Here is a 57,671-nt window from a genome sequence, read left to right as displayed (position 1 = left end):
AGTATATCGGCGATTCGATTATGGCTCTCTTTAGTGGCGGTGCAGATGATGCCATTCGAGCGGCGATCGCCATGCTCCACAAATTAGTCGAATACAACCAACACCGACAGAGTATTAACTACGATCCCATTCAAATCGGGATTGGTATCAATACTGGCTCGCTTATGCTCGGTACCGTCGGTGGCAGAAATCGCATGGATGGAACGGTGATTAGCGATGCTGTTAATTTAGCCTCTCGCATCGAAAGTTTGACGAAAGAGTATGGTGTTTCTCTTCTCATTTCCCATCAAACATTTGCCAGCCTGGAAAATCCCAATGAATATAAAATTCGTCTCATCGAACGCTTGAAAGTGAAGGGAAAATCAGAAGCGGTTGCCGTTTTTGAAGTTTTCGACGGCGATCCGCCACCACTGCGAGATGCTAAGCTTGCCACCACAGGAATTTTCGAGCGAGGCGTACTCTTTTATTACGGTAGCTCTTTCCGGAAAGCGGCGGATTGTTTTGAAGAGTGTTTGGAAAAAAATCCTCAGGATCGGGTTGCTCAAATTTATCTCGAACGCTGCAAAAAATATCATATTACCTAAAGACTGCCGTGAAGGTGGGCAAGGGAAGAGGGATACTCGGGTGAGATGGAAATGTCCTCGCGGTCGTGGCGACTGCGAGCGATCGATGGATCGCTCGTCATTTCACAAAATGCGACAACCGATCTCGGTTTTGTTTACAAAAATTAACTTAAGTGTTAAATTAAGTTAAAGAAATAAAAAAGTCGTGGAAAACTGCCAACGATTGAAACCCTAGGCTTACTGGGTGTTGCAACCGGATATCGCGAATCAACAGCTTCGATAGAAAGCGATTCAGGCGATCGATCTCGGGAAAGTTGCGATCGTCAATCCCCTTGCAATCTTAAAAATATTTAAATATCGTCATTGAATTTCTCCCAGACTCTAGGTTCGCCTCGACCTGGGGATTTTTTTTGCCAAGTCACACTTCTCCTAGAGTTAAATCTCTTTATCTTTATTCATAAACACCTGACTGCCTGACACAAGTACCTCAAAGGCTTGCTCTGTCTATGTTCTACTATTTACAACTCAAAACTCGTTTTGAGCGAATGCGATCGCCTACAAGCCATGACCTGCCGTCAAGCCAGTCATTGAGTTTTCACGAGAAATCAAGGGTTTGACATAAATGTGTCCGGCAGTCAGCATAAACACTCATCTTTCACCCATTTTGTTTATGGGTTTGAGGCAGCATGACTTAAGAGTTTGGCTGTACAGAGTGTCTTTCTAGATCCTCATAACTCTCCAACAAGATTAAAGCTGCATTCAAAACAATTTGCACCGACCCGACAAAAAAATCTCGATCGAGGGTTTCGGGTAAATCCGTGGGTTGATGATAGTGGGGATTTCGGAAATTCGCCGTATCCGTCACCATCACCGCACTGACTCCCTGAAACCAAAATGGGGCGTGGTCGCTACGGAGAACGTCGGGGGTGAGGAGACCGCGCAGGGGAATCGGCAGGGTAACGACGGGGGGTAGTTCGGTGTTGCGGGCGGTTTTGAAAGCGTTGAGTAATTGGGGGTCTTCTGCATTGCCAACGACTGCCAAAAAGTCTCCAGTATCGGGTAAGGCAACGGCGGGTAATCCCTGGGGGTACTGCTGGCAGCCGGGAGTGCGACAGGCAAATCCGAGCATATCTAAAACGATCGCCCCGTGGAGGCTTTCGGCATCAGCGGTACTCGCAAAGTGTAAACTCCCGAGCAATCCCACTTCTTCTGAGTCAAAAAATACCAGTTGTAGGTTGCGGGGGGTTTCTCGATTCGCCAGTAACCGGGCAACTTCGAGGACGGCGGCAACTCCAGTGGCGTTATCGTCGGCACCGGAGGAGTTGGGAACGGTATCGTAGTGGGCCCCGAGGAGGATAGTTCCGGCTGCAGCATCGGTTCCAAGACGTTCGGCGACAATATTAATGCCGCCGTCAAAGGATTGGAGTTGGGGGGAGTATCCAGCTTCTTCGAGGGATTGGATAATATATTCTCGGGCCCGATCGCGATCGACATTCCGATACCGTTCGTAAGCCAGGGCTTCGACGTGTCCCATCAACTGGTTGCCGCTGACTTGGGGAAATCGGCGATCGATATGGGTGGGTTCGACGGGTTTTTGTTTGATGGATTTGGCGGCTTCGGCAATGGTAGGCGGCTGGCTGCCACAACCGAGACCACTGAAAATTCCCAGCAAGGCGAGTAACCCAAGAGATTTTGCGATCGAATCTTTCTCACCCCAATTCACCCTCGTGCGAATTCTCCCATTCCGATCTTTCAAGTTCGAACTCCGTGCAAAAAGAATGCCGACATCTCAATAAACCACAAAGAGATAAAGGACGCGACTGCCCAGATCGGCATTTCGCCAGGTTGGAACGCTTCAGCTACGATCGAAGATCTCATACGCGCAAAACAACATGACCAGTAACGACTTACGTAAATACCGGGCCTTTCGCGATCGCCTCTTAGAAGTGGGGGAAGCCGAACCCCGTACCATTGACGAACTCTTCGATAATGCGATCGCCCTCAAGCGGCTCCTAGGGAAAGAGATGACCCCGAGGCGACAGCAGACGGTTGGTTTCTTGACGAATAATTTAACGTCCACTTGCGATCGGCTGGGATGGTTGCAAGTGGAGTGCGAAGGAAATCGGATCGTATTTTCCAGGGATGGATATGAGTTCGATTTTTAGAGAATGTCGTCACGATCGTCAGGACAGTCTAATCTCACAAAGCGCATTCCTCTTGCCGAGCCTCCCCTACCCAAATTCAATACGAACCTTGAGATTTCCCCGGCAGAAAAAGCCGATCGAGAAGGGTGGCTGTCCCAGTTGGATTGGACTCGCGAGGAGTTTGTCGAACGGTATCGCCGAGGCGTAGCCAAAGGGGTGGTTCTCGCCGCAACCAATTCCCATCAGCTTGCCCGAGAAACGGAGAGTGAACTCGCCATAGCGCCTCTACTCCAGAGCGCTGGCTTCTGATTTCGCGGGGGATTCCCTCCACTACGTTCCGCCCCAACACGGACTTGCGTCCGCGAAGTTGTCTTACACCCCTACGGCAGCAGAAGTCCTGGTTCCCAAGACCTTTAGCTGTCTAATCCCCTCTGCTCTGATATTGATTGCCGCATTTTCATCACGGTCATGATGCGTACCGCAACTCGGACAATCCCAATAGCGAACATCTAGCGGCAATTCGCTAATCCGATCGTGACAGTTTGAGCAGGTTTTCGAGCTGGGGAACCATCGGTTGATCTCGACCAACACCTTTGCGTCACGTTCGAGTTTGTACGCAAGGAAGTTTACGAAGGTTCCCCAACCTACATCGGAAATAGCCTTGGCTAATTTATGGTTCTTGACCATACCTTTTACGTTCAGGTTTTCCACCACGATGACTTGGTTGTCGTCAACGAGCTTCCGAGAGAGCTTGTGTAAAAAGTCTTGACGAGCGTTGGCTAAACGCTCATGTACCCGTTTTCTTCGACTTGAACCGAGGATAACGCGCACGACCCGCGAAGAAGTTCTTATACGCCGTCGTCAAATTCAATGTCGCGGCTTGGAGAACTTGAGAATAGCACTCTTTGAGCCACTCGGTTTCTGGGTCTTTTTTGAGTTTCGGTAAGTACGAATTGAGCGCTGATTGCTTCAGAGCCTTCCCCGTCTCCTGATAGGTGGTAATACTCAAGTTGAGAGCGTAATTCCACCACCACCGAGCGCAACCAAAATGTTGAGCGAGAATCTGTTGCTGCTCGTTGGTCGGATAAATTCTGACTTTGGTTGCGCGGTGTTGCACTGTTTATCACCGTTTGTTACTACTATATACAATTCACAGTAAAATCATTCCGGATAATAAGAACTATATGCATAGCTTTCAGCGATTGAGAACTGGGTACTTATTTCTGCCGCGCTGCACTAGAATTGAGAGCGATATTTTTGGCATATTATATGCCAAGCTTTAAACGCGAATAGATTTTTATCCTCTGGAGTGCATCAATATGACCTTTTGTATTTTTGAACATTGCGATAAATTTTCGTGGGGGATGTTCAAAATATTTGTAATTTAGAATCTCTAAAGCTGAGATTTTGGGTTGTGTTAATTGCATGTTGTACCCATACCGCTCTAGCATTTCTCCTGCTACAGCTTCAAAAATACGTAGCTCCCGTGGTGTCATTTCAGTGCGCCATTTTCCAGAATTATTTTTAATAATAGGCTGGGAAAGATTTTGCTGGTTTTGTCGATCCGTCATATAAGGCGCACTGTTCGTGTGAAAATTCAGCATCTCCGGAGCAAAATATTCTCCTAAAAATCGACAAATATTGTGCAGAACCCGTTCTGTATCTGAGAGTAAGTCTTCATAACGAACTTCAAACAAAGAATGTTCGTCAAGATTCGCTTTTAATTCTTCAACAATATCAAGATAGTTCACCCACCTTTTAGCAAGATGATATATATGTTTAGGACCAAAGCGAGCTTGCTTCAAAGATAATGCCACATCACGTCCATCACGAACCAGATGAATCACTTGTGCATTTGGGAAACCACTGATAATTTCACGCCAGTAGAAAATATGGTCAGGTGTTTTTTCCCCCCAGCGTTGCTTCCTTTCACCTTGAGTCCAGGCAAGCATTATGCCATTAACGACACCGTGAAAATCAAACCGGTCAATTGCTTCAAGAGCAAGTTTACGGTCAGGGCGAGGATACCAGTCGTTCATGACATCCGTACTGAGAATATCGTCCACCAAACGTTCGCGATTTTTTGCGAAGTTTAGATCGCCATAATATTTGAGCCACGGATAGAAGGTATTGTAGAGATGAGATTCATATGGGATCGCAATTTCTGGATGAGCTCCGATAATCCGACTCAAAAGTGAAGTTCCAGATCTCGTTGAGCCAAAGATAAATATGGGGCGAGATAATTTTGTCAACTCAATTTTATTTTCGGTCGTCATGATTGTCATCCCAAATTAATGAAAAGCAGCACCAAATAGGGCGTTCCAATGGACGACTCATCAATCTGTTATCCTTTTTACACCCTTGACTTGATTCTATTCAATCTCATTTTCATTTGTCATCAGAAGTTTTTAAAGTTAGCGTAACGATCGAAAATGGGGAAAGAATGATAAGATTCTTTCCCCAAGCAATGAAAAAATGAAGTCTGAGGATCGCCTCATTTTCTAGGGAGTGGGTTGCGACATTTGTTCAACCCCATCACACTTTTCATGAATCCATACAGATGGGTGGTGCTTTCTCTAGAGACCCCACCTAGCCCTTGGGCTTTGAGGCTCGATCGCTCTAAGATTTCAATTCAATCTCGACTCCCGTAGGTTACGAAAAGGGTGGGAACAGCCATATCTAATAATGTGCCACTGTCACCTGAGAGATTCCGGTAGACAGTTGCAAGGCGGTGAGGCGATCGGGGACGCAATGGCGCGGGGGAAGGCGATCGAGGAGTTTTAAGCGGCGCAGTCGGGATTTCACGGCACCGCTAGCCCCGGCAATAAAGACTTGGCGGCGCTGGGTGCAGGCATCTTTCACCATATTTTCGATCGCCAGAGAGGCCGTCACCCCCAGAATCGGCACGTCGCTCAAATCCAGAATCAAAATATCGTAGTGTCCCACCATGGAGATACGTTGGGAAATGGTTTTCGCCGCCCCGAAACTCAAGGGACCGCTGAGGCGAAATAGCAACACCCGATCTCGAGCTTGCTTCAAAAGCCGACGCTCTTCCGGACTCCAGCTTTCATCATCGGAACTCACGACCGCTCGGACGTTTCCGCTTTGCCAATCTGTCAGACGCTTGACTGTGAGCAAGTTGGCGACGAAAACCCCTACGGCAACGGCAGTAATCAAATCGACGAACACCGTTAGGAACAAGACCATATACATCAATCCGGCGGCCTTGAGAGAGATTTGGTGAGCGCGTTTGAGGAAACTCCAATCGATGATATCGATCCCCACTTTCAGAAGAATACCCGCGAGAACGGTGTGGGGAATCTGCTCGGTGAGGGGGGCGGCAAATAATACTACCACCACTAAGACGACCGCGTGAATCACGCCGGAGAGGGGAGTGCGACCGCCAGCTTGGACGTTAATCACCGTCCGCATGGTGGCACCCGCACCGGGCAGACCGCCGAACAGCCCGGAAATCATATTACCGATGCCCTGACCGATGAGTTCGCGATCGGAATCGTGTTGGGTTCCGGTAATGTTATCGGCTACCAGGGAGGTGAGCAGAGAATCGATCGCTCCTAAAGTCGCCAGCATCAAGCCGTAGCCGATAATATCTTTGAGTCGATCGAGTGGTAAAATCGGCAAGCTCAAGCTGGGCAAACCGGTGGGAATGTCCCCAATTCGAGGGATATCAACCCCATTTAAAACCGTCACGGAGACGAGAGTGCCGACAATCAGAGCCAGCAGGGGTGCGGGAAAAACCCGATTCAGCTTGGGGGGCATCAAAAAGACGATTGCTAGGGTCAACACCCCCAACCCCGCGGCCCCCGGATTGGGATCGAACAGGACGGAAGGCAGTGCCTGAATCGATGCCACCACCCCGGCAGACCCTTCATGGCCTAATAGGGGAGCGATTTGGATGGCAATAATAATCGCGCCGATCCCGGACATAAAGCCGGAAATGACGGTATAGGGCATCAGGGTGATATATTTCCCCAGCCGCAGAATGCCGAAGAGGATTTGAAATACTCCCCCCAGAACCACGACAGTAAATGCCATCGCCAGTCCCGTAGCGGGATCGTCGGCACTAGCGGTAAGGGTGGCAAACACCGTCGCTATCACCACGGTCATCGGTCCAGTGGGACCGGAGATTTGAGAGGGCGTGCCACCGCACAGGGCGGCAAAGAAGCCGATAAAAACGGCACCGTAAAGACCAGCAACGGCTCCCGCACCGGAAGATACGCCAAAGGCCAGTGCCAGTGGCAGGGCGACGATTGCAGCGGTCAGACCGCCAAATAAGTCGCCGCGCAGATTTTTGAAATGTAAGCGATTGACAATTTGCATCGGGTGAAGCTCGGTAGATAGCGAATAGCGATCGGTTTGAGTAAGGGATGCAGTTGGCGGATTCGGGCGATCGTCGAAGAGGAGGTCACGGTGACAATCGCCCTCCTGAAGCAGAGGAAGCCAACATCAGAGTGGAGATGGAGAGAGAAGATTTTGCTTCGGTTGCGTCTTGTGTAGATACCGTTGACAAAACAATGGAGATTCGATCTTAGACTCCTCTTTTCGAGGATCGATCTCTCTAGATTGTGTAGATTGTGTTTTTACACCCTGATTCGTGGCGGCGATCGCCCATGATTTGTTTCCAGGATATCGGTGGCGATCGCTCACCTCGTTGGACTCTCTATTTTAAGTCCAAAATCGATCGATAATACCGAGCAATATTGGAATCCCCACAATCATCTTAAAGGGAAATGTCAATTGTAAAAACATGAAAATATACAAACTCGGGTTAGCTTTAGGAACGGCAATGTAAGAAGTGTTGGCTGACAATACAAAAAATCGTACTACATCATCATCATGCATCTGGTTGATTCATCGCTAGGGTAATTTCCGAGCGGGAGTTCAACATGGGTATTAAGATACACAACTCACAGAAAAACGAACCTCCTTTTTTCTGACTCTGAATCCGTTGGGTGGCAACCTAACCCGTATTAATGGGTAAAAATCCGAGTATTCCATCAAAGCGGTATCAGGTTCGATCTCTTTCTCTCTTTTTTAACGGATGACCCGTCTCACGTTAACAAGCCTTCTTCTTTTTAGCTCGAAATCCTCAAATTGCAATGGGTTAGAAAGTATATTTCAAGAGAGTCGTTCTCGCTCCATCAAGGGGAACCTTTACTTTTTCTGATGGGACTGCTCACATCAGAAAATAGCAGAGATTTTCTCGATCTTAATCTCAGAAAACAAAACTTAAGATAAGTTTAGAATTAATAAAGTTTGACAAAAATTCATCGCCTTTATAAACCTCTCTGATTGTTCGATACGAATCGTTGTAAAACTATAACTCAATCGAGACATCCATATTTTCAATATAAATCGAATTCGCATTCAATTGATGCAAATCGATCGTATTAAATCAGAGATATTTTAATTTACAAAAGAATACAAAAAGATTGTTTTAGTAATAATTCACGAAATCGACGTTCTCTTTCCCAGCTCATTTGGCAGTGGCGATATCACACTACGAAACGTCAGTTTGGCTGAAGTGACCTCGCCCAAATACCGATTCTCGGTGACGTTCGGGCGGTTGACGATCGCGCCTTGACCAGCCAGCGGACAACACTGGGGTACATCTCGAATATGCAAACGAAAGTACTCCATTCCCCATTCCCTTTTGCGTCTGAATACGACCATACATCCCGCTCTTCAAGCCACCATCCTTACAGAACATTTGACGCCCCCGAATTTTGCCCCGAATTTTGACGCACAATGGTAAACAGCGATTTTATGCGCGTTTGAGAATCTTCCAGAAAAGATGTATCGAAATGTCAGGGTGACTCGGGGGTTCGCGTCTAAACCTTCAATCGTAACGGTTCGCGTCCGGAGTCCCTCTGGTGCGATCGCCGACTCGATCTCGAATCCTATGACTCAGACACCTTCAATTCCATCGGCTTGGCAACAACTCCGGCATCGTTCCATTACCTGCAAGCAAGCCCTCGAACTTCTCGTCGACCCAAAAGGCATCGTCAACCTGACCTTACTCGATTCAGAAGTCAGCTATCGCTTTTTCCGGGAATTTTCCGATAAGGATTCCCTGCCGGCGATCGTGCCGTTACTGTTGTGGCAAAACTGCTTCTACCTGGGAATTCCCGTCCAACTCTCGAGGGAAGAACGGCAGAAACTGAGCGATCGCACCTTTACCGATATCAAAGTCATTTCCATCGCTCAAAAAAGCTATAGCGCCTGGTATCACGCCAAAAACTACAACCCCCACGCTATCAGTTCCGCCCCCCTCGTCAACCCCATCGAAGGGGAAACCGGCAAAGAGGATATTAGCGAAACGACCCAACTCTTCCTCAGCCAAGCCGTCGACCAAATCGGGCGCATCAAAACCCTGATTTCCGGTGCGTTACGGAACCGGGCGAGCGATATTCACCTCGAACCCACTCCAGAAGATGGTCTGCGAGTGCGCTATCGCATTGACGGGATTTTGCGAGACATCACCACCCTCCCCGCAGAAATTAGCCGTCGAGTGGTCGTCGCCCTGAAAGTGATGGCCGAGATCGATATTGCCGAAAGTCGCCGTCCCCAAGACGGACGCATTGGGGAAAAGTACACCTCAGAACGGGAAACCGGGCGGGGACTCGATATGCGGGTGAGCATTCTCCCCTGCATTACCGGGGTAGACGGCAATCGGGAAAAAGCGGTGATTCGCCTTTTGCCCCAAGACAATCCCTTCGGCACCCTAGAAGATTTAGGCTTCTCCCCCCCGGTTCTCAAAACCTACAAAAATTGGTTGCACCAACCCCAAGGCATGATTATCCTCACCGGTCCCACGGGGTCGGGGAAAACCAGCACCCTCTACACCAGCCTGCAAGCAGTGGCGACCGAACACGTCAACGTCGTCACCGTGGAAAATCCGGTGGAATACGTACTGCCGGGACTGACGCAAACCCAGGTGAACGAAAAAGCAGGGATGACCTTTGCGGCGGGGCTACGAGCGATTTTGCGCCAAGATCCCGACATTATTATGTTGGGGGAAATTCGCGATCGAGAAACCGCTGAAACTGCTGTCCGTGCTGCCCTCACCGGACATCTCGTCTTCACCACCCTCCACACCAACGATGCCGTAGGGGCGATTCCCCGCCTCAAAGATATCGGACCCGATCCCGGTTTAATTAGCGATGCGCTGTTGGGAATCGTCGGACAGCGCTTGGTGCGACGGGTTTGCCCCCATTGCGCTGCCCCCTATTCTCCCGAACCCGAAGAGTTGGACGTGTTGGGACTCGATCGCGCAGAAGCCCAGACGGAGAATTGGCGCCAGGGAAGCGGCTGTGCCAACTGTTTCAACTCCGGCTATTCCGGCAGAGAGGCGATCGTCGAACTACTCGATGTGGATGAAACCGTGCAGGAAATTATTTACGAAGGGACGGTGACGCAGCTCAATCACTACCTCGATCGCACCGGCTTTCAGTCTTTTCGCTTAGCGGCGATCGAAAAGGTCACGACCGGTTTGACCACCGTTGAAGAAGTGAAGCGCGTTCTCCATCGAAATGCCTTGCGTCGCCGAGTGCGAAAGGCTGTACCCTCACCCCCGATCCCCCTCTCCCGATAACTTGTCTTTGAGGGCTCTCAATTGCTCGTCCACGTTCCCCCCACTTTCGAGGGAGGCAAATCGGCGTTCGATATCATCGGCATCAAGTTCGGCGATGGCTTGCGATTTCGCTTCGAGTTCGGTAACTCGGTCTTCCATGCGCTCGAAAGCCGCCACCGTCCCGTCAGACCGATTTTGTTGCAACATTTCCACCAGTTTCTGAGACGCTTGGGCCGAGCGCGCGCGGGCCACGTACAGGTCTTTTTTCGCTTTCACCTGAACGATTTTACTTTCGAGCGATCGCAGATTGTCCCGCAGTTGTTTGACGATGTCCCGCTGGGGTTCGAGCTGCAATTCTAGGGCTTGCAGGGTTTCCTGGTAGGTTTGCCGTCGGATGAGGGCTTCTCGGGCTAAGGATTCGTCTCCTTTTTGCAAGGCCAGTTGAGCGCGGTTGTACCATTCTTGGGCGCGGTTGCGCGTTTGGTTGCAATCTCGCTCGGTGCGCTTCTGAGTGGCGATCGCCTGAGCGACCCCCTGACGGAGGCGAAACAGCTCGTCCTGCATTTGGCTCAACGCCCGTTCTAGGAGTTTTTCAGGATCTTCTCTTTTACTGACGAAATGGTTGATTTGCGCGCGAGCAGCTCGCCAGATTCGATCGAACAACACGAGATTCAGGGGATAGGGGACGGGAGAGGACTGACAAGGGGATGTTTTTGAGATTCGGGTGGATGCGATCGGATCCCTAGGGATCCGGATATGCAAGGGAACGCCGACGGAAGGGGGAACCTCACTCTTGAAATCTCGTTGACCCTGGACGAGCGATCGCATCCTCATACGACTCATACTAAGAGTATTCCTGGGTTAGGAGGAGGAAACCGGAGAATTGGGGAATGATTTCCGCCGATCGATCGCCCGTTCCTCCCAAAGCTTTTGCGGGTTGACCGTCGACTCGCTGTTTTCAGGATAGCGAGTTTAGACCTAACTGAGTAGAGATCTGCGATCTTCACTCGATGTTTACTCGGGTTGATAAGCTTGGGCGTTAAGACCTTGCGCTGTGAGCCTCTCCACGAGTTGTTGCGCCTCTTCATCGGTGTCGAAGGCTCCCACCTGAATGCGTTCGCCCACGGGGAACTGCCGTAAGTAAGCATCGGGCACCGTCTCTCTGACTTTTTCCCAGGCTTGGGGATCGTACTCTACCACCACAAAATGGAAGTCGTAGTAGCGATCGTCTGCATCGACGGGGGGTTTGGGAACATCTGGATTCGGAGTGGGGGTCGCGTTCGGCGATGGCGTGTTTGTGGGATTGGCTGCCGATGAATTGGCATCCGGTTCGAGGACGCGATCGAGATTGTTCAACGTACTGGTACTGCCGGTTGCAGAAGCCGCTGGGGGAGTTGTGGGTGTGGGAGTGGCGCGGGGTACTGGCGTCGGACTGGGGTTGACGCTGCCCAAGTTATCCAGTTCGAGGTCTTTGAACTCTTCCTTCGATAAATCGGGAGAGGGCGGGAGCGTGTTGGCTTCCTGGGAAGCGTCCTCTGAGTTGGGCGCGTTTGCGGTCTCCGTTTGAGGAGATCGACCTAAGAAACGGGCAACGCTGGCGGGTTTGAAAATGGCGTACCCCAAAGTGGCTGTTGCCAGCAACAACAGCAGCACCGAGCCAATGGTCAGGATGCCGCTCATCCCTTTTCCGGCGTTACTGCCATCGGTGTTGGGAAGCGGATCGCCGGTGGTTTTGAGTAACTCTTCAGAGGATTCGAGATAATCTTTCGGCTCGGTGGTTCCCGTGTCGGGAGTTGGAGTGGGCGGTGCCGTTGGTGCTGAATCGGCACTGACTGAAGCTAAGGTGGGAGTGCTTTCATCCTGGGGTGGCAGGCTTGCCGTACCGTTCGTCGAAGTCGGGGTGACTGGAGTGACTGGTGCGGCGGCAGCCGGAGGCGGAACCATTGGCGGTAACTCCGGTTGCGGGGGCGCTGCGGGGGGTTCGGGTTTCGCGTCTTCAATGGTGAGGGGTTGCGGCCCGGCCGGGATCGTGGCTTCGGGTTGGGTGGACGGCTCCTCTGGTTTCAGAGCGGGGGGTTCGGGTACGCTTTCTTCTACAACGGCCACCCCCTCTTTGGGCACCGTGCTCGTCACTGGCACTCTCAAGGGTTTTGCCGCTTTCGAGAGTCGCCGATATCGGGCCAATTCGGCATCGAGCTGAACATCCAGGCTGCCCAATGCCACTCGTAATGCGGGCTTCAAAGATTGATTTGAGGATTCTCCCGAAGAAGATGGACTCATGAGAACAACTCCTGCCGTTTTGTGCGGGGATGGGGAATGCCATCAATGAGGTTCCTACACTCCCCAGGCTTTTTAATGTTTAATATTAACGTCACGTGCCACTTTTTTCGAGGTTGCCCGTAGATTCGCGGTTCCGAGCTAGCGAGTCGGGTTATCGGCGATTCTGTGGCTCCTCTAGTTCTTGTAAATCGATCGTACAGATCGATCGATACCATCGATTCGAGGGTGCGAGTCGATGTTTGGTTTCACTAAAATTCCACACTCAGATTCAATCTCAATCCCATGGCATTCCAATCCGTCGATCGGATTATACATTCTTTAAAACGTCAGCCCGAATGGCAAGAATGGCGAGAGTTCGAACAATTATTAAATTCTTGGAAGACCGTGGTGGGCTTCGTTGTGAGCAAGCACGCACGACCTCTGTACGTGCGAGATCGGGTATTGCAGGTGGCAACATCCACTTCGGTTTGGGCGCAGCAACTCACCTTCGAGCGATCGCGCATCTTGCAGAAATTAAACCCCAGACTCGATCGCCCCTTGAAGGATATTCGATTTTCCAGCAGCCGGTGGCACTCCATTCCCAAGCCGACATCGAGGATCGCGCCCTCCACCACACCCAAGAGTTTGAAGAAGCCATCGCCTCCCCAGAACGTCGAAAGTACAGCCGACTCCGAGAGCGAAAGTACGGACTCTCAAGACACAGTGCAGACTCCTCAAGAAGTATTCGAGCGGTGGGCGCAAAAAATTCGGGCCCGATCGCGCGGACTACCCCTGTGTCCTGAATGTAATTGTCCCACACCGCCCGTGGAGCTTCAGCGCTGGTCGATGTGCGCCCCCTGTCGGGCGAAAAAAGCCCAACAGCCATGGGGAACCTCCCAAACCGAAGGCGATAGATGAATCCGGATGGAAAATTCTCACACAGAAGGTCGATCGAGCGGATTGCAATATAAATTCACTTGAAGGCAACCAATGGAACGATGGGGTATCGCCACCTCAGATTCCAGGTCTCCAAAACCCAGGAATCAACCTTGCTAAAGTACGATACGGTATGGGTTTGAAGATTTTTTCGACCGACAGCGACAACTGTAGAACCGGCGATCTCGATGAAGGGCAAAGCTGCCAGAAAATGACCGTCGAGCCTCGATACTTGTCGAATTTATTCTTAAATCCCTGCAAAGCCGAGCCAGGTAAGATAATATCGATTGAAAACTGTTTGCTTCTAAAGTTCTTCAAGTTCTTCGTGTCGTGTTAAACCACTTAACTAATTTGGAGACATCCGGATGAAAAAACACTATATTAAATACCTAAGATTCCCTCGTCGTACGTTTGCCTCATCGGTGGCAAGTTGGGAACTAACGCGCTCTGAAGGTGCGATCGGACCCATAAAATCCTTGCCAGCGTTTCGGTTGCTCCTTCCCTTGCATCTGTGTAAAATCGCGTATAATTGAAATCCATCAGATTTGAGCCAATACGTACAAACACTGAAATCAGTCAAAGTGATTAGGGGTAAATCTGTCGAAACTCGCCCAAGAAGGAAAAGATGGATTTCAACAGTTGAAGCAAACACCTTGGGCATGATGCTCGTTTCGAGGAGATCGCGAGCGCAGAACGATCGGTCATCTTCTCCGAGCCATTTGAGTAAACTGCATCTACGTCCCCTTCTCAATCGAAAGAATGAAACTCTTGAATGACCGAACTGTCGCAGCACCCTGGCGCTGTGAAGTATCCGAGTCGTTTCCAACAGACCCTTTGACTCGCAAGTGAAATTCGTAACGGTGTTCTCAGTGCGACTTTCTTGTGTGCGAAATCTCCTAACTTTCACCATATTGGTTCGTTACGCAAACCATTTAATTCATGTCTAATTCGTCCAGTGCTTCCGATGGCTGTCTCCTCTTGTCGAAGGGTCGTCAGAGTTCGCCCACTACCGCCCAAACCTGGCTGTTCGTAGATGGTGCCGTCGATGGATACGCAACCCTAGCTGCCGGTGTCATCCCGGGGGTTGAAGTGGAGATCGTCAGTCCTCACGAAGATGGAATCGATCGCATCACCCAGGTGTTGACTCGCTGTCGGGACATTGCAGCGGTGCATATCGTTTCCCACGGTTCTCCAGGATGCCTGTATCTAGGCAATAGCATCCTCAACCTTGCCACTCTCGATCGCTATAGCCCCCAACTCACTCAATGGTCGGAATCTCTTAGCCGGGATGGAGAGATTCTCATTTACGGTTGCAACGTTGCCGCGGAGGGGTCCGAGGAAGCCTCATCCTTCCTCCATCGCCTCCACCACTTAACCGGTGCCAATCTTGCCGCATCCAGCACGCCGGTGGGACATGCAGCACTCGGCGGAAACTGGCAACTCGATCGCTGTATCGGCAACATCCGCGCATCTCAAATTTTTCCCTCCGAACTCCAGCAAGCCTATCCCAGTATCTTGGTTCAATTCTCAAATCGAAACTTTCCCGTCGGTCAAAACCCCGTTGCGATCGCCATTGGTAATTTCAATCAAGACGGCAACCAAGATTTGGCCGTCGTCAACCGCGATTCCAATAATATTTCCGTACTGTTTGGTACCAATACTGGGGGATTTAGCTTTGAAACCTTTACCGTTGCGGGCTTACCCAGCGATGTAGCTGTTGGCGACTTCAACAACGACGGTAACCAAGATTTAGCCGTCACCAGTCGAGAAAATGCCCAAGTGTCGATTCTTCTGGGGAACGGCAGTCGGAGCTTTAACCTGGTGCAATCTTTTGAAGCGGGAACCTTTCCTCGTTCGCTGACCGTTGGAGACTTTAATCTCGATGGTAACGAAGATCTCGCCATTGCCAACCGAGACTCCAACGACGTTTCGATCTTGCTTGGAGAAGGCACGGGAACCTTTACACCTCAAACGACTTTTGAAACGGGGGTTGCTCCCTTTGAAATTGCCTCAGCCGATTTCAATAACGACGAAAACCCCGATATCGCGGTTATCAACCGCGATTCCGATAGTGTTTCCGTTTTGCTCGGAGACGGCACGGGGGAATTTGGATCTCAAACGACCTTTGAGGTTGGAGGGGGTCCGCGCGGCATCACCATTGGAGATTTCAACAACGACGGTAACCCCGATATCGCGACAGCCAACCGAGATAACAACGATGTTTCCGTTCTCCTCGGAGATGGCAATGGAGAATTTAGTCCGCAAACTCGCCATAGTGCCGGGAATCGACCCCACTCCGTCACCGTTGGAGACTTTGACGGGGATAGCAACCAAGACCTCGTGGTTGCCAATCTCGGTTTCAACAACGTTTCGGTATTACTTGGAGATGGGAATGGTGATTTTGGGTCGCAGATGGCGTTTGGCACGGGCATCGAACCTCGGGCCGTCGTCGCTGGAGACTTTAACGGTCAAGGGAACGACGATCTCGCCGTCGCTAACCGCAACGCCAATAGCCTCTCCCTACTCTCGAATAACCTGTTGGGGGTAACCATCTCGGGTTCAGAAGTGCCTGAGGCGGACGTGATGGCCGGAACTGAAAACCACATCCTCTATCATATCGACCTCCAGGTGAGAAGCATCGATACGAGTTTGACCGGATTGACGGTCACCACCGATGGCACTTACGAACCGAGCGATTTGGTCCCGGGAAGCTTCGAGTTGTTTCTCTCGGCCGATGACGAGTTGTCCCGGGACGATATCAGTCTGCAAACGGCGGAAATTGTCCCCTCGGGGGAAGCACTTGCCTTTACCGGACTCAATCGCTCTCTTCAAGGGGGAGACCGAGTGTCTCTGTTCGTCGTCGCCGATATTGCCCTCACCGCAGTCCCCACGCGAACGATTAATATCGCCGAGACGGATTTTGACAATGTGGTCTTGAGCACCGGCGACAAACTCGGTGTCAGTCCCACCGGAGCGGGTGGCGTGCAAACCATCGTCCCCTCCCCCACAGCACCCCCACCGGAACCGCTTCCCGAGCCAGACCCTTCAACTCAACCCCAAACGCCGTCTCGCCCAATAATCGAGTTGCCTGACAGCAGCATTCCCCCGGATCCCAACTACGATGCCTGTCAACTGGTCAATAATCTGTTAATTTTCCCCAGTCTCAATTTGAGCAGTGAGACCCTCGGAGGCGGTTTGCTTTTCGGGGATGAGAATCCCAATACCCTCGATGCTCGTGCTGCAGAGTTTAGCGCCCTGGTGGGTTTGGAGGATAGCGATAAGCTCTTGGGCAGTTCCGGTGACGATTTGATTTTTGGTAACCAGGGTCGAGATGTGATCGTAACGGGAGATGGAGTCGATCGCATTTTTGCCGGACGAGAAAACGACGGGGTCAACGGCAATGAGAATGACGATACGATCGCCGGAGAATTGGGCAACGACCATTTAATGGGTGAAAATGGCAACGATGTCATTTTTGGAAATGCCGGCATCGATCTGATCGATGGCGGTGCTGGAGACGATCTCATTTTTGCCGGACAACATAACGATGGGGCTGTTGGCGGTGAAGGCAACGATGTCATTTTGGGGAACCTCGGCAACGATTGCCTACACGGAGAAGAGGGCAATGACGTGCTATTCGGAAATCAAGGCGTCGATTTTCTCGTGGGTGGAGACGGCAGCAACACCCTTCACGGCGGTCGGGATCATGATGTCCTCGTGGGCGGTCGCGATAACGACGTGCTGATTGGCGATCTCGGGTCAGACAGTCTGTGGGGCGGAAATGGAGGCGATCGCTTCGACTTCCGACCGGGAGATGGCAACGATACGATCGCCGATTTTACCAACAATGAAGATCTCATCGGTCTCCAAAATGGGTTGAGTTTCGACGATTTGACGATCGCTCAAGTTGGCAGCAACACCCAAATTACCGCTGAAGGACTCTCGATTACCCTCGAAGACGCGAACGCGGCTGGCATCGGGGTCGAAGATTTCGTTAGCATCACTTAACGACTTCACATCCCGAATCGCGGTGAAGTTTGGGGACCGCTTGGAAGGTCGGTGTTGCTGGGGGAGCCAAACCCTTAAATTCTCGTTGTCGTCACCACCGGCAATTGCCAGATTGTAAACAACCTACATCTGTCAGGAGAGAATCTCGGGGGAAATTAAGGAGAGTCATATAGCGGTATTCACTGTGGTTAGGACACTTCCAACAATCGTATCGTTGGAAACCCGAGCAAGATGCTCGCACTATTGGCCTAACCCGACTGAATACGGCTATAACAGTCGTAACGGCGGCGATCGCTTCTTCCTTGTTTTCCCCGTTCCCCGTTTCCCATTCCCTACACCCAAAATAGTCTGACGCGATCGAGGCAAAAAAAAGCTCCCCTGGAAAAAGCGGAAAGAACCAGGAGAGACTGCTCAGTGATACACTTGCTATCTCTAGTGTCCGAACCGACCGATGGGGTTAGGCAAAGAAAGCGTAAAGAAATGCAACCCGAACGTTGAAGATTAGTCCGGGACTCCTGGGGGAAGCGTCGGAAACTTCACGAGCTTTCGGGGGCAGTATTGGATGACACGGTGAAACGAGGACGCGGTGACGCGGGGAAGACGAGTATGAGTATGTCTGTTTAGTTCGGAAGAAACACCAATCTCCAACATTCTTTAACCATATTGCAGCAAGTGTTTTTTGAAAGGGGAGAGTGTAATGGACAATGGACAATGGGTCAGTTGCGATGCTCTTTCCCTTCTCCCTTCCCCCTGCGCGCATTTTTAATTCTCTCCCCCATTCCCATCTCCCACTTACCGAACGATCGCTTTCTTCAACTCCAAAGCCCAAAACGCCAGAGTACTCACTGCAAAGGCAATGGCAAAATCTCCCGTGGAGAGAGCACTCGTACCGAAGAAGCCTTGGAGAAACGGCACGTAAATTGCTGCAAGTTGCAATCCAAAGGTGAGTAGCGTTGCCCCAACTAGGGGTTTATTGGAAAATAGACCAATTCTAAACACCGAATCCCGTTCCGATCGCATGGTTTGCCCCAGCCAAATGCGAGAAAATGCCAGGGTGGCAAAGACCATCGTTTGCCAGTTGACTGCATCTGCGCTCCAATATCGATCGGCGATCGCCAATAAAATTCCTCCCAAAAACAACCCTACCCAGGCAATATCCCAGCCCACTCCGCGACTGAAGATACTTTCATCGGGTTTGTAGGGGGGACGCTGCATGATGTTGCGTTCGGCCGGTTCCACGCTCAACGCCAACGCCATGATGCCGTCGCCAATCAGATTAATCCACAGAATTTGCAAGGGTTGCAGGGGGAGCGGCATTCCCAAAAACGGCGCGAACAGAATCAGCCACAGTTGACCGCCATTACCGGAGAGGGTGTATTTAATAAACTTGCGGATATTGTCGTATATTACCCGTCCTTCCTTTACCGCAGCGACGATGGTGGCAAAGTTATCATCCTGGAGGACGATATCCGCTGCTTCTTTGGCGACATCCGTGCCGGTAATGCCCATTGCCACCCCGATATCTGCTTTTTTGAGGGCGGGAGCATCATTGACCCCATCGCCCGTCATAGCGGCAATATGACCCCGCTCCTGCAATCCTCGCACGATGTTGAGTTTGTCTTCGGGAGAAACTCGCGCGTAGACATCCACGGACTCCACCTGCGCCGCTAACTCCGATGGGGACAAACGCGCCAATTCTTGCCCGGTGAGGAGGTTACCTTCAATGGTGATGCCCAACTCGCGAGCGATGTGGCGGGCAGTGAGGGGATGGTCGCCGGTAATCATCACCACCCGAATTCCCGCATTTTGGCAGGTTCGCACCGCATCTCGGACTTCCGATCGCGCCGGATCGAGCATTCCCATCAATCCGATAACGATCGAATCTCCTTCGAGGGCGATCGCATCTTTGGGAACCTCGTCGAGGGGGCGAAAAGCCGTGGCTAACACGCGCATCCCATCATCTGCAAGGCGATCGTGTGCGGTTTCGAGGCGATCGCGCCAGGTAGGGTTCAGGGGTTCGATGCGATCGCCCACCCAAACGCGGGTGGAAATATCCAGCAAACTGGCAAGGGAACCTTTGGTAAATACCCAATATTCGGGGATGCTACCCGTGGGATGGAGATTTCCCAGGCAAGCCAGACTTTTCGGCAGTTTTTCGGCAGTGGCGACGCAGCGATGCAAGGTGGTCATCAATTTGCGATCGGAATCGAAGGGAACTTCATCGATGCGAGGGAAGAGGCGATCGAGTTCGGATTCGGGCAATCCTGCCTTGGCTGCTGCTACCACGATCGCGGTTTCCGTGGGGTCGCCGATGGCGCACGCTTCTCCGGCTTCCAACACCGCATCGTTACATAGTGCCCCACCGGCGAGTAACAGGGCGATCGCCCCGCCTTCTGTGCTGTCTTGGATTTTGGGGGCGATCGCGTCTAAAGAAATTCCAGGGCGATCGGTTTTAGAAATGGGATCGATGGATTCGTCGGCTACATCCAGCACCGCGACAGTCATCCGATTTTCCGTCAGCGTCCCGGTTTTATCGGAACAGATGGTGGTCACCGAACCCAAGGTTTCCACCGCTGGCAGGTTACGCACCAAGGCGTTGCGATCGAGCATTCGCTGGGCCCCCAACGCCAGGGCGATCGTTACCACGGCTGGCAATCCTTCGGGAATCACCGCCACCGCCAAACTGACCGCCGTTAGTAGCATCAGGGTCAAGGGTTCCCCCCGCAGGAGTCCCAAAATCAGGATAACGACAGAAAGGGCAAAGGCGATCGCACCGATGACTTTGCCTAACTGTTCCAATCGTTTTTGTAAGGGGGTTTGTTCGGAAGCGACCTGACCGATGAGGCTGGCAATGCGTCCCAACTCCGTCTGCATGCCCGTCTCAGTGACCACGACCGTTCCCCGACCGTAGGTGACGATCGTCCCTCGGTAGATGGTGTTGCGTCGATCGCCTAGGGGTAACTCAGTGGAACACACCAACGTCGCGTCCTTTTCCACCGGTTCCGATTCTCCCGTCAGGGTCGCCTCCTGAATTTTCAGGTTTGCACTTTCCACTAAGCGTCCGTCTGCCGGAACCAGGTTTCCCGCCTCCAACAGCAGAATATCCCCCGGAACCAGGGTATCGGCGGCCATCTCCCTCACTTGTCCTTCTCGCCGCACCCGAACTGTGGGCATTGCCAATCGTTTCAAAGCCGCCATCGCCCGTTCTGCTTGGTACTCTTGACGAAACCCCAGGACTGCATTGAGGATAACAATTGCCCCAATGGCGATCGCGTTTTTGGCATCCCCTAATGCTGCCGAGATGGCCGCTGCGACAATCAGCATCACTACCAACGGTGCGGAAAGTTGTTCCCAGAGGATACTCCAGGGGGATTTGCGTCCGGTTTCGATGAGTTGGTTGGGGCCGTATTGCTGCAATCGCACCTCGGATTCGGCTTCACTCAAGCCGCGATCGAGATCTGTCTCTAGTTGCCGGACGACCTCTTCAATATTTTCCCGATACCAATGGCTCATCGCACCCTCCCGAAACCTCTTGCCCCGATGATATCAAGTTGGGCGAGATACTGATGATGTGCGGTGAGGTAGGTGGGAGGAGGGGATGGCTTTTAGAGATCGGAAATTCCTTTAAGATTGAGATCTCGCTTGCTCTTTGGGGTTGAAAAGGATATGCCAGCTAGAGATGTCGATCGTGATGCGGTTAAGTCCGCATTAGTCAAAGATGGTTGGCGAATTACTGCCGATCCCTACAAAATTAAAGATGAAGATGCCAATCTAGGGATCTGCGAGAAAATAATATACCAATCGTAGGGGGAATGCAGCCGTTGACCCCTACAGCAAGTCGTTGGCAAGCTGGTCTCTTATTTTTTGGCAAGTCCCCTATTTGCCGATCTGGCAGCCGAACGAATTATTGCTGCCGAGCAGTGGGGGCAAAAAATTGTCGTTGAGGTCAAAAGTTTTCTGGGACCTTCCCCAATGCGGGATTTTGAGAATGCATTAGGGCAATACATTCTATATCGCAATCTTTTATCTGTAACCGAGCCCGAATATCAGCTCGATCTGGCGGTGAAAGAAAGCACCTACAAAAATTTTTTCAACCGAGCGTCGATTCGACTGGTTGTCGAGCAAAATAAAGTTTCGATCGTTACTGTTGATATGAATAAGAAGGAGGTTCTAACGTGGATACATTAAAAACCTATCGCCAGTCAATTCAGAAAGTTTTAAAAGAGTATCGCGATTGGGTGTCAGATTCCGATCGAGAATCCGATGAAAGTTTACTCTCTTACAGTATTAACGCGGTGTGCGCTCTTTTTGCGCTCACCATCCTTTCAAGCGAGTCGAAAAATCCCCCTTTTCCCATTCCCCCTTCCCCCCGTGCGAGAGGATTTTGGAGAATTAAGTTGCACATGGCGTTATTAGGAATTTGAAGCAAATTCCGCAGGCACTATCGTAAATTTTCATTCAACCCGATCCAAGACTCCGATCCCGCAATAAACTCACCTCGATTCGCTGCCCGTCGGGATTGGGAGAAATGGCCACAATGGGATCTAGATGACCGGTGAGGGTCTGCTCTACTGCCTTTCTTGGCAAATCCCAAACCTTCACCGTCGGTTCGATGCTGCTACTGGCGAGCACTCCGCCTTCCCCAAATATTAATCCCCGCACGCAACCCCCATGAGCGGAGAGAGTCTGTTGCAGTTCTCCCGTGACAAAATTCCAAATTTTAATAGTGCCATCGGCAAATCCACCGGCGATCGCCCCGCCATCGGCTCGAATTGCTAAAGCAGCCACCGGTTCCCCCTGAGTCGAAAACTCCCGCAAGCATTGCCCATCCTCCACTCGCCAGCATTTGATGGTGCCATCGGTACCACCCGTTACAAAAATCCGCCCGTCGGCACGAATGGCAATGGGGGCAACTGTGCCCAAATGTGCCGCTAAACTGTGCTGGAGGTCGCCGGAGGGAAGCTGCCAAACATTAATAATACCGTCGAAGCCACCCCCGATTAAGGTTCGGCCGTCTGGAGTCAGGGAGATGGCACTCACACCACTGGCATGACCGGTAACGGTACACGAACGTTGTCCCGAACTGGCTTGCGAGACCTCCAAGGCGCGATCGCCACTGCCGGTGGTTTGCATCCCAGAACCCATCGCACCGGCACGCCCAGACCCACTGTACCCCGCGATCGTTTCGATCGATTGCGGGTTATCGAGTTGCCAAATCTGAATGTTGCCATCGTAACCGCAACTGGCGAGGGTCCTACCGTCTGCAGCGATCGCGAGTGGATATCCGTAGTTGGAAGCCGCCATTAAAGGACGCAGCCAGTCGGAGGTTTGGGAGTCTTCCCCCGATTCGGGTTCCGGTGCGAGACCCTCAAGATAGCCGCGAAAGCCACCACTATACAGTAAGTCTTCCATTCCCAAACGAATTTCATCTCCGGGAAGTGATAGGAGATTCGATGGCAAAAACCCAGCTAGAACGAGATGGTATTCTTCCGCGATCTCGTTAACGGGTTCTCGAATCAGAACGCAGGCGATCGCCTCGCAGGTTTCAATTTCTGCGGTCGACCAGCACCAGCAGGTGTTTTCCCCATCCTCTTCCCTCTTCTGTTCGATCGCCTTCACCCGAATTCCCATGCGGGTTTGGGTCCGATCGGATTGAGTCTTGAGGGTAAAGTCGGCGAGGGTTGGATTTCCCACTTGCTCGATCGAATCCGTTGGCTGCAACACATTGGCACAGAAACTGGAAATGGCTTCGCGGGCTAATTGCGCCCTGAGATAAATTTGCAGGAGTTCGCGTACCGGGCAAGACGGATCGGATTCGAGAATCAGCTGTCGGCACAGGGCTCGCAGTTCTCGAACGCGATCGCCCGATACCACCATCTCTTCCCGATGGCATCCTGGGATCGCACTATGAATTAAAGAAGAAGATTCGTCGATCGAAATCGAATTCAGACGGGCGAGAAAATCGCGCTGTTGGGATTTGAGGGGAATGGTCCAGTCCACGATCGTCTTGAGAAGTTGTAGCCCAAATTCTACCGCAATCTTTTGGTTTTAGGGCGAGGAGACTTACCCTTCAAGGGAAAGAGGTCAAAAAAAACAGGATGAAAAAGAAAGTCAAACTTGAAGCTAAACTTCAGATTGTTCTTTTTCATCCTTGAGGTAATGAAACTTCTCTATCGCATATTAAATACTACCAAATTGTGTTATTGATGTCTATTAATTTCTCGGAATTTTAACTGCCTCAAGCATCAAGACTCGATCGCTTTGTTTGTCCCCATGGAATTTATCCGATTTTACTTCAACGGTAACTTACTTTTTACCGCTACAGTCATTAAGCCCGATCCCAATTGTATCGATGGATACCATCGATTTATTTCTACCGGAGGATAGGTGGCGCTCCTTGAATTTTGGTCGGTTTGCTACTGCGCAAGGAAGCTAATCTCTCCATGCACTGCCATCAATCCAGCTTGCATTTCGCGTTTTTTGTATCCCAAACTACAGTGAAAAATGCTATAATTGGCTAACTATTCAGTAGTGTATCCGACTGCTTCTACAAAATTCAGCAAACTCTCATCAAAAGCTGTGATGGCAGTACTTTCTCCAAGGTTTGAGCCTCCTGAAAGTCTCCCATGGAAATACCTCGCAAACCCCTGTTGAAAATACTATAGTTGACCGAGCATTTTGTGAGTTTGCGGTACCACCCGTACGTTATCGAGCCAACGCTTCATTAAGGTTTGCCACGCCAGTACTTTCTCCGGAGAGGGAGCCTCCTGGGATGCTTGAATCGCAACCTTCGGTTCGATCGTTCTCAAATCTTGGTTTTTCTGACGTAATTCGGGTGAGAGTGGGGTGACCGGTTGTAAAAAAACTGGAATTTTCTTGCTTGCCTTTGCCACCAGCTGCGCCGTTTTCTCCAACTCTGCAGGCACGGTGCGATCGCAGACGATCGGTTTGACGAAGACCTCGACCGGTGAATCGCAACAGAGTTCGATAAATCGCTCGTGTTCTTCCCACCAGGTTTCCCCACTAACGCTGGGTAGTTTGATATCCATGCCCACCATATCCAAGTAGGGCAAAATTTCCACCAGTTGCTGGGGACGATGACCGGCTGTTTCCAAGTAAATCGGCAAACCCGTACGCTGGCGGACTTGGGGCAAAAACTCGCCTAAAAAGCGGGCGTGGAGTAGCGGTTCGCCCCCGGTAATACTGATACTATCGTGCAGTCTGGGACGATTTTGCCCATCCACCCAAGCCAGCAAATCCTCCATCGCCACGGGGTTAGCGCGCACTTCAAAATCTCGTTCTCCGGGAGTCCGTTCGATGCGACACGTCTCGGGGGTCATCCAAGTCTGGGCGCTATCGCAAAAAGAGCAACGCAAATCGCACCCGGCAAACCGGATAAAAATTTGTCGCGTCCCCACGTTCGCTCCTTCTCCCTGAATAGCCGAGAAGACTTCAATCAATTTCGCTGTGGCACTCATGGAACCCATTCCCCTCAATGAAGATCGATCTTCAATATAGCGGTCGAGAGTGGAATTGCTGCTGCGATACAAAACTCACCGATCGATCCCTGTTACGATCGCTACTGTTGCTTAAAAAAACTTGATGCGATCGAGCGTTCCTATTCCATCAAATTTAATTGTTTTGGGGTTTCGCGCCCTGTCCGATCCCCTACGATTGCAAATTTTAGAACTGCTGCGCCAAGAAGAGCATTGCGTGTGCGATTTGTGCGATCGCCTCGAAACTGCCCAATCGAAGCTGTCGTTTCACCTCAAAGTCCTTAAAGATGCGGAATTGGTTCGCGCTCGCCAAGAGGGACGCTGGATTTACTACAGCCTCAATTTACCCCAGCTCGTTGCCTTAGAACAATACCTCGCCGACTACCGGCGTTTCAGTCCCATACGACCGGCTCGATCGTGCGACTCACCCTCTTGAAGGATCGATTTTAAGGAGTGTATTGGCAAATTGAGCTTTATAAACTAGACTACTTTTAACTCAATACATCAATTTTTATTGATATGGCAGAGCAGATCGAGCGCTTGCCAAAGTCAGGTTCACCTAGGCGTTCGTTCCCGAGCTCGATCGCCCGATTGGAGACATCGATTCAAAACTGAGAATTCAGCAGTGGAGGTAGTATCTCTACATCGGTATGAAATCGAATAATTCGATCGATAATCTCGAGCTTCCCGACTCGATCGAAATCTTATGAATCTCTTCAATTCATGCATCTAAAATGACTGCAAACTCTTCTCGAATTAATCCCAAAGCCGTCCAAGCCGGCGGTCGACTGAATATCTTTGAAAAATATTTAACGGTTTGGGTGTTTTTCTGTATTGTGATTGGCATTGGCTTGGGAAAAATGCTTCCGGGAGTCGCCCAGACGCTCGATCGCATGAGCATCTATAACGTTTCGATTCCCATTGCCATTTGTCTCTTTTTCATGATGTATCCCATCATGGTTAAAATTGATTTTTCCCAAGCCGCTAAAGCCGCCCGTGCTCCCCGACCCGTCCTTCTCACATTAATTATAAATTGGCTCGTTAAACCCTTCACTATGGTGTTTTTCGCGCAGTTTTTTCTCGGTTACTTATTCAGTCCGTTCCTGAAAGCGACAGAAATCATTCGTGGGGTTGAAATCTCTCTAGCAGACTCCTATATTGCCGGCGCGATTTTACTCGGAATTGCCCCCTGTACGGCAATGGTGCTGATGTGGGGATATTTATCCTACAGCAATCAAGGTCATACCTTAGTGATGGTGGCGGTGAATTCCCTGGCGATGCTCTTTTTATACGCACCCCTCGGAAAGTGGTTGCTATCGGCAAATAATCTCACCGTTCCCTGGCAAACGATTGTTTTCTCAGTGTTAATTTACGTGGGTTTTCCCCTATTAGCCGGAACCTACAGCCGTTACTGGATCTTAAAAAATAAAGGCAGAAAATGGTTTGAGGAGAAGTTCCTGCACTATCTAAGTCCCATCTCGATCGCTGCTTTATTAACCACTTTAGTCTTGCTCTTTGCCTTCAAAGGGGAACTCATCGTCAGTAATCCTTTACACATTTTTCTCATCGCCGTTCCCTTATTTTTGCAAACCAACTTTATTTTTCTGATAACCTATGTCGCCGCTTTAAAACTAAACTTGAGTTACGAAGATGCTGCCCCGGCAGCCTTAATTGGGGCAAGCAATCATTTTGAAGTGGCGATCGCGACGGCTGTGATGTTATTCGGCTTAAATTCTGGTGCGGCACTTGCTACCGTCGTCGGCGTACTCATCGAAGTTCCCGTGATGCTCGCACTGGTCAAATTTTGCCAGAAAACAGCCTTTTGGTTTCCCCGAGAACCCCAAAAAGCGACATTACTCGATCCCCGTTGTCTGAGTGGATGTAAGTAACATCAGTCCGGGATATGTTATGGATAGGACAACCCCTCCGCTTGGCTCCCCCCACAGTTTCTTTACACCATTGAAGAAATGGGTACAGCGGTATGCACTTTGGTTAGGACATTCTTAGCGATAGGATTGTTGGGAACGCAAGCAAGATGTTTGTGCGAACGCACAGGCACTCGCATTCGCACTATTTATTGTCCTAACGCGACTAAATACGGCTATCTTTTGCATTCCCCATTCTCCATTACTGAAAAAGTGTAATGTAAAGAGCGCGAATGGTTATAGCAAATTTCAAGTACGAGGATTTATGAAAAAAGTCATCTTCGTTTGTAGAAAAAACTCCTGCCGATCGCAAATGGCAGAAGGCTTTGCCCGAAAACTCGGAACCGGTAAAATCGAAGTCACCAGTGCTGGATTAGAAGCCTCCCGCGTTCACCCCACGGCGATTGAAGTAATGGCAGAAATTGGCATCGATATTACCAGTCAAACTTCTAATCCCTTAAGCCAGTTTCAAGCCACCAACTACGACGCAGTGATTTCCATGTGTGGTTGTGGGGTCAATTTACCTCCAGAATGGATATCGCGCGCAATCTTTGAAGATTGGTTCCTCGACGATCCCGACGGACAACCACTATCCACCTTTCACCGAGTTCGCGATGAAATTAAAGAAAGGGTGACGCAATTGCTCGATAAATTGTCCCAATGACACTGCCTGAATAACGCCAGTACCTCAATCTCGCTCGTCGGGTCGTTTGTCGGGCGAAGATTAACCTTCTTTACTCTTTACCGAACTGCCCGCTCGATTCTAACGAAGGGACTTACATTTTACGAATCCCCAGAAGAACTACCGTTCAATCCAGCCGCTTGACGATAGGCCAAGATCGCCTCATCGAGTTTACCTTGAGCTTGCAGTAGATCTCCAAGTTTGTTGTGAATTTGCCAAGCCGTCGGTTCGATTTCCAAGACCGATCGATACCAGCGTTCGGCATCTTCCCACTGCTCCCGCACGGCGGCAATATCCCCCAGGCGCTCTCGCGGTTGCCATAACTGAGGATCGAGTTCGCTCGCCTGACGGTAAGTTTCGATCGCCTCGTCCCAATTCTTTTGCTGGATGTAAAGCTCGCCCAGGCGCAGGTATGCAGCCACCCGATCTTGATGACCCGGTTCCGCCGAAGCTGCCGTAGATTTGGGCGAGATGACTTTGACGGTGGGAGCGGGTGAGGGCGGCACCGTCGGCTCGGCGGTTTTCTCCAAGTAAGGAGATTCGACTGGGATCGGTGGGGGTTCGGAAACCGTGGTGGCACCCAACCCCGATAGCTCGAATAACGGGATGATTTCCTCAGAACTCGTATCTGTCACCAGAGGCACGGGTGTCATTTTGAGGGCACCGTTCACGGATAAAGTCGGTTCCGTTTCGATGGTGCCTTCGTACTTCAGGGAAGTGGCACTGAGTTCTCGGGCTTGGCGAGCGTACATTGCCGCCTCTGCCACGCGACCGGCTTTACTCAGGGCATCCCCCAGGCGCTCGTAAGCTTCGGGAAAGTTGGGACTCAGGTTAATAGCGCGCTGGTAGCATCGGATGGCGCGATCGATTTCACCGTGCCCGAGTAAAGTATTTCCAGTTTCCACGTATTCCTGAGCCATCGACTGGGTGGAACCTAACGCCAGTTGGTGGGTTGTTTCGCTGCGGCGATCGATATACGCGGGGGGTAGCATCGGCGAGGAAGATGACTCGGCTTTCGCGGCACCGCTCAAGAAGCCCACCAAACTGGAAAACCAACGGCGCAGTCCTCCCGTTTCCGACCCTTCAGCATGGCTCAGGGGCATTCCCGTAGCGAGTTGGCGTACCGTTTCTCGATAGCGAACCCCTTCTTCGTACAGTGTTTCGTGGCGTTGGATGGCTTCTCCCAAATGCTTGTAAGCGCGGTTGACTTCTTGCTGGGATTCGAGCACCCGCCCCATATATTCGTATGCCGCCAGGGCCAACCAGGGAGAGGTTTCGGGATTGACAGGGTAGGTCGGTAGCGCGGAAGTGGGAACCAGGGGACTGCTAGCACCGGAGTTCCCTGGAGCGGCCATTGGCGCAGGAGGAACGATCTCGCGCCGTTCGGAGGGGGCGGGGGTCCCAGCCGGAAGTTTGGGTTGAGTTAAATTCTGGCGAACCAGGTGACGATAGTAATTGTTGGCGTCTTGAAAGCGTCCTTGTCGGGTGAGGGCTTCAGCGAGATTTTGGTACGCACCCACCAACCGAGGATTCAACTTGAGCGCCCGTTGATAGCAGGCAATTGCCTGAGAGAGCTGACCTTGCTCGAAGAGAGTATTACCCAAGTTGAGATGTTCTTCGGGTTTGTAAGATTTCGGCTCGAGTTCGTAGGCACTGTAAAGGCAGTTGATGGCTTCTCCGTCTTTACCCAGCTTTTGCCAGACTTTTGCTAAATTTCGATGGGCGACAGCGAGGTCTGGCTGAAAGGCGATCGCCTTTTGATAGTAGGCAATCGAGGCTTTCCAATCTTTTTGACGAGCGGCCAGAGAGCCTAAATTTGCGTAGGCCTCTCCATAGTTCGGCTTGAGTTCGATCGCCCGCAGGTAATATTTTTTGGCTTCTTCCACTTGCCCCCGCGCAAGCAGGATATTTCCCATTAATTTATTCGTGGGAGGGAAATTGGCATCGACTTTGAGCGCTTCTTGGCAAATCGTCAGCGCCGCGTCTAACTCTTTTCGATCGAATCGTAGTTGGGCTTGGTCGTATAGGTGAAGCGCGGGAGAGGAAGAGCGATCGGAAACTGGCATAGGTTTGAGGGGGGTACAGTCGATGTTTGAAGTGAAGGGAGATGCAACAGTCGGGCGTATTTTAACATATTTGGTCAAAAAAGTCCGCAAAATATCCAGATCGATGAAAATATCTTCTGCTAAAGAACTCGGATAAATCCATTGGCGCAAGGGAGTACACTGTAAAGTCTCCGCCGCAATTGCATAATGTTTTAACCCGCATTGGCGACAAATCGCACTGAAATAATGCCGAATATAGTGGGGAGAAACGAGTTCGATAATTTGAGTTCCCGGCTCGCAGAAGATAATATTCGTTAATCCGCTACCATGGGGCGCAACAATGATTTTGGCTCGGGAAAATAAGAGGACTTGTTCGTTTAAAGTGTATTCTTCCAGACGAACGGAGACAAAACCAAATGTTTCCAGGAGAGCGATGGTTTCAGTTTCGTTAAATAGCCGGCGATACCGAGCGTTGGCGCGGCTGATATAGAGGCGTTTGGGGGTGGGGGTAGGTGTTGGTTGAGGGGGTAAAAACGTTCGGCGGAGAAAGTGCAGCGATCGCGGTGAAAGCCAACCCAACCGATCGGGGAAAGAAGGCACCACCAATCGATCGGCAACGAGGTGAGAATAGCGATCGCTTTGGAGAATTTTAGATTCGGGAATTCCCAATTTTTTCAAACTTTCTCGAGCAAACGGCTGGGGAATTTCATTGAATAGAAAATAATCGATTTCTTCCCAATGAAGATCGCTTCGCCGGAGAAGATCCAAGCGAGGAAGAACGTCCACCATCCAATGAAAGTAGACGTTGGCCGAGAGTCCCCCCACCACGGCCACCGTTCCTCGAACTCGTTGAAGCGGGGGTAGGCTTTGGGCGCGGAAAATGCGATGCTGTCGGGGTTGGTGGCGATCGCATCCGGGAAGTTGACCGGGATATTCCCGCGAGACATCTGCGAGCAAATGGTTATCGGGGGAAATAATGGCGATCGCTTCGCAAACCTGCCACCAGTTTTCTTGGGGCATCATCCAAACCCGCCCTTCGGGAATCGTCGCCACGAAGGTTTCCGGTGATGGCATGACATCCCCTTCTGGGCAATGCCAAATCCCCGTTTCGAGTTGACGAACCTCGAACTGCCTCGAAATGCGTCTCAAACATCGATCGCAGTTCACCCCAGGGCAGGGGGGATCGCTCAAATCCGGTCGAGATGGCTTCTCTTCTGGCTCATGTTCTGAACTTCTTGAGGAGTCTTCACCCTGAGAATCCACTTGAATATAATGACGTTCGTCCAATCCAGATGCCGCCCACCAAGCTTGGGTGGTACGGTAGACCCCTCGGGGCAGTTCCGGAGGCAAGGGAGAACCTCGATCGTAATCGAGTTCGCGGGTTTTGAGGCGCTGTTGCTCGATGGCGCAGGTTTGCAGTCCTGCCTCGATTTGCGGGTCTTCCGGTTTCAGGGCTTTGGCTTTGCCATAGTCGCGAACGGCCCGATCGATCCAACCGGCTTGGAACTGAACGCGACCTCGATAAAAGAAAACTTCCAGTAGAGATTGCCACGCGGACTGTCGCACTGTCGAGTCGTTGGGGTTTTGGCGCAGGGCATCGAGCAACTGACCGCTGGCTTGCCGCATTCGATCGAGATCGTTATCGGGAACGATTTGGGCCATCCGCTCACAGTAAGCATTGACCCAATCGGGTTGCTGCCCGAGGGCACGATGCAAGTATTCCAAGGCTTGGGTCACTTCACCGCATTCGAGGGCCGCGCGAGCGCAGTCTCCCAAAATCTTGATGCGATCGCCGTCGATTTGGAGAACGCATTGGAAGTAGGCTAAAGCTTCGGCGTGATGGTTTTGTTGCTGTAAGGCTTGACCGAGGTTGTTGTAGCTTCGACTGTTATCGGGTGCGAGTTCCAGGGCGCGACGGTAGGCTTCGACGGCTCGATCGAGATTCCCTTGCAGCTGCCAAAAGCGACCGAGATTATTGTGGAGCGGTGGGAAATCGGGATCGATCTTCAGCGCGGCTTGATAGACCGCCATCGCCCCATCAAACTGTTCTCTCCCTGCAAGGATACAGCCCAAATTATTGTAAATATAGAGTCGATTGGGTGCATCGGTTTCTAAAACTTCGAGTGCCTGTCGGTAACTCTCCTCAGCCCGATCGAGTTGACCGGCTTCATGCTCGGCCAAACCTTTCTCATAGAGGGCAATGCCCAGTTTTGCAGGGGTCGTATCTGACGAGAGGGGAGAGGATGCCGTTGCCTGAAGTGGGTGGGAGTGATGGTCATTCACCGGTGTTTTCCATCCCCCAGAGCGATTGTTGTTTGAGAGTGTGGATACTGCAATTGAAAATTTTCACCTTTTTAACGTCAGTTTTGCTACCGTGACGTCGACGGGATGCCGACTCTGGGTGAGATTCGGGCGGTTGGCAAGCCTCTTGATGAGCGAAGCGATCGCACTGGCTACATCTGGTTGCAGGGGAGCAAAGTACTTCATCCTTATTCCCCATTCCCCATTCCCCGCCCTCACCGGAAACAGTCTTATCCAAAACTGACGTTTTTTAGCATCGATCGCCGACATTGCATTCATTTCGAGCGCGATCGGCCCGAACGCGATCGCAAGATTGCCAAATTCATTGGGTTTGAATTGGCGATCGTGCAATCTGCCAAGCACCAATTCGAGCGATCGGAGATTGACGGGACTCAGACAGACCGAATTACCATATCGCGCTGGGGTCAAGGGGAAGGGAAAAGAATTTAAATCCCCAGATAGATTGGGTTGGGCAAAATCTTCGCTCTCGGCGATTTTTCAAGATACGAGCGCGAACCGGAAGAGCACATCTTGCTTATTACTTATAACGTATTCCTTCAGATCTGACAAAGCATCCGAGTATTGGGTTTAAAACCTTCTCACTCGAATGCTTTGGCTAAAATATTATCGAGCTAGATCGTGACACGACGATGACTCGCTCCAGACTTTAGACGATTTCAAAATCGTCGCCGTCCAAACTCAGACCCGGATCGAGCTGAGCGATTTCTTCCTCGTCTCCAGGAGTAGCCGTGGGATTGTAGTACACCAAACCCGAGCTGCTATCGTAGACGATCGAAGTCGATGCTCCGGCAACATCTCCCGGACTGCTAACCGAGCTGAATGTCGCCTGCAGGGTATCAAAGCCTCGCAGTTGCAGCACATCTTCACCCGAGGTAAAGTCGGTAATCATATCGACTCCCATTCCGGCTTGGGCGGTAAAAGTATCATCTCCCGCACCACCAGTTAGCACGTCGACACCATCTCCCCCTCGGAGGACATCTGCTCCACCGCCACCGTTGAGAATGTCGGCACCGCGTCCTCCCCGGAGGGTATCATCTCCCGCTCCGCCATTAAGGACGTCTGCACCTTCGTTACCCGCGAGAAAATCGGCACCCGCTCCACCGTCTAAGGTATCGGCTCCGATTTCACCTCTGAGGGTGTCGTTTCCGCCGCCACCGGAGAGAGCATCGTTTCCGTCTCCCCCCTGAGCCATATCTGCACCGGCACCACCGTCGATAACGTCTTGACCTTCAGCCCCAAAGAGTCGATCGTCTCCAGCTCCACCATCAATCAGATCGGCACCTCGACCGCCACGGGCAGTATCGTTGCCACCGCCACCGTCAAGCGTGTCGGCTCCAATTCTGCCTTCTAGAAGGTCGTTGCCGATTTGTCCTTCGATGAGATCGTTACCCGTACCGCCTAGAATAGTATCTTCGCCAGCTCCACCATCAAGACTATCGTTACCCGTACCACCTTGAATTCTGTCAGCACCGCCACCACCAAAGACGAGGTCTTCGTCCATTCCGGCCCGGATGGTGTCATTTCCGGTCCCCCCATCAATGACATCATTACCTTGCTTACCCCGGATAATATCGAACCCGGCTTCACCTGTTATAGTATCGTCACAATCACTACCGGTAAAATCATCGTTAGCCGGCGTTCCATCTATCAGTAATGACATATACTTTGCTCCTGATTAGTAATTCCTAGTTACTTCAAGCGCATGCCAATCTAAAACCTCAAAACTAGGGCAACACGGATGCGTTACTTCTTCATTTCTATTGGTAACTTGATTGGTGCGCTTCTTGCTTGATTGCCTTGAATAGCTTGCACTTGACCTCAGTAACAGCTGCCCCAATCCTCAGTTTGTTCGGCTTGACTTTTTAGCAGCTTTAAACTGTCATCGAGGTAAAAGTACTACAAACCATAAAAAGTATTAAAGACCTAACGTTTGATAGGTTGTAACTCAAATGCTAGGTTCTTCATGCTTGCTTCTAAAGTCCTAACAGCCGAAGAGGTCCGACTGGTATATACACGGGTAGATTTTGACTTATTCTACATTGCCTCATCAGCCATGTGTATTTTCTTGCAAATTCTAACTCAGTTTTAAAAAAAATGTCTAGTGTTTTTTGATAATGCTTGTTAGCGGTTGGATTTTATTAAAAATAGAATTTATCTGTTTTTGGTGGTCTTGTCTACTCGTATTTCTTCGGTTTTTATTGACGGTGTGCAATAAATGCTCGAACAAATTACGTATTTTCTCTGATTTTAAGAGGAGATTAAAATTATACTATGCGTATATTTTCAGATTTTATGAGGCTGAATGAAAACCAAAACCGAAAAAATACGGATAAAACAGGTCTCCATAGTTCCACATAGTGCCCGTACGAGTAACCCGATCGATTTACGGAATAATACGAAATCTTAACCAAACTCCTCCCAAGATCCCTTACCCCTGTTACGGCAGTCGCCACTGTGGTTAACGTCAGTTTTGGATAAAACTGTTTCCGGTGAGGGTGGGGAAGGGAGAATTCGGTAAAGGGAATGAGGAACGGAGTATATTTCTCTCGGCCACAGAGATATACTCCATGTTGCCGCCTCGATGAAGAGCGACTGGCCGACCGCCCAAACGTCATCGAGAGTTGGTATCCTCGCGAGGCGGCTTAAGCAAAACTGACGTTGTGGTTAGGGATCTGCGGGAAAATAACATACCAACCGTAGGGGGAATGCGGCCGTTGACCCCTACAGCAGATTGTTGGCAAGCCGGTATCTTATTTTTTGGCAAGTCCCTTAGGACGAGCGTGGACAGCGGTCAGACCCCTTGTCGGATGGGGCATATACGTTCCTGGGAACACCCCTGAATGCTGGGCAAGAAAAAAAGCTCGATCTCACGAAGGATCGAGCTATGTTAGGAATTAACGATCGGTTTGCGATGAGACTTCCGATCGGAAAAAGCATTTGAGCTATAGGTTGTCAAGCCTACATTGACTCAAATGCTTGTGGCGAAAATCAAATTGAGTTAAGTATTCGTGCAACAGAAATCTTAGATGATTTCAAAATCATTCTCATCCAAGTTCAGACCCGGATCGAGCTTAGCGATCGCTTGTTCGTCCCCACTGATGGAGTCATCGGGATTGTAGTACACCAGACCCGAGCTGCTGTCGTAGATAATCAGAGCATCTTCTCCGGCCACATCTCCCGGTCCGCTCACGGAGCTGAATTCCGCACGCAGAGTATCATTGTCGAAGCCGCGCAACTGAATCACATCGTCACCCGGCATGAAGTCGGTAATGGTATCCATGCCCATTTGGGCTTGAGCGACGAACGTATCGTCTCCCTCTCCACCTGTCATAGTGTCGGGTCCGCGTCCGCCAATGAGAACGTCGTCTCCGTTGCCGCCATCGAGGACATCAGCGCCTTTACCACCTTTCAGAGTATCAGCTCCGTTTCCACCATCGAGGACGTCTGCCCCTTCACCACCGGCGAGTTCGTCAGCCCCGGTACCGCCATCTATGGTATCGGCACCAACTTCACCTCTGAGTTCATCGTCTCCGGCGCCACCGATGAGAGCATCGTTTCCATCTCCACCCATCAAGCGGTCGGAACCATCGCCACCATCTACTGTGTCTGAGCCAGCGCCACCTTTGAGGAAGTCAGCTCCAGCGCCACCATCAAGGACGTCTGCGCCTCGACCACCACCGACGGTATCAGCTCCTGTACCACCATCGATCGTGTCAGCTCCGATTCCGCCTTCGGTGACATCGTTTCCGTTACCACCGCTAATTTGGTCAGAACCGACGCCACCTCGGACGATATCGCCTCCATTTCCGCCGTCGAGGACATCGTCTCCTCCTCCACCTTGGATAACGTCGGACCCAGTACCACCATCGACAACATCATCGCCTTCGCCAGCTTTAACTGTATCGCCTCCGGCGCCACCACTGACAGTATCGTCACCACCTTTACCCAAGATGAGATCGAAATCACCACCACCAGAGGTGTTGTCGCTTCCAGAATCTCCAATAAGAACGGACATTTGCTTTGCTCCTTAAATAATCCCTAGTTACTTCGAATGTTTTCCTGTTGCTAACCCGCTGTATGGGCAAAGCGTCGGAATTTATAACTGCTCGATCGATCTAATTGGTGTTCTACTCGATCGAATTGCTTGCGTTACACCGAACCAACATCATGCTGCACTTTAATTGTGTTGGTTTTATCTTGCTTATTGCTTGCGTTACACCGAACCAAGTTGTGAATCTGTACTAAGTCTTGTTGGTTTTGCTTTGCTTATCGCTCACGTATCTGCTACTAGGCGAAGTTTCGTACAAACTGATATGACTTCACCATGAATATGGGGAGTCCTTTACGAATGAGCTTCTACAGTGACAGCACTCGTTGGTTGAACCCAACTTACTGTTTGTATCGCTCGAAGTAATCAAGCGTTACTAGATATTGTTATACGCTTACCCCCAAATTGTCTATGGTTGATTTCTTTGAAATTCAGCTGACAAGATATTGGTTGGTTAAAGCGACTTGTGCCAGTATCTTGGGCAAGTATTAGTAATCTTGAACTCAGCTTTAAACGAAATTTATAAAGATAACTTTTTTTCTGAAGTGAGAAAAAGCCAGCATTGATTACCTGATTTTTGTCTATTCGTATTTACTCGGAGTATATTTTGACTTTCTTGGTATTATGAAAGTCAATTTCCAAGAAATTAAGGATAGTTGAACATCTTCGCCCGAGATAGACTCGTAAATTTATGGAGCGAGTCTTGAAAATCAAAAATGACCTCTGTAGAACTACACAAATATGAGTTCTCCGTAATTTTACAGAGTTTTACAGATGCTCGAGCCGATAGACCCGAGAATTTAAATTAAAGCCAAACTTGAAAATCGCTTTTAAACTTTTTCAAAGTAAGCAAATGAACTCGACTATAAGTATCATTCGCTACAAAATCTCGCGATCGCTGCGTATTGTATCCCCAGTCCGCCAAAAATAGCTCGATCTCGTTTAAATCCGGCTGCTGGCTCACCAATTGCAGGGTTTTCAGGCGATCTTCGATAAACCAGATAACGGGGGTGCTTTCAGATGTGGTGTATCGATCGCGCAGTTCCCGCAAAATTTGATACTTCGGCTTTTTCGTTTCCTTGCCAAACAGTTGCTGAGGGGGAAGTTCGATCCCCTCTCCCGCCAGAAGAGAGCGAACGAACCGTCCCTCTTTGGTGGTGATAATCACTGGTAGAACATCAGAATCGATAACCCCTCGCAATCGTTCCACCACCCCCGGATAGAATTGGTGCAGGCTCAACCATCCTGGCAAATCTGCTGCAATCCATTCATCTCGGGTACCGTCGAGGGTGGCTGCCACCGTTGCTTTATCGAGATCGTACCGTTCCACCAGGGTTTGGGCGATTTCGCTCCAGTTTTGCAAAATCTCCGCTTCGGAAATCCCCTGCAACTGCGCTTCGATGAGCACCGGCATTTCCCACCCCGTTTCAATCACTGGACGCAGGCGATAGAAGGATTCGGCTAAACCCTCTGGTGGGGTTAGGTTCGATCGCGATCGAATTTTGCAGTAGGCGCGCCACGCCGTCTGAAAATACTCAATTAAACCGTTACAGAGAACGCCATCGAAATCCAAGGCGAGGATGGTGGGTGTTTGGCTGGGTGTTTGGCTGGGCATAGTTTTCAGTCGGGGTATAAAGTTTCAGCAGGATTTGTAGGATTGTTTGCAGTGATGGGTGTCTCTACCGTTTCGGTTTAACGACAATCGGGTTTTTTCCTCGGGCAATTAACGCGATTTTCTTCTCTTGAGGCTGAAGGATACAAATGCGATCGCCACCCAGCTCAAAGACAACAAAATCGCCAGCTAGGTGAGTTGCATGACTCACAGACCAAGAAATAAATGGTGTATCAAAGGCAAAATTGAAGCTTAAATTCTCTTTCTCGTTCTCGCCTGCAATACCACCAAACCCAAACAACCGAGTCTGATACTCCCAATCCGTATTATCGGTGAACCTCGGGACTTGTCCGACAACATCAACGATACAAGTATTGAGATCGAAGAATTTGGCAGTTGGCACCATAGAGGCAATATCAGAAAGGATAACTTGCCTGTCACCTCCCAGATTCCCAAGAAATAGGTCAAACTGACCTTCTCGAGCTGGACAAACCAATAGTTGGTAATTTCGGTCCGTTGCAACGAGATCTTGAACCATTTCTTGACGCTTCCCTTCAAGATCCGATCGAACCACCTGTTTATCATCGGTCGTCATGTAATACAGAACGTATTCTTCCGGGGGTTGTACCTGTACCGAGGGAACGACATCGAGTTGGGTTACCAGACTTGTGTGGCTGTTGAAACCATATAAAACGAACAGAATGATATAACTGATGCTATTTATGATGAGTGTTGCCTTGAAAGCTTGTCGGACGGCTATTTCTTGCTTGCGAAGTAGGAACCAAACAAAGGGATACTCAACCAGTAGCGTTAGCAAAAATGCCACAAAAACGCACAAATCAACCCAAAGAGATGCATTTTCAAGGGTAACGCTCCCCATCTTCGACAGCCGATTCACGAGCAAGAACGATCCGGCCCAAGCAGATGCGTAGTTAGCAATCACAAGTATTAAAGCAGCTCTACCCCGTGGCGTGCGAAACCATTTTGCCAGGAGAATAGCTTCGACATAACCGATGACTGTATTCCCGATAAAAAGGTGTAACAACATGGTCGCGAGTGCCGGTGAGATCGCATTGGCCAATGCCGGAGATGGTAACAGAGCGATTGCAAAACCCAGAATCGCCACCAGCTTCGAGTTGCTTCTCATGAATCGTTCATCATTCTTCTCGGTGCCCGAAAGCGATCGACTCTTTAGAGCAAGCGTAATTGGTTTTGAGGGCGATCGCTTGCCGCCACCGGTTCCACCGACTCCACCGGACATTGCCAAACCTCCCCATCCTCCGAGAGCAAACTTTCGGCGGCTGCGAGCAAATCCGACTGAATGTCCTGGAGATCGTCTCGATTGTCAATATAGGTATTGAGGGCGACCATGGGATCGATACTACGACCGATACCCAACTCCGGAACCCGAGGTCGAGCGAGTTGGCTGACGAGTTCCGGTTGGATGGTGTAGTTGTGGGCTTCCTTGAGGGCAGCGTGGATGGCAGGCATTTCGATCGCCTCTAAGCCATCCGCCCCGATTTTGTAGGAGAGACGCACTACCGCATCGGCAATCTTTTTCTTGGCAATCGCTTTGAGAATCTTCTCCTGGGGGTCATCGCAATCGGACGCATCCACGGTAATGGTATGGAAAGCTCGCACTGGCAAGGAGCAAAACTCCCAATCCGCGCGACCCCGCTCTAAATCCAGCAATACGTAGCCTTTGTCTTCCTTTTCCTCGCTAAAATCCACCCGTTCGATACTGCCGGGATAGATAATTGGGGGGTTATTGGAGGGGTTGAGGTTCTGGTGTTTGTGGACGTGGCCCAGGGCGATGTAATCGAATTCCGGGCGAATCAGCAACGAGAGGGGAATCGTAAATCCCCGACTCACCGCCAGAAACCGTTCCGCCCCAAAGGTGGCGTTATCGCTCATCAGATGGGCCAGCAGCACCGTGGGCACTTCTGGGTCGAGTTGGCGAATTTCCCCTTCCAGAGCCAATCGCAGGCGATCGACAAGTAACTGATTGACGTCGGATATCGATAAACCGTGGGTTTCCGGGCGAGTTAGCAGCGTCGATCGAGTCAGCCAGGGGAGAGTTACCACCTGCACCGAACCGTTGCCGGTGTTGATGCGATGGGTTTCGAGGCGATCGCCCACCACAAACCCCGGCACCCCCAACGTCCGATAGATACACAAACTGGCACTGCCCTGTCCTTGAGAATAGCGATCGTGATTTCCCACCAGCAATACCGTGGGAATCTTCGCTTCTGACAAACGGCGAAACTGACTGGCGAAAGCTTCGGCGACATAGGGGGGAGGAGTGGCATCGGGAAACGCATCGCCACCGAACAGTACCAAATCCACCGGTTCGGACAAAGCGCGATCGATACATCGACCCAGGGTAGTAACGAAATCCTCCAGGCGGGTATTCAATCCCGTTTCCGGATTCGTGCGTCCGTGGGAAAAGCCACTCCCCATATGGATATCGGAAAGATGCAGGATTTTCACGGTTTTTGCGAGTAGTAATGTGTGGAATTTGGTTAGTTCTTGGGGGCTTCGGGAGCTTCAGGGGCAGAGGAAGGAGCATCTTGCTACCGTTTCTCCTTGTCCCCTTGTCCCCTTGTCCCCTTGTCTCCTTGTCCCCTTGTCTCCTTGTCTCCTTGTCCCCATTCTTCAATTCGAGCTGCCGAGAACGAATAAACTCAGTAAGGTGCTGCCGTTCCACAAACTGTGAAGGAGGATGGGGGCGAGGAGATTGCGCGATCGAGTATAGACGGCTCCTAACACGATGCCCAATGTTGCTAAGGGTAGCACTTCCGACAGACTCAAGTGCGCCATGGCAAAGACCAAACTGCTGACAATCACTGCCCCCCACACCGGGAGATAGTTAGTAAGGGCCGGAAGTAAGAAGCCGCGAAAAATGAACTCTTCAAATAGGGGGGCGCAAATGGAAGCGGTGAGGAAAAAACAGGTGATCGCCACCCAATCTTGTCCCTGGAGGGCAATTTCTAAAATCGGGTTGCTGCCCCCTTGTCCTTTCCAGATTTGCTGGTTGAGTAGGGAGATGCCAATGACGACGGGAACGGCGACGAAATAGCCACCCAATCCCCAGAAAAAATCTTTTCCCCGCACTTGAAAGCGAAACCAATCTTCCGGTAGGGGTCGGAAGGGTTCTAAAGATAGGTACATCACCAGCAGTCCGGCAATCGCGGCTAATGCGTAACTCGCCAAAATAGAAACGGCTTGCAACCGAGTCGGGGAAAGGATGGCACTTAAGCCAGAGAGTTTGAGGAGGAGGGGGACGATAGCGAACGCGGCGATGGTTTGTCCGAGAAAAAAGGTGATGAAGAAACCGAGCACCACCACCTGGGCGACGATTTCCCAATTCCAGGGAACGACCCACTGCAGGCGATCGTCGAGAACGAGGATTGAATCTTTGCCTTTGGCAAATCGCTGCCAGATTAAAAATACGAGCAATCCCACACCGACGATGAAGCCGACGATCGAAACCCCGTTGATGAGGACGAGTTTGTAGACGGCACTTTCGGCCCGTTGCTGCTCGAAAGCGATGAGTTGTTCGATCGCAGCCGATCGCCCTTGAACTTGGTAGAGTCGATCGAGGGCGCGATTGCGAAACCAGCCGGATAATCCAGCTTGAAGTAAGATATCCGCATCTGAGGGTAACTCAGGGGAATCGCTCCAAAGTGCGACTAAAACGCTGGCAATGTCTCCAGCATCGCTGGTCGTTGAGCGGTTTTGAGCGCGATCGATTGCCGATTGCCAACTCGACACTGCTGCTTCGATACGAGTTTGACGCGCTTCCAAAAGCCCCAAGCGTAAATCTAAGGTATCTTCAAGCGTTGCTAATCGATCGAGATTCGTTTGAATTTCTTGGGTTTGGGCTTCAGTTGCCGGAACGTCGCTGAGGGTGAGCATATCGAGTTGGCGGCGCTGTTCGGCAATGTTGGTGGTAACCGACTCGCGCGCCTCTTGATATTGTGTCAGCGCTTCCTCAAAGATTTCCTCTCCAAACAAGCGATCGCGCAACTCGGCCAGTTCCGGTTCTTCCGGTTGCCACTGGGCCGCTTGCAGCACCAAGTTAATTTGAGAAAGTTCCAGCTGACCCTGAATTTGAGGTTTTTGCCAGCTACCGAGTAACGACAATCCGATCAGAGCTGTCGTCACGATCGTCAGCGCCGTCAAGATTGCTTGTTTGAAGGTCATATTGAATGAGTTCTAAAACAGCCAGTCTGGAGGGAATGCGGACGTGACGATCGCCCGGTCTCCATCGATGGATGACGTTGAATTCGCCATCCTCAGACCGATCTCAGCATAGGTTCAATTGGTGGACGTGGCAATCATTCGGGCGCGTTAGGAGTCTGGAGGCTTCGGAGGCTTTGGGAGCTTCGGGAGCAAGGGAGGCAAGATCTCGGTAAGATTACACGTACATCACGTCAAAGATGTAACTAGCCAGTGCGATCGAGATTCAGATAGACCCAAGGTGTAATTTCTGCTTGGACTCTCATTTTTCTCCAACTCAAGATGACCCTCCCTAAACTCCTGCGATTGCTGCTTCTGTTCCTAGCGGCGTGGGTTTGTACGATCGCATTTCGTTTGCCGATCGTCTTTCATCCCGGTCCAACCACCAATTTATATCCCATTCACTCCCATGGGAAATACGGCTATGTGAATCAAGCTGGAAAATTGGTGGTTCCGCCTCAGTTCGACTATGCATGGGAATTTTTAGAGGGTTTTGGGTCTGTAAGAGTCGATCTCAAGTGGGGGGCGATCGATTTGCAAGGAAAGACGATCGTTCCCATCGAGTATGACTGGGTGGGACGGTTTTCTGAAGGAATGGCCCCAGTACAAGTCGAGGATAAATGGGGGTTTGTGAACTCACAAGGTGAACTCAGTATTCCCCCACAGTTTGATGGAGTTGGAGGGAGCAATCTAGGTTATCCAGGGAAGGATGAGAAGGTTTTTTCTGACGGGTTGGCGAGCGTCCAAAAGTATGGGAAGTGGGGATTTATCGATCGTGAAGGAAAACAGGTGATTCGCTGCCGCTTTGATGCAGTTACGGCTTTCTCTGAAGGAGTTTCTAGGGTTCGCTCTGGAGATTATCGCGGGACGATCGATACACAAGGTAAATGGGTTAGGATTCAAGACATTTCTGGTGGTTCATACTATGACGATAAATTTTTTCAGGGAATTCGGATAGAATTTAAAAAATCACCGAAAATCAGTTTTTACCGCGATCGACAAAACAAAATAATTGGCTCTTACCCTTGGAATCCTCCGAAGTTAGCCAGAGAGTTTCAGGAGGGACTGGCAATCGTTTGGGAACCCTCTCTAAATCAAAAGAATAGAGGAATCGATTATCCCATCCCCGCAGACTCAGAGTCTGCCATGTTTATAATTCCACCAAAATGTGGATTTCAAGATGAGACTGGTCGAGTGGCGATCGACTTAAAATTTGAAAAATGTCGGCTGTTTCAGGAGGGATTTGCAGCAGTTAAAGTTCAGGATAAGTGGGGATATATCGATAAAACTGGTGAGTTTATTGCTTCGCCACAATTCGAATATGCCGATGACTTTTTTGAAGGTCTTGCATTGGTTATATTGAAGGGGAAATACAGCTTTATTGATTCTTCGGGTCAGCTAATTGTACCTTTCAAATTTGACCAACTCGATCGTCAAGATTTTTGGGCGGATTCAGCTAACGCTCAGTTTGGTGAGCCAGATTTTGATGCAACAATTCTAGAGTTTAACTCGTATCGAATTTCAAAAACGATCGAACCTCATCGGTTTCATCATGGATTTGCAAAAATTCTCCAAGATGATAAATGCGGATATATCGATCGCACGGGAAAAATTTCAATTCCAATTGAATTTACGAATTGTTCTCCATTTGATGAATATGGCATTGCCCAAGCAACGCGCGGTTCGGAAATTCCGGAATCCGTTTATCTGACTCGTCAAGGTAAAATCATCAAAAATAACTCTTATCTCAATCTCCAAAAACTTCTGGTTTCCATCTTTGGCTTTCTGCTTTGGATTATCGCCATTAGCGTGCATGAGTTCGGTCATGCGATCGTTGCCTATTGGGGAGGAGATAAATCGGTCAAAGACAAGGGATACTTAAATTTTAATCCCATTAAATATTTTAACCCCATTACGAGCTTAATATTGCCGGGTTTTGCCTTTGCTGCGGGAGGTTTAATACTACCCGGTGCGGCAGTTTATATTGAAGAAGAACAGCTTCGGAACCACTTCTGGAAGAGTGCGATGGCTGCCGCCGGACCCATGGGAAGTGCATTATTTGGTTTATTACTCGTACCAGTCTTTCACCTCAGCATCGCTCGGGAAGCACCTTCCTGGATTTCTGGATTTTTAGCCTTTTTTATTGAGTTGCAGTGTCTGATGACACTGCTTAACTTGATACCCATTCCGCCGCTGGATGGTTTTCGAGTTATCTACGCCTGGTTTCCATCCAAATGGCAGAATAAAACCCTATTTGGATGGGGTTCTCTAATGGGTTTAATATTTTTATTTATTTTGCCCTTATTTGTTCCGGCGACGGCAATTGTTTTTAATCCCATGTTTGATGGGGTAATGACAATTCTCGAGAATTTAGGGATTTCCGAAGATTGGGTGGTGAAAGGCTGGAAATTCTTCGATCGCACCTATACCGCCTCATTTTTATTAGTTGTTGGTCTTTTTTACTTAAGTTACAAGCCGAAATTAATTTTTAAAGCTGCCGGTTCTTTCCTGGGATTCATAGTATATACAACAGAATCCTGGTTCAAAGTTAAAAACCAGAATGAGCGATATCAAAAATTACTCATCATTTTTGATAAATGTCTCAAACTTAATCCCGATGATTCTTGGATTTGGGGGAAGAAAGGACATAACCTTCAAGGTCTGAAACGTCATGAGGAAGCAGCCACTGCTTTTGAAAAAGCTCTCGAACTCGATCCAAAGTATTACTGGGCTTGGAGACAGAAAGGATGGAGCCTCCAAGAACTAAACCGTCACGAGGAAGCCGTCACTGCTTTTGAAAAAGCCCTCAAACTCGACCCAAAGTATTACTGGGCTTGGGAGCAGAAAGGATGGAGCCTCCAAGAACTAAACCGTCATCAGGAAGCACTCACCGCTTTTGAAAAAGCCCTCGAACTCGACCCAAAGTATTGCTGGATATGGGACAAGAAAGGACGAAGCCTTCTAAAACTGAAACGTTATGAGGAAGCGATAACTGCTTTTGAAAAATGTCTAAAACGCTATCCCAAGGATGCCTGGGCTTTGGGGCAGAAAGGATTTAGCTTCCAACAACTCAACCGTCATCAGGAAGCAGTCACTGCTTTTGAAAAAGCCCTCAAACTTAATCCCAAGGATGCCTGGGCTTGGAGACAGAAAGGATGGAGCCTTCAACAACTCAACCGTCATCAGGAAGCAGTCACTGCTTTTGAAAAAGCCCTCGAACTCAATCCCAAGGATTCCTGGGCTTGGGAGCAGAAAGGATGGAGCCTCCAACAACTCACTGCGTTGAAAAAATCCCGCGAACTCAACCATACAAATTCCTGGGCTTGGGGAACGAAAGGATTCAGCCTCCAACGACTGAAACGTCACGAGGAAGCACTCACCGCTTTTGAAAAAGCCCTCGAACTCAATCCTAAAGATTCCTGGGCTTGGGGGAAGAAAGGATTGAGCCTGCAAAAATTGAACCGCTATGAGGAAGCACTAGCTGCGTTTGAAAAATATATCCAAGGCTGCGATCGAGAATTGGGGTCCGATGCTTTCTTAATTTCTGATGTTTTTGAGGGGTATCAAGGGGCAATCGTCTGTTGTGAGAAAGTGCTGCAATCTTCCCCAGAGAATGCACTAGCCTGGGGTCTTCGAGGTTGGGCATTGCAGGAACTCGGATGCTATGACGCTGCGATTGGCTCCTACGATCTAGCGTTAGAATACCAGAGCGATACCCAACAAGTGGCAGAGATTTGGAACTTAAAAGGTATTTGTCTCGATCGCCTCAAACGGTATCCCGAAGCCCTGGAATCATATCGTCACGCCATCGAAAAAGCGATCGAACTCGAACTCTCAACGAAAAAATTACAGTATTTCCAGTCGTTTCGAGGTTTAACCCTATTCCATCTGAATCGACACGAAGAGGCTGTGGAGGCGTATCTACACAGCCAAGGGATGAACCCCAGTTCGATGCAACGTTCGGATGGGAACCTCATCGAAATCTACAAACCTTGACTCGCCTTCCTCATCCCATTCCCTCATCAATAGGACTTCCGCACGAGCACTACATCAATCGAGGGCGAATGCCATTCGCCCCTACACATGGTGTTGGCGAGGTGAATTTGCGTAAGTCCCGATCGAATTTAATGGGTGACTGCCCAGAAATTTGTAGGGTGGGCAGTTTTTTGCACGGGGTTTTCACTTTGATACGAACCATCGAACTGCCCACCTTCACCAGTATCCGAATTGTGATGGCGGTTGCGATAAAATCCGATCGCCCCGGACAATTCGCAACGGTAAGTTTCGATCGGGCGATCGAGTGGCAGAATGGGGAGTAGATCCGAAAAGGCGATCGTTTTCATCTGAAGCGATCGAAGCTGTTCTATAAACAAAAGAAGAAAACTTCTTTGTCCTGATGAGATCGCCAGTCAAATACCGGGGACATCGACAAAAGGATAAGACCGTTGAGTAACTCCAATCGGTTAGAAGCGACAGAATATCTCTGCTGGGCGAGTTCGGCAGTCGGTTCGGCCGTGGCTGCGTTTTCGGGTCAGTTTCTCTATGCCAGCGTTCCGATATGTTGTTCGCTGTTGCTAAACTTAGTGAACCGTCGCCGGCTTAACGCGGTGATGCAGCGACAAATGATGGGGGCAATCGTCCGGGTTCACCAGCAACTTTCTCAAGATATACAAACTTTCGGGCCTCAGAGGCAAGGTTTACCCGAATCCGTCGCGCCCAAACTCGATGGGAGTACTCCTTTAATTGGCCCCGTACCGCCTACTCTCAGCCAGGCGCGATTGTCGCAACTCGACGATTTGCAACTCGTGTACCAAGAAATCGTTCAGTTGCAAGAGCAATACACCAGCGTGCGGGATTCCCTGGCGGGGGTGGTGGATTACTTAAATAACTCTCACCTGGCGACGAAAGTGAGCGTTCTCGAACAAGAAATCGATCGCCTCTACAGTCACGTCCGCCTGGTGCAACAACACCTAGAACAACAGCACTTAGAAACCGATCGATTTCAAGGGGGAGACCCCAACTTCCATATCCAAGAAGAAGCCATTTCCAATCTTTCCTCAAACTCCTTCAATGGGGGTTGGGTTGGGGAATACGATGCAACGCACCCCTACTCAACTGCAACCGCACCCTCTTTTACGGTCAGCCGCAACAAAACGCGATCGGCTCAGTCCGTAGAAGAAGAAGCGCCAGTATCCGAAGCGATCGCCTCATCGATTGCCCTGCCTAGCTTCAGCGTCGAGGCACCTCCTCAAACCCACGCGGAATCTCAACCCGAACCCCAAATCCAAGCTCAAGCCCAAACCGTAACGTCAACGGAACCCCAAACTGTACCGCTCACGGAAGCTCAAACCCAACTCCTGCAAACCCCCCTCAAGGAGACTCCGAGTTGGGAATGTATTGCCACCCTCACCGACCATTCCGATTGGGTAAGCGATTTGGCCGTTTCCCCCGACGGTCAGACCCTGATTGGCAGTAGCTTCGATAAAACCCTGCAACTGTGGAACCTTAAGACTCGCGAACCCATCGCCATCTTGGCCGAACATACCAGTCCGGCGATCGCCATTGCTGTCACCCCCGATGGCAAATACCTTGCCAGTGGCAGTTGGGATAAAACCATCAAACTGTGGGATTTGGAAAAGCAAAAAGCGGTCTGCACCCTCACCGACGACTCAGAAAATGCGGGTTCGGTGCGATCGATTGCCATCAGTCCCGACGGGCAAATCCTGGCAAGCGGCTGGTTCGACCAAACTATTAAACTGTGGAAGCTCAAAACCACCGGCAAGCGCAAACGCCCCAGCGCCACCTTTCTGGGTAGTTATTCGGGGCATTCCGGTCGAGTAGACGCGATCGCCTTTAGCCCCGATAGTTCCCTGCTGGTGAGCGGCAGCGCGGACGGTACCCTCAAGCTATGGCAGCTCAATACTACCGGCAAACCCCTGCAAGATTTAACCCGGACCTTTGCCGAAACCTCAGAACCCGTTACCGATGTCGCATTCAGCCCCGACGGCAAGTACTTTGTCAGTGCCAGTCGCGATCGAACCCTGCGGGTGTGGGATGTGGCTCATCAAACCTTAAAATCTCAACCCATCGGTCATGCCGGTGCGGTGATGGCTGTAGCCTTTTCCCCCGATGGCAAGACCCTCGCCAGTGCCAGTACCGACGGGACCATCGGATTGTGGGATTTTGAAGGCGATCGACTCCTGGAAGTTCTCACCGGCGAGGCAGGTGCGATGATGTCGGTGGCGATCGCGCCTCAAGGGCAGGCGATCGTGGGTGGTAGTGCGGAAGGCATCATTAAAATTTGGCAGCCCATCGATGCTTCCAACTCAAAAGACTAAAATTTGGTGGGTTTGAGTCTCATATCGGCTTCGAGCGCGGTTTTTGTCGATATCGCTATGAATTTCTAGTGGTATTTTGACAAAAATTCGACTGGTGAGGACATTTTTTTTGCGCGATCGTTGGGAACGCGAGCAAAATGTTTGTGCACTCCGCATACACGCACGCAAACACAAACGGACTAAATTGTCCTAAGAGAGTTGAAAAAAAATCAAGTACCCCCTAACTTATCAATTCGGAGTAGGAGTCTTCTTAGTGCAGCCATGCCGACAGGCGCTTGCGGCATTTGATTCCTACGGTGGGTATATTCTTTTCCCATACTAACGTCACTGAATATGGCGATGATTCCGTGTTTGTAAGGTTTGTGCAAGGAATTTCGTATTTTATAAAAGCTCTAAAAAATACGTGTTTTCCTCTACTTAATTCGAGGAAGTGTCCAATATAATTGGGATAGATAGCAACCTTTGATTTTCAGCACGTACACTCATTTAATTGCACAAAAATGACATATTGAGAGTGTTTATCATGACTCGGAAAAAATTGACTCGGTCTCTGATTCCTTTGACAATCGCCATGTCTCTGGGGCTGTTTGCAGCACCGGGGATGAGTGAATCCTACCCGGATAGCCTTGGGGAATCGAGCCAGATTGTTGGCAATGAGTGGAATGCGTTTAGCCCACCGGCGGATATGGGAACTCCCGGTAGACGAGAGGGTGGCGGCACTCGCGGAGACTGTGCGACTGTTGGCAGTGCTCTGACTGCATTGATTCCCGAAACGAACGCCGGTGCGACGATCTCCGGTAGTCCGTCTCTCTTTTTCCACGTTCCCGCCACCTCGGAACGAATCGAACTTGAATTCGTATTGCAGGATGTCGAGCGCAATACAATCTATACAAAAACTCTGAGTGCACCCGCAAGATCTGGAATTGTCCAGATAGACCTTAAAGATGAAGCCTCGCTAGAGCTGCAAGTGGGTCAACATTATCACTGGTATTTCTCCGCCATCTGCAACCCGAACGATCGCAGTGCGGACATTCACGTTGAAGGCTGGATTCAGCGCATCGAATCGGAGACAACTGAAGCCAAGCTTCAGACGGCAACTTCTCCTAGCGAGACAATCGCCGTTTATAACGAGTCTGCGCTCTGGTACGATGCCTTGGCTGCGATGGCCGAGCAACGCCGCGCGAATCCGGATGATGTGAATTTAGAGGCTCAGTGGCAGCAGTTACTCGCCACTGTCGGACTCAATTCGATCGCTCAAGCTCCCTTAGTTGAATGGAATAGCGTTCAATACTTTGCCTTCAAAAAATACATCGCCCGTCAATATCGATAGATCTTGACAAAATCCTAACTAACTGTTTCAAACCTCCATTTGAGATGGGCTGACTTTAACAGTCAGCCCTTTTTTTTATCCACGATCGCCAATATCTTTATACTCTTTGTCTTTATACTCTTTGTGAGACGGGTAGCCATCGTCGTTTAGGTATTCTGCTTCCATTAGCCGTAGCGAGAGTAGCATTTCTGCAAATACCCGTTGCAATGCATAATACCATCCCGGCGGACCATCAAATATTCCACCTTTTAAAATTAGGCAGTATACCAAAACGAGCCAGGGAGCAAATATTTTGTACTTGCGAATTCGATCGGCTCGACTCAGTTGACTGGCAGGGGTTTCTCGCAGCTTTTTGGCTTCGAGTACCATATAGCGATCTTGCGCCCAAATCCATCGACTTAGGGGTTTGCGATCGTCATGGTAAATATAAGACAATAGCCGATCGCACCGACCTTCAACTCGTAGCACTTGCGTATGTCCGTCATCGACATAAATAGCTTTATTCTTTTTAAACAAACAAATCCGAGGGGGGAGTAACGTTCCTCGCAAGGGATGACCCCAAACGCAATATTTAAACGAGATCGAATAGCCATCGATCGAATCTATTTCAGATAAAGATTCAATTTCTTCGAGGAGTCGATATCTAACGAAATAATCGGCATCTAGAGATAGAACCCACTCCGACTCGACTTTTTCTAAACCGTAGTTCCATTGGTTAGCATGGGTATCGAAGTCTCGCTGAAATATTTTTACTTGCGGATAACGTTGCAAAATCTTCAGCGTGTCATCAGTACTATTGCTATCCACAATAATTATTTGTGTTGCCCAAGTTAGATTTTTGAGCGTGCGCTCGATATTTAGTGCTTCGTTATAAGTTAAAATTAACGGTGTAATTTTTTCTAGCATTATCTATTAAAAAAAATAAATTTATAATTTATCGAGCGTAGCTTTTGAAAATAATTTTATTTTCAATTATTTCACGATATCTACTCACTAAATTAGCTGCAATCTGATTCCATGTATATCGTTCGAATATTAAATTTCGCGCGCGATCGCCCATTTCTTTTGCCTGCTGCGGGTTCTTCAAACATTCTATTAAAGCACGAGCAATTTCTTCCGCATCTAGATTGACAATCCGAGCCGCACCCTCGACACCCGCTTCGGGAAAGTTACAACCGGTGCTCAGAATACAAGGCAAACCCGATGCCATTCCTTCTAATACCGAGATGCTAAAACCTTCCGAGTAAGATGGTGCGATATAAAGGGTTGCCGCAGCCAAAGCCGAGTATTTGAGAGTTCGATCGAGCATTCCAGTAAATGTTACCGATTCCAGGCAACCTGCTGCGCGAACAGATTGGCGAACAGTGGGTAGAAAACCAATATTATCGGGACCGGCAACAACCAAATGAGTATTAGAAAATCGATCGCAAACTTTGGCAAATGCTGGTACGAGTAAATCGAGTCCCTTTTTTGGGTCGATTCGTCCGAGAAATAAAATAATTGCTTTATCTTGAGTCTCTGGGAAGTTTTTGTAAAAAATATCGGCAGTAGTAGGGTGAGAAAAATCACGCTCTCGAATACCATTTGGAATTACAAATAATGGTGGTTTTAGATTGAGCAATTTTACACTATTGAGTTCCGAGGAAGCGAGCAAATGAATTGCACTTGCGCGGTTGAGAGCCGGTTTTTCTAATAACCGATAGTAGAGCCGTTTTTTCCAGGCTTTATAAGAGAGCGCCCAAGGTTCTAACATCCCCCGGGGAGTCACGAGATAAGGAATATTATATTGCTGGCAAGCTCGATAGACTGATAACATCGAAGGGGAAAAAATTGCGTTTGTATGGGCGATGTCATAGTCTTGGATATGGTTGCAAACCCATCGATTGAATGACAGACTAATTTTATAATCGCCAATATTCCAAGCCGGAAAGTATCGCACGCGATAATTCGGTCGATCGAGCCACGTTTGCAGCGGTACGTCTAAACTCGTTTTCCCATTGGCATTGGTGGTCACTAAGTCGAGATGCACGCCGCAATTTCCCAAAGCTTCCGCAAGCTGAACCACGCTATTGGACGGTCCACCGTATACATTTCCTAAAGCCGGAATGACCATTAAAATCTTCATGTTTCCTCACCTTTTATTGCCGCTTCAATTGCCGCGATTAAACCCCTTGCAAAGCGATCCGGTGAAAAGTTCTGGATATGCTCTAATGCTGCCTGTCCCATTTTTTGTAAGTCGATTTCTTGCGTACTCATTCGCACCATTAAATCGATAAGTTGTTGGCGATTTTCCGGATCGAACCCAAAACCATTTACCCCCTCCACGACTAAATCTTCAAAGCAGCCGCAACGATTGGAGACTAACACCGGTAAACCCGATGCCATCGCCTCGTTTACCACGAGTCCCCACTGTTCTACGGTGCTGCTATGGATGAAACAGCTTGCATGCGCGAAGTAGGGAAGCAGCTCGTTTTGTTGAAGAAAACCTGGCGTGCAAACAAACTCTTGGAGGTGGAGTTGCTGAATCTGGCGTTCGATTTTAGCCTTTAATTCCCCATCCCCGCATAAGACTAAATCCCAGGTTCGATCGCTCTTTATGTTTGTTCGATACTGTGAATAACAATCGAGCAAAAATGCAATATTTTTTTTTGGAATAAATCTAGATATAGCAATGAAATAGTTCTTTTTAACAGGTCTGGGTAACGATCGATTTTTCTGCGGATCGAACACTGAATTATCCACAGTATCGTATCCCGTAAAAATGCGATCGGATCGAAAACCTAGTTTTTCTAGATAAGACTTGTGAGGTTGACCCCCCACTAATGCCGCACGATACCCAGAGGCGATCGCACTTTTGATTCCTTCTCGCCAAAATCTCCGCTTCGCATCCCGTTCGTGAGTTTCGGAAAATAAAATTGCGATTTTTTGATGCCACTGACACCAAAATAAAGCGGCTAACATCGCAGGTCTGGCATATCCAGAAATTGCAATAATATCTGGATTCAGTTTCGATAAGCGATGATAGAGCTGACGAACAAGCTGATGCCAACTCAGGTGAAAGAACTCTTCTTCTGAGGTTAACGAAATTATCGGACAGGCAATCTTTTCGAGAGTAGTTTTCCATTGATAATCTACTCCCGATCTCGTTAACTCAAGTCCCGTTACCTCCCAATAACGGGTTTGACAATGTTGGTGAAAAGCCTCTAATCGAGATAGGTGATAGGGACCGTAGTTGGTAAACAGAATCGCAATTTTTTTCGTCACCTCTTTTTGCACCTCTTTTTCTGTCCCGTTAAATAATGTGAGAGTTCTTGCTTTTGGGGAGTTTAAGGTGCGATCGAAACTTCAGCATGAAAACTGGTATGCTTCCAGGCGGGGGGTAACGGCATGATGCGCTCTTTGAAATACCTCGATCCGAAGACAATGTCTCCGATGTCGAAACCGTGGCGGCGAACGAGTTGTCGCAGGGTTCGCGGACAAAACCAGCAAGTATGTTCGGGATTTGTCCAAAATTCAGTTTTAAAGGCCGCGCGAACGGTATGTTTCCAAAACCAAGGGTTAGGTGTAGAAATTAAAAGTTTGCTCTCTGCATGCATATGATGGCGGCAAGAGGATAAGAAACCTTGTAAATCTTCTAAATGCTCGATAATATCTCCCGCAACAAGTACATCAAATTTTTGCTGAAGGTCAAAATGTTGTGCGTCTGCAACGACGATATTAAATCCTCGATCGACTAAATATTGGACTCCCGCGGTATCAATATCAATTCCGATAACCGAATCGGCAACCTGTTGGATGGCTTTGTGCAGCCAATACGGACTTTGATAGTTTTTCGGATCGTGCTGAACGCAGCCGATATCTAAAACAGATTTTCCTTGACAAAATTGGGTAACAAACTGAATCTTAGAATCGCGAACGGCAATTTTCGGATTAGAGGCGTTTGCAACATTATCTTTAGATGTAGGATGGGTATATTTTTGAGTGTGAGTTGGGAGCATCGTATCAATGTTCTCCTTATTCTGCTTTTTGATAATTTGGTAAAATTCAAAATCCTCAAAGCTTATTGAAGATTGGCAAGCGCCGTACTGGGATATTTTTTCGATCGCGATGAATAAACCAAGAAGCCCACAAAAATTAGTTGAAATATAATTTCTTGAAAAAATCGTTGATTGCCATGGGTAACTCCCACCATCATCGAACTGCAAGAACTAGCATAGAGGATTTGACTCAAAAGACTATTATGATAAAGTGCGGAAATCCAAACATGTTTAAAAAAATAGGCGACACCGTAAAAAATCAGACATCCAAAATAGCCAAACTCTAAAAATGAATCTCCAATCCCAGTGGTGGTAGACCCATTCGGGATACTGTAGCCTAATAAACTGTTGGTATCGAAGTTGGTGAGATGAAATTGCAATGAATTTTTAAATCCATAACCGAGAAGCTGTCCGGGAACGTATTGAAAGACGATCGCATCCCAAAATCCAGTCCCATAGCCATATTGACCGGTTTTTACCGCTGCATCCATTAACATGGCAGCATTTCTCAATTCTAAAATTTCTCCTTCGAGAACCCGATTTAACCCTTGCACGAAATTAATATTCGAGACATTGCCATTCAAAATTGCCAGCCAAAAGTCGCCGCGAAGTTGACCCAAGAGTGGAATAATATATGCTGCTGCGACAATTAAGCCGAGGGTGAGGAATCGAGGGGGTAAAATTCGGCGAATATAGAAAGCTGAAATGCCCAGGATAATGAAGAAGGTAAACGTCGGCTGACGGCGACCGATTAAAATTGCATTTTGGACGATCGGATATCCCGCAATAATGGCTAAGATGATATTGATTTTGGTCGGTTTCTTTAAGGCTAAAAGTGCCATGATCGCCAGGGCAATATAAAGCACTTTAGTAAAAAAGAGATAAATCGTTGCCGGTCCCGTCCAATTACTATTGGCGGCAAATTGAATCGTGGTACGCGATAACAGAAACGTAAAAAAGTACCCGATAAAAATGAGAACGATCGCCCCTCTGCGTAGTTTGCGATCGCTCAGGGGAATTGAGAGTTTTTTGAGCAGTTTGCGATCGGGTTTAGATCGATCGCCCAACCAACACATCCCCGCACACAAACAACACATGAGTAACACTCGTTCGATGGCTTCGGAACTCGCTGCTCCTGGCGTTTCTACAAGAGCGATCGCCTGGGGTACGATAAACGAGATAAAAATCGTTCCCATGATGAACGGATATTGATAAATCCGCTCCGGACGCATCAATCCCCAGGCAATCAGCGCGATGCAAATCCCGATAAATAAGTTGAGGTAGAAGTTCACCATAGGTCGATTTCCGACGCCTAAATCGATGCACGAATCTTGAGATGGCTTTGACTATAGCGGTTCTCCAGTGAGTGAGGTCTTAGATTTAATCTCAAGTCCCCCTTAAAAAGGGGGATTTAGGGGGATCGCCATAGCTCATGCATCTGAGAAATGCTATAGATTGCCTTAACTAAGCGATCGCCATAGCGATCGAAATTATTCTTGAGATTTTTCTGCCGAATATTATGTCTAAGCGTTGCAAGTAACGTCTTATCCTCCATGAATAAATTGAGCCGTTCGACAATACTCTCCACATCCCGAATCGGCACGATAAATCCTTCCACCCCGTCCCGAACGATCGAACCCGAATTGGGCGTGGTAATCACGGGCAATCCACACGCCAGGGCTTCATAAATCGCCGTTGCCGACCCTTCACAAATCGACGGGAGTAAAAAAACATCCGCCCACTGATAATGTTGGAGAATTCGATCGCGGGGAACCGGGCCGACGAGTTCGAGATGTTCTTGCAATGCCGAGATGGCTGGGGGTAAAACGCCAACGGGCCCTACCATCCGAAATACCGCTCTATTCTGCAACCGTTTTGCCGCTTCTAAGATATAAGGCGCGCCTTTCCTCAGCCCCACAGAACCCACCGTTAACACCCGCAATGGACCGGGATGGGGAGGTTGCGGTGACGGAACGAATCGATCGCCCACCCCATAGGAAACGACGACACAACGCTCGCTAGGACCGCCACACTCCTCGATACCGGTCCGCACGAAATCCGAACCGCAGAGAATTCGATCGGCCAGTTCCCACTCCTGCTGCTCTCGTTCCATATACTCTTGCCGGAACGCCGTCTGTTCCAGAGGTGCTTCCCAGCCGGGGTGCAATTCTCGTTCTTCGTTCATCAGGCGAAACTCGATCGCATGGGGGGCGATGGTTTGCTCGAGAATTGTTTGCAAGCCTTGCCGTTTAGCCGCCGCTAGCAGTTCCAATCCCGCCGTATTGAACACGTAAATCCCCGTCCCCCGCAGACCTTGGCGCAGAATTAACCGTCCGAAGGTTTTCCCCGCCCACAAAAAGATGGGAATCGATTGCGAGGAGGAACCCGACCGGCGCAAGCGGCGCGCGTACTCGAATCCAAACCCCGAAAATGTCGCGATCCGATCGCGGGGAATTCGGGGAACGCGACCGGCAAGACGGGCGACGGCCGGGCTTCGGAACCGGGGGGGAATCCGTCGCAAGTATTGGGGCCATCCGCGCACCGCACAGATATCGTTGTACAAAAGCTCTAGCATTCCCCTAGCGTTCAAAATTTCAGGGATGGCGTAATGGCGGCGCGCGCCGAGTTGGGCAACCAGGAGTGAGGGTTTCATGGCTGACTCCCGCCAATGGCTTCGGGGACAGGGGGTTGGCGCAAATAGGAGACCCACGCCTGTTTGAGGGCAGCGTAGGAGTAGCGTTCTCGATAAAACTGCTGTAACTGGTCTCGATCGATTTCCCCCCGTGCCAGCCTTTGTGCCATTTGCCGGACGCCAGTGACAAATGCGGGAGTTCGATCGGGTTCGAGATTCATATCGGGTTCCGGGGAAACGACGATCGCATTGGGATTTTCCACCCCGTAATCGGGAATGCCACCCACCCCGTAGGCGACAAAGGGCACACCACAGGCCATCGATTCCAGCAAAACCAGGGGGGCGCCTTCCTCACCGATAGTGGGGAGCAATGTCAGATCGTAACGACTGAGGAGATCCACGTATCCCTGTCCGTCCGGATAGGGCCCGAAACACTTGACTCGATCGCCGATCCCCCGCGCCTGAATGTAATTGCGGATGAGCGCTTCTTCCGAACCACTACCGTAAACGTGCAGTTGACCCAGATCGTCTTTGAGATAATCCCATTGACGCACCAGCCAAAACGCTTGTTTGTGAGGTTCCAAGCGGCTGAAAAGGGCGGCTTTCGCTTGTCCGAGGGAGACTTTTCGGGTGGGCGGTTGCGGTAACGTTGCCGTCAGTTCTAGGGGTTCTGGCATCGCGGGAATCGCCGGAACTGTCTTGTGCCAACCAAAGCTACTGGCGAAGTTGCTCGCGACGGTGGGGGATTGTCCCACCACTTCATCAAACCACCACTTCACCCCCCATCGAGAATCCCGCCATTGAGAGCGCATACCGGACATGACTTCGTGAAAAATACTGCGAACGGATGAGGGCAGGATTAAGGGCAGTACGCTCAAATACCAACTCGTGCCGACACCTAAATAAATTTGGGGATGAAAATTTCTCGAAATTTGGACGAGTTCAAAAAACTTGCGCAGATTCGCGAGAATTTTCGATCGGGGATGGGAAATATTCGGATCGATGAAACGAATCTCAATCCCATCGATATTCAAACTGGCACTCAAATTTGCCCGATCGCCCTCTGAAATTCGCTGAGGGGTTAAAATCAAAACCTCCATACCCGACTCGGCAAGGGCGATCGACAGCCAGCGAAGATGGCTTTGAATGCCCCCGCGTCCGGCAATAACTCCGTAGACTAAAACTTTCATATCTGCTTCTCCTGCCCAAAGCGGAAGTCACGTTCGTTTCGAGTCTCGATGGTATTGAGTTATTGTCGTTGCCCAACCGTTAGGAGTTCCCGCTTTGGGAGGATGGGTAGCTTTTGGGAGCATCGGAGGCTAAATTCTCCCCCCTTGTCCCCTTGTCCCCTTGTCCCCTTGTCCCCTTGTCCCCTTGTCCCCTTGTCCCCTTGTCCCCTTGTCCCCTTGTCCCCTTGTCCCCTTGTCTCCTTGTCTCCTTGTCTCCCTTGTCCCCTTG

At 49.8% G+C, this 57,671-nt stretch carries 39 protein-coding genes and 1 pseudogene (1 of these 40 running past the window's edge); 15 read left to right on the top strand and 25 right to left on the bottom strand.

What is annotated here, in order from left to right; translation table 11 throughout:
* Window positions 1–584: the 3' portion of a response regulator gene (locus tag AC2215_RS10770; protein ID WP_486809995.1), read on the top strand. Its footprint begins 1,948 nt before the window's first position; 584 of the gene's 2,532 nt are visible here — the last part of the coding sequence; its start codon lies beyond the left edge, outside the window; its stop codon occupies window positions 582–584.
* Window positions 585–1,254: 670 nt separating this feature from the next.
* On the opposite strand, the gene AC2215_RS10765 is transcribed toward AC2215_RS10770, so the two are convergent.
* The gene (locus AC2215_RS10765; protein ID WP_486809994.1) at window positions 1,255–2,286 is read right to left on the bottom strand and encodes a M20/M25/M40 family metallo-hydrolase; all 1,032 of its coding nucleotides are present in this window, start codon (window positions 2,284–2,286) and stop codon (window positions 1,255–1,257) included.
* Between the two features lie 169 nt (window positions 2,287–2,455).
* On the opposite strand from AC2215_RS10765, the gene AC2215_RS10760 reads away from it, so the two are divergent.
* Window positions 2,456–2,728 (top strand): hypothetical protein, encoded by a 273-nt coding sequence (locus AC2215_RS10760; RefSeq protein ID WP_486809993.1) that lies wholly within the window; start codon window positions 2,456–2,458, stop codon window positions 2,726–2,728.
* 3 nt (window positions 2,729–2,731) lie between these two features.
* Entirely contained in the window at window positions 2,732–3,016 is a 285-nt protein-coding gene (locus tag AC2215_RS10755; protein WP_486809992.1) for a hypothetical protein, read from the top strand.
* A 63-nt stretch (window positions 3,017–3,079) separates the two neighbouring features.
* On the opposite strand, the gene AC2215_RS10750 is transcribed toward AC2215_RS10755, so the two are convergent.
* The 5 genes from AC2215_RS10750 to AC2215_RS10730 all read right to left on the bottom strand — a co-directional run bounded on the left by AC2215_RS10750 (window position 3,080) and on the right by AC2215_RS10730 (window position 7,570).
* Complete coding sequence (locus tag AC2215_RS10750; RefSeq protein WP_486809991.1) at window positions 3,080–3,538, bottom strand: RNA-guided endonuclease InsQ/TnpB family protein; 459 nt, start codon at window positions 3,536–3,538, stop codon at window positions 3,080–3,082.
* Window positions 3,495–3,824 carry an RNA-guided endonuclease InsQ/TnpB family protein gene (locus AC2215_RS10745; RefSeq protein ID WP_486809990.1) on the bottom strand — a complete coding sequence of 110 codons (330 nt, stop codon included), beginning with the start codon at window positions 3,822–3,824 and terminating at the stop codon, window positions 3,495–3,497. The genes AC2215_RS10750 and AC2215_RS10745 overlap by 44 nt, the downstream gene beginning before the upstream one ends.
* A 148-nt stretch (window positions 3,825–3,972) precedes the next feature.
* Window positions 3,973–4,983: a sulfotransferase family protein gene (locus tag AC2215_RS10740; RefSeq protein ID WP_486809989.1), complete on the bottom strand. Its 1,011-nt coding sequence runs from the start codon at window positions 4,981–4,983 to the stop codon at window positions 3,973–3,975.
* A 403-nt stretch (window positions 4,984–5,386) separates the two neighbouring features.
* Window positions 5,387–7,048, bottom strand: a complete 1,662-nt coding sequence (locus AC2215_RS10735; RefSeq protein WP_486809988.1) for a SulP family inorganic anion transporter — start codon at window positions 7,046–7,048, stop codon at window positions 5,387–5,389.
* A gap of 345 nt (window positions 7,049–7,393) precedes the next feature.
* Window positions 7,394–7,570 carry a sodium-dependent bicarbonate transport family permease gene (locus AC2215_RS10730; RefSeq protein ID WP_486809987.1) on the bottom strand — a complete coding sequence of 59 codons (177 nt, stop codon included), beginning with the start codon at window positions 7,568–7,570 and terminating at the stop codon, window positions 7,394–7,396.
* Between the two features lie 1,060 nt (window positions 7,571–8,630).
* Here AC2215_RS10730 and AC2215_RS10725 point away from each other — a divergent pair.
* Window positions 8,631–10,322, top strand: coding sequence for a GspE/PulE family protein (locus AC2215_RS10725; protein ID WP_486809986.1), 1,692 nt, complete (start codon window positions 8,631–8,633; stop codon window positions 10,320–10,322).
* Here the strand turns inward: AC2215_RS10725 and AC2215_RS10720 are convergent.
* Together AC2215_RS10720 and AC2215_RS10715 are read right to left on the bottom strand one after the other, a co-directional pair.
* A complete protein-coding gene (locus AC2215_RS10720; protein WP_486809985.1) occupies window positions 10,296–11,144 on the bottom strand; it encodes a PspA/IM30 family protein in 849 nt (282 codons plus the stop codon). The genes AC2215_RS10725 and AC2215_RS10720 overlap by 27 nt on opposite strands.
* Before the next feature lie 171 nt (window positions 11,145–11,315).
* Entirely contained in the window at window positions 11,316–12,581 is a 1,266-nt protein-coding gene (locus AC2215_RS10715) for a hypothetical protein (RefSeq protein WP_486809984.1), read from the bottom strand.
* A 282-nt stretch (window positions 12,582–12,863) separates the two neighbouring features.
* On the opposite strand from AC2215_RS10715, the gene AC2215_RS10710 reads away from it, so the two are divergent.
* Together AC2215_RS10710 and AC2215_RS10705 are read left to right on the top strand one after the other, a co-directional pair.
* Entirely contained in the window at window positions 12,864–13,478 is a 615-nt protein-coding gene (locus tag AC2215_RS10710; protein ID WP_486809983.1) for a DciA family protein, read from the top strand.
* 957 nt (window positions 13,479–14,435) lie between these two features.
* A complete protein-coding gene (locus AC2215_RS10705) occupies window positions 14,436–17,504 on the top strand; it encodes an FG-GAP-like repeat-containing protein (RefSeq protein WP_486809982.1) in 3,069 nt (1,022 codons plus the stop codon).
* Between the two features lie 792 nt (window positions 17,505–18,296).
* Here the strand turns inward: AC2215_RS10705 and AC2215_RS10700 are convergent.
* A complete protein-coding gene (locus tag AC2215_RS10700; protein WP_486809981.1) occupies window positions 18,297–21,017 on the bottom strand; it encodes a cation-translocating P-type ATPase in 2,721 nt (906 codons plus the stop codon).
* A gap of 153 nt (window positions 21,018–21,170) precedes the next feature.
* Here AC2215_RS10700 and AC2215_RS10695 point away from each other — a divergent pair.
* Window positions 21,171–21,692, top strand: a pseudogene (locus AC2215_RS10695) (XisH family protein).
* Between the two features lie 270 nt (window positions 21,693–21,962).
* Here the strand turns inward: AC2215_RS10695 and AC2215_RS10690 are convergent.
* Window positions 21,963–23,504 (bottom strand): WD40 repeat domain-containing protein, encoded by a 1,542-nt coding sequence (locus tag AC2215_RS10690; protein WP_486809980.1) that lies wholly within the window; start codon window positions 23,502–23,504, stop codon window positions 21,963–21,965.
* 659 nt (window positions 23,505–24,163) lie between these two features.
* A complete protein-coding gene (locus AC2215_RS10685; RefSeq protein WP_486809979.1) occupies window positions 24,164–24,982 on the bottom strand; it encodes a 7-carboxy-7-deazaguanine synthase QueE in 819 nt (272 codons plus the stop codon).
* 124 nt (window positions 24,983–25,106) lie between these two features.
* On the opposite strand from AC2215_RS10685, the gene AC2215_RS10680 reads away from it, so the two are divergent.
* The 3 genes from AC2215_RS10680 (at window position 25,107) to arsC (ending at window position 27,589) form a co-directional block, all read left to right on the top strand.
* Window positions 25,107–25,436, top strand: a complete 330-nt coding sequence (locus AC2215_RS10680) for an ArsR/SmtB family transcription factor (protein ID WP_486809978.1) — start codon at window positions 25,107–25,109, stop codon at window positions 25,434–25,436.
* Between the two features lie 298 nt (window positions 25,437–25,734).
* On the top strand, window positions 25,735–26,889 hold the full coding sequence (arsB, locus tag AC2215_RS10675; RefSeq protein WP_486809977.1) for an ACR3 family arsenite efflux transporter: 1,155 nt from the start codon (window positions 25,735–25,737) through the stop codon (window positions 26,887–26,889).
* 301 nt (window positions 26,890–27,190) lie between these two features.
* Window positions 27,191–27,589: an arsenate reductase, glutathione/glutaredoxin type gene (gene arsC, locus AC2215_RS10670; protein WP_486809976.1), complete on the top strand. Its 399-nt coding sequence runs from the start codon at window positions 27,191–27,193 to the stop codon at window positions 27,587–27,589.
* A gap of 119 nt (window positions 27,590–27,708) precedes the next feature.
* Here the strand turns inward: arsC and AC2215_RS10665 are convergent, their stop codons facing one another.
* The gene (locus AC2215_RS10665) at window positions 27,709–31,935 is read right to left on the bottom strand and encodes a tetratricopeptide repeat protein (RefSeq protein ID WP_486809975.1); all 4,227 of its coding nucleotides are present in this window, start codon (window positions 31,933–31,935) and stop codon (window positions 27,709–27,711) included.
* 105 nt (window positions 31,936–32,040) lie between these two features.
* Here AC2215_RS10665 and AC2215_RS10660 point away from each other — a divergent pair, with 105 nt between their 5' ends.
* Complete coding sequence (locus AC2215_RS10660; RefSeq protein WP_486809974.1) at window positions 32,041–32,403, top strand: hypothetical protein; 363 nt, start codon at window positions 32,041–32,043, stop codon at window positions 32,401–32,403.
* Window positions 32,404–32,620: 217 nt separating this feature from the next.
* Here AC2215_RS10660 and AC2215_RS10655 read toward each other — a convergent pair whose 3' ends face one another.
* The 6 genes from AC2215_RS10655 to AC2215_RS10630 form a co-directional block, all read right to left on the bottom strand.
* On the bottom strand, window positions 32,621–33,634 hold the full coding sequence (locus tag AC2215_RS10655; protein ID WP_486809973.1) for a calcium-binding protein: 1,014 nt from the start codon (window positions 33,632–33,634) through the stop codon (window positions 32,621–32,623).
* Between the two features lie 1,362 nt (window positions 33,635–34,996).
* On the bottom strand, window positions 34,997–35,989 hold the full coding sequence (locus AC2215_RS10650; RefSeq protein ID WP_486809972.1) for a calcium-binding protein: 993 nt from the start codon (window positions 35,987–35,989) through the stop codon (window positions 34,997–34,999).
* An 838-nt stretch (window positions 35,990–36,827) separates the two neighbouring features.
* Window positions 36,828–37,637, bottom strand: coding sequence for an HAD family hydrolase (locus tag AC2215_RS10645; RefSeq protein ID WP_486809971.1), 810 nt, complete (start codon window positions 37,635–37,637; stop codon window positions 36,828–36,830).
* 64 nt (window positions 37,638–37,701) lie between these two features.
* Window positions 37,702–38,781: a hypothetical protein gene (locus AC2215_RS10640; protein ID WP_486809970.1), complete on the bottom strand. Its 1,080-nt coding sequence runs from the start codon at window positions 38,779–38,781 to the stop codon at window positions 37,702–37,704.
* A gap of 44 nt (window positions 38,782–38,825) precedes the next feature.
* Window positions 38,826–40,124, bottom strand: a complete 1,299-nt coding sequence (sbcD, locus tag AC2215_RS10635; RefSeq protein ID WP_486809969.1) for an exonuclease subunit SbcD — start codon at window positions 40,122–40,124, stop codon at window positions 38,826–38,828.
* A 165-nt stretch (window positions 40,125–40,289) separates the two neighbouring features.
* Window positions 40,290–41,840 carry a CPBP family intramembrane glutamic endopeptidase gene (locus AC2215_RS10630; protein ID WP_486809968.1) on the bottom strand — a complete coding sequence of 517 codons (1,551 nt, stop codon included), beginning with the start codon at window positions 41,838–41,840 and terminating at the stop codon, window positions 40,290–40,292.
* Between the two features lie 318 nt (window positions 41,841–42,158).
* Here AC2215_RS10630 and AC2215_RS10625 point away from each other — a divergent pair, with 318 nt between their 5' ends.
* The 4 genes from AC2215_RS10625 (at window position 42,159) to AC2215_RS10610 (ending at window position 49,544) form a co-directional block, all read left to right on the top strand.
* Window positions 42,159–45,872, top strand: coding sequence for a WG repeat-containing protein (locus AC2215_RS10625; protein WP_486809967.1), 3,714 nt, complete (start codon window positions 42,159–42,161; stop codon window positions 45,870–45,872).
* Between the two features lie 188 nt (window positions 45,873–46,060).
* The gene (locus tag AC2215_RS10620; RefSeq protein WP_486809966.1) at window positions 46,061–46,195 is read left to right on the top strand and encodes a hypothetical protein; all 135 of its coding nucleotides are present in this window, start codon (window positions 46,061–46,063) and stop codon (window positions 46,193–46,195) included.
* Window positions 46,196–46,321: 126 nt separating this feature from the next.
* On the top strand, window positions 46,322–48,214 hold the full coding sequence (locus tag AC2215_RS10615) for a WD40 repeat domain-containing protein (RefSeq protein WP_486809965.1): 1,893 nt from the start codon (window positions 46,322–46,324) through the stop codon (window positions 48,212–48,214).
* 523 nt (window positions 48,215–48,737) lie between these two features.
* Complete coding sequence (locus AC2215_RS10610) at window positions 48,738–49,544, top strand: DUF928 domain-containing protein (RefSeq protein WP_486809964.1); 807 nt, start codon at window positions 48,738–48,740, stop codon at window positions 49,542–49,544.
* Window positions 49,545–49,619: 75 nt separating this feature from the next.
* Here AC2215_RS10610 and AC2215_RS10605 read toward each other — a convergent pair whose 3' ends face one another.
* From AC2215_RS10605 to AC2215_RS10575, 7 genes are all read right to left on the bottom strand, one after another.
* The gene (locus AC2215_RS10605; protein ID WP_486809963.1) at window positions 49,620–50,450 is read right to left on the bottom strand and encodes a glycosyltransferase family 2 protein; all 831 of its coding nucleotides are present in this window, start codon (window positions 50,448–50,450) and stop codon (window positions 49,620–49,622) included.
* 28 nt (window positions 50,451–50,478) lie between these two features.
* A complete protein-coding gene (locus tag AC2215_RS10600) occupies window positions 50,479–51,669 on the bottom strand; it encodes a glycosyltransferase (protein ID WP_486809962.1) in 1,191 nt (396 codons plus the stop codon).
* On the bottom strand, window positions 51,666–52,808 hold the full coding sequence (locus tag AC2215_RS10595) for a glycosyltransferase family 4 protein (RefSeq protein ID WP_486809961.1): 1,143 nt from the start codon (window positions 52,806–52,808) through the stop codon (window positions 51,666–51,668). The genes AC2215_RS10600 and AC2215_RS10595 overlap by 4 nt, the downstream gene beginning before the upstream one ends.
* 62 nt (window positions 52,809–52,870) lie before the next feature.
* The gene (locus AC2215_RS10590; RefSeq protein WP_486809960.1) at window positions 52,871–53,542 is read right to left on the bottom strand and encodes a class I SAM-dependent methyltransferase; all 672 of its coding nucleotides are present in this window, start codon (window positions 53,540–53,542) and stop codon (window positions 52,871–52,873) included.
* A gap of 62 nt (window positions 53,543–53,604) precedes the next feature.
* A complete protein-coding gene (locus tag AC2215_RS10585; protein ID WP_486809959.1) occupies window positions 53,605–54,876 on the bottom strand; it encodes a hypothetical protein in 1,272 nt (423 codons plus the stop codon).
* A 116-nt stretch (window positions 54,877–54,992) separates the two neighbouring features.
* Window positions 54,993–56,234 (bottom strand): glycosyltransferase family 4 protein, encoded by a 1,242-nt coding sequence (locus AC2215_RS10580; RefSeq protein WP_486809958.1) that lies wholly within the window; start codon window positions 56,232–56,234, stop codon window positions 54,993–54,995.
* Window positions 56,231–57,403, bottom strand: coding sequence for a glycosyltransferase (locus AC2215_RS10575; protein WP_486809957.1), 1,173 nt, complete (start codon window positions 57,401–57,403; stop codon window positions 56,231–56,233). Before AC2215_RS10575 ends, AC2215_RS10580 begins: the two co-directional genes overlap by 4 nt.
* Between the last annotated feature and the right edge of the window lie 268 nt (window positions 57,404–57,671).

The sequence above is a fragment of the Zarconia sp. genome, assembly GCF_057467645.1.
Note: the sequence above shows the minus strand (reverse complement) of the source record. Positions and strands in the feature narration are given on the sequence as shown.

What these genes read in the sequence shown, in the direction of transcription:
- AC2215_RS10760 (WP_486809993.1), top strand. Translation starts at nt 2,456, where the DNA reads ATGACCAGTAACGACTTACGTAAATACCGGGCCTTTCGCGATCGCCTC.
- AC2215_RS10755 (WP_486809992.1), top strand. Translation starts at nt 2,732, where the DNA reads ATGTCGTCACGATCGTCAGGACAGTCTAATCTCACAAAGCGCATTCCT.
- AC2215_RS10740 (WP_486809989.1), bottom strand. Translation starts at nt 4,983, where the DNA reads ATGACGACCGAAAATAAAATTGAGTTGACAAAATTATCTCGCCCCATA.
- AC2215_RS10735 (WP_486809988.1), bottom strand. Translation starts at nt 7,048, where the DNA reads ATGCAAATTGTCAATCGCTTACATTTCAAAAATCTGCGCGGCGACTTA.
- AC2215_RS10730 (WP_486809987.1), bottom strand. Translation starts at nt 7,570, where the DNA reads ATGCATGATGATGATGTAGTACGATTTTTTGTATTGTCAGCCAACACT.
- AC2215_RS10725 (WP_486809986.1), top strand. Translation starts at nt 8,631, where the DNA reads ATGACTCAGACACCTTCAATTCCATCGGCTTGGCAACAACTCCGGCAT.
- AC2215_RS10720 (WP_486809985.1), bottom strand. Translation starts at nt 11,144, where the DNA reads ATGAGTCGTATGAGGATGCGATCGCTCGTCCAGGGTCAACGAGATTTC.
- AC2215_RS10715 (WP_486809984.1), bottom strand. Translation starts at nt 12,581, where the DNA reads ATGAGTCCATCTTCTTCGGGAGAATCCTCAAATCAATCTTTGAAGCCC.
- AC2215_RS10710 (WP_486809983.1), top strand. Translation starts at nt 12,864, where the DNA reads ATGGCATTCCAATCCGTCGATCGGATTATACATTCTTTAAAACGTCAG.
- AC2215_RS10705 (WP_486809982.1), top strand. Translation starts at nt 14,436, where the DNA reads ATGTCTAATTCGTCCAGTGCTTCCGATGGCTGTCTCCTCTTGTCGAAG.
- AC2215_RS10700 (WP_486809981.1), bottom strand. Translation starts at nt 21,017, where the DNA reads ATGAGCCATTGGTATCGGGAAAATATTGAAGAGGTCGTCCGGCAACTA.
- AC2215_RS10685 (WP_486809979.1), bottom strand. Translation starts at nt 24,982, where the DNA reads ATGAGTGCCACAGCGAAATTGATTGAAGTCTTCTCGGCTATTCAGGGA.
- AC2215_RS10680 (WP_486809978.1), top strand. Translation starts at nt 25,107, where the DNA reads ATGCGATCGAGCGTTCCTATTCCATCAAATTTAATTGTTTTGGGGTTT.
- arsB (WP_486809977.1), top strand. Translation starts at nt 25,735, where the DNA reads ATGACTGCAAACTCTTCTCGAATTAATCCCAAAGCCGTCCAAGCCGGC.
- arsC (WP_486809976.1), top strand. Translation starts at nt 27,191, where the DNA reads ATGAAAAAAGTCATCTTCGTTTGTAGAAAAAACTCCTGCCGATCGCAA.
- AC2215_RS10660 (WP_486809974.1), top strand. Translation starts at nt 32,041, where the DNA reads ATGCCGACTCTGGGTGAGATTCGGGCGGTTGGCAAGCCTCTTGATGAG.
- AC2215_RS10655 (WP_486809973.1), bottom strand. Translation starts at nt 33,634, where the DNA reads ATGTCATTACTGATAGATGGAACGCCGGCTAACGATGATTTTACCGGT.
- AC2215_RS10650 (WP_486809972.1), bottom strand. Translation starts at nt 35,989, where the DNA reads ATGTCCGTTCTTATTGGAGATTCTGGAAGCGACAACACCTCTGGTGGT.
- AC2215_RS10645 (WP_486809971.1), bottom strand. Translation starts at nt 37,637, where the DNA reads ATGCCCAGCCAAACACCCAGCCAAACACCCACCATCCTCGCCTTGGAT.
- AC2215_RS10640 (WP_486809970.1), bottom strand. Translation starts at nt 38,781, where the DNA reads ATGAGAAGCAACTCGAAGCTGGTGGCGATTCTGGGTTTTGCAATCGCT.
- AC2215_RS10630 (WP_486809968.1), bottom strand. Translation starts at nt 41,840, where the DNA reads ATGACCTTCAAACAAGCAATCTTGACGGCGCTGACGATCGTGACGACA.
- AC2215_RS10625 (WP_486809967.1), top strand. Translation starts at nt 42,159, where the DNA reads ATGACCCTCCCTAAACTCCTGCGATTGCTGCTTCTGTTCCTAGCGGCG.
- AC2215_RS10610 (WP_486809964.1), top strand. Translation starts at nt 48,738, where the DNA reads ATGACTCGGAAAAAATTGACTCGGTCTCTGATTCCTTTGACAATCGCC.
- AC2215_RS10605 (WP_486809963.1), bottom strand. Translation starts at nt 50,450, where the DNA reads ATGCTAGAAAAAATTACACCGTTAATTTTAACTTATAACGAAGCACTA.
- AC2215_RS10600 (WP_486809962.1), bottom strand. Translation starts at nt 51,669, where the DNA reads ATGAAGATTTTAATGGTCATTCCGGCTTTAGGAAATGTATACGGTGGA.
- AC2215_RS10590 (WP_486809960.1), bottom strand. Translation starts at nt 53,542, where the DNA reads ATGCTCCCAACTCACACTCAAAAATATACCCATCCTACATCTAAAGAT.
- AC2215_RS10585 (WP_486809959.1), bottom strand. Translation starts at nt 54,876, where the DNA reads ATGGTGAACTTCTACCTCAACTTATTTATCGGGATTTGCATCGCGCTG.
- AC2215_RS10580 (WP_486809958.1), bottom strand. Translation starts at nt 56,234, where the DNA reads ATGAAACCCTCACTCCTGGTTGCCCAACTCGGCGCGCGCCGCCATTAC.
- AC2215_RS10575 (WP_486809957.1), bottom strand. Translation starts at nt 57,403, where the DNA reads ATGAAAGTTTTAGTCTACGGAGTTATTGCCGGACGCGGGGGCATTCAA.